36 protein-coding genes are annotated in these 44,339 nt (G+C 37.8%); 28 read left to right on the top strand and 8 right to left on the bottom strand.

Annotated features, from left to right (window positions below):
* Positions 1 to 276: 276 nt before the first annotated feature.
* On the top strand, positions 277 to 1,410 hold the full coding sequence (locus QME45_07685) for a GGDEF domain-containing protein (protein MDI6618543.1): 1,134 nt from the start codon (positions 277 to 279) through the stop codon (positions 1,408 to 1,410).
* A gap of 62 nt (positions 1,411 to 1,472) precedes the next feature.
* On the opposite strand, the gene QME45_07680 is transcribed toward QME45_07685, so the two are convergent.
* Positions 1,473 to 1,892, bottom strand: coding sequence for a hypothetical protein (locus QME45_07680; GenBank protein MDI6618542.1), 420 nt, complete (start codon positions 1,890 to 1,892; stop codon positions 1,473 to 1,475).
* Between the two features lie 194 nt (positions 1,893 to 2,086).
* On the opposite strand from QME45_07680, the gene QME45_07675 reads away from it, so the two are divergent.
* From QME45_07675 to QME45_07660, 4 genes are read left to right on the top strand one after another with little or no spacing between them, the layout of a single operon-like run.
* A complete protein-coding gene (locus QME45_07675; protein ID MDI6618541.1) occupies positions 2,087 to 3,040 on the top strand; it encodes an ATP-binding cassette domain-containing protein in 954 nt (317 codons plus the stop codon).
* On the top strand, positions 3,037 to 3,900 hold the full coding sequence (locus QME45_07670; GenBank protein ID MDI6618540.1) for an ABC transporter permease subunit: 864 nt from the start codon (positions 3,037 to 3,039) through the stop codon (positions 3,898 to 3,900). The genes QME45_07675 and QME45_07670 overlap by 4 nt, the downstream gene beginning before the upstream one ends.
* 14 nt (positions 3,901 to 3,914) lie before the next feature.
* On the top strand, positions 3,915 to 5,342 hold the full coding sequence (locus QME45_07665) for a GldG family protein (GenBank protein MDI6618539.1): 1,428 nt from the start codon (positions 3,915 to 3,917) through the stop codon (positions 5,340 to 5,342).
* A complete protein-coding gene (locus QME45_07660; GenBank protein MDI6618538.1) occupies positions 5,339 to 6,724 on the top strand; it encodes a DUF4340 domain-containing protein in 1,386 nt (461 codons plus the stop codon). Before QME45_07665 ends, QME45_07660 begins: the two co-directional genes overlap by 4 nt.
* Before the next feature lie 75 nt (positions 6,725 to 6,799).
* Here QME45_07660 and QME45_07655 read toward each other — a convergent pair whose 3' ends face one another.
* The 4 genes from QME45_07655 to QME45_07640 form a co-directional block, all read right to left on the bottom strand.
* On the bottom strand, positions 6,800 to 7,255 hold the full coding sequence (locus tag QME45_07655; protein MDI6618537.1) for a hypothetical protein: 456 nt from the start codon (positions 7,253 to 7,255) through the stop codon (positions 6,800 to 6,802).
* Between the two features lie 142 nt (positions 7,256 to 7,397).
* Positions 7,398 to 8,489, bottom strand: coding sequence for a GTP-binding protein (locus QME45_07650; GenBank protein ID MDI6618536.1), 1,092 nt, complete (start codon positions 8,487 to 8,489; stop codon positions 7,398 to 7,400).
* Positions 8,476 to 8,781 carry a thioredoxin family protein gene (locus tag QME45_07645; GenBank protein MDI6618535.1) on the bottom strand — a complete coding sequence of 102 codons (306 nt, stop codon included), beginning with the start codon at positions 8,779 to 8,781 and terminating at the stop codon, positions 8,476 to 8,478. Before QME45_07645 ends, QME45_07650 begins: the two co-directional genes overlap by 14 nt.
* 47 nt (positions 8,782 to 8,828) lie before the next feature.
* A complete protein-coding gene (locus tag QME45_07640; protein ID MDI6618534.1) occupies positions 8,829 to 10,184 on the bottom strand; it encodes a uroporphyrinogen decarboxylase family protein in 1,356 nt (451 codons plus the stop codon).
* Between the two features lie 507 nt (positions 10,185 to 10,691).
* Between QME45_07640 and QME45_07635 the strand changes: the two genes are divergently transcribed.
* From QME45_07635 to QME45_07615, 5 genes are all read left to right on the top strand, one after another.
* Positions 10,692 to 13,148 carry an ASKHA domain-containing protein gene (locus tag QME45_07635; protein MDI6618533.1) on the top strand — a complete coding sequence of 819 codons (2,457 nt, stop codon included), beginning with the start codon at positions 10,692 to 10,694 and terminating at the stop codon, positions 13,146 to 13,148.
* Positions 13,149 to 14,399, top strand: a complete 1,251-nt coding sequence (locus QME45_07630; protein MDI6618532.1) for a PocR ligand-binding domain-containing protein — start codon at positions 13,149 to 13,151, stop codon at positions 14,397 to 14,399.
* A gap of 138 nt (positions 14,400 to 14,537) precedes the next feature.
* Positions 14,538 to 15,524, top strand: coding sequence for a UDP-glucose 4-epimerase GalE (gene galE, locus QME45_07625; GenBank protein ID MDI6618531.1), 987 nt, complete (start codon positions 14,538 to 14,540; stop codon positions 15,522 to 15,524).
* A 157-nt stretch (positions 15,525 to 15,681) separates the two neighbouring features.
* Entirely contained in the window at positions 15,682 to 16,320 is a 639-nt protein-coding gene (locus QME45_07620) for a corrinoid protein (protein ID MDI6618530.1), read from the top strand.
* Positions 16,321 to 16,379: 59 nt separating this feature from the next.
* Positions 16,380 to 16,574 carry a ferredoxin gene (locus tag QME45_07615; protein ID MDI6618529.1) on the top strand — a complete coding sequence of 65 codons (195 nt, stop codon included), beginning with the start codon at positions 16,380 to 16,382 and terminating at the stop codon, positions 16,572 to 16,574.
* A gap of 86 nt (positions 16,575 to 16,660) precedes the next feature.
* Here the strand turns inward: QME45_07615 and QME45_07610 are convergent, their stop codons facing one another.
* Positions 16,661 to 17,422 (bottom strand): CAP domain-containing protein, encoded by a 762-nt coding sequence (locus QME45_07610; protein MDI6618528.1) that lies wholly within the window; start codon positions 17,420 to 17,422, stop codon positions 16,661 to 16,663.
* Positions 17,423 to 17,783: 361 nt separating this feature from the next.
* Between QME45_07610 and QME45_07605 the strand changes: the two genes are divergently transcribed.
* Positions 17,784 to 18,044 (top strand): hypothetical protein, encoded by a 261-nt coding sequence (locus tag QME45_07605; protein ID MDI6618527.1) that lies wholly within the window; start codon positions 17,784 to 17,786, stop codon positions 18,042 to 18,044.
* Positions 18,045 to 18,088: 44 nt separating this feature from the next.
* Here the strand turns inward: QME45_07605 and QME45_07600 are convergent, their stop codons facing one another.
* Positions 18,089 to 18,979, bottom strand: a complete 891-nt coding sequence (locus QME45_07600; protein MDI6618526.1) for an AraC family transcriptional regulator — start codon at positions 18,977 to 18,979, stop codon at positions 18,089 to 18,091.
* A 107-nt stretch (positions 18,980 to 19,086) separates the two neighbouring features.
* On the opposite strand from QME45_07600, the gene QME45_07595 reads away from it, so the two are divergent.
* Positions 19,087 to 20,136, top strand: coding sequence for a uroporphyrinogen decarboxylase family protein (locus QME45_07595; protein MDI6618525.1), 1,050 nt, complete (start codon positions 19,087 to 19,089; stop codon positions 20,134 to 20,136).
* A gap of 138 nt (positions 20,137 to 20,274) precedes the next feature.
* Here QME45_07595 and QME45_07590 read toward each other — a convergent pair whose 3' ends face one another.
* Entirely contained in the window at positions 20,275 to 21,126 is an 852-nt protein-coding gene (locus tag QME45_07590; GenBank protein ID MDI6618524.1) for a transglutaminase family protein, read from the bottom strand.
* A gap of 352 nt (positions 21,127 to 21,478) precedes the next feature.
* On the opposite strand from QME45_07590, the gene asnS reads away from it, so the two are divergent.
* The 16 genes from asnS (at position 21,479) to QME45_07510 (ending at position 44,283) form a co-directional block, all read left to right on the top strand.
* Complete coding sequence (asnS, locus tag QME45_07585; protein ID MDI6618523.1) at positions 21,479 to 22,870, top strand: asparagine--tRNA ligase; 1,392 nt, start codon at positions 21,479 to 21,481, stop codon at positions 22,868 to 22,870.
* Between the two features lie 18 nt (positions 22,871 to 22,888).
* Entirely contained in the window at positions 22,889 to 23,809 is a 921-nt protein-coding gene (locus QME45_07580) for a helix-turn-helix domain-containing protein (GenBank protein ID MDI6618522.1), read from the top strand.
* Between the two features lie 396 nt (positions 23,810 to 24,205).
* On the top strand, positions 24,206 to 25,837 hold the full coding sequence (locus QME45_07575) for an extracellular solute-binding protein (GenBank protein MDI6618521.1): 1,632 nt from the start codon (positions 24,206 to 24,208) through the stop codon (positions 25,835 to 25,837).
* A gap of 92 nt (positions 25,838 to 25,929) precedes the next feature.
* Positions 25,930 to 26,892, top strand: a complete 963-nt coding sequence (locus QME45_07570) for an ABC transporter permease subunit (protein MDI6618520.1) — start codon at positions 25,930 to 25,932, stop codon at positions 26,890 to 26,892.
* A gap of 15 nt (positions 26,893 to 26,907) precedes the next feature.
* A complete protein-coding gene (locus tag QME45_07565; GenBank protein MDI6618519.1) occupies positions 26,908 to 27,804 on the top strand; it encodes a carbohydrate ABC transporter permease in 897 nt (298 codons plus the stop codon).
* A gap of 127 nt (positions 27,805 to 27,931) precedes the next feature.
* Positions 27,932 to 29,443, top strand: coding sequence for an alpha-N-arabinofuranosidase (locus tag QME45_07560; protein ID MDI6618518.1), 1,512 nt, complete (start codon positions 27,932 to 27,934; stop codon positions 29,441 to 29,443).
* A gap of 45 nt (positions 29,444 to 29,488) precedes the next feature.
* Entirely contained in the window at positions 29,489 to 31,231 is a 1,743-nt protein-coding gene (locus QME45_07555) for a glycoside hydrolase family 2 TIM barrel-domain containing protein (protein ID MDI6618517.1), read from the top strand.
* Between the two features lie 160 nt (positions 31,232 to 31,391).
* Complete coding sequence (locus tag QME45_07550) at positions 31,392 to 32,417, top strand: glycoside hydrolase family 43 protein (protein MDI6618516.1); 1,026 nt, start codon at positions 31,392 to 31,394, stop codon at positions 32,415 to 32,417.
* Positions 32,418 to 32,628: 211 nt separating this feature from the next.
* Entirely contained in the window at positions 32,629 to 34,509 is a 1,881-nt protein-coding gene (gene htpG, locus QME45_07545) for a molecular chaperone HtpG (protein ID MDI6618515.1), read from the top strand.
* Positions 34,510 to 34,805: 296 nt separating this feature from the next.
* Positions 34,806 to 36,419, top strand: a complete 1,614-nt coding sequence (locus tag QME45_07540) for a response regulator (GenBank protein MDI6618514.1) — start codon at positions 34,806 to 34,808, stop codon at positions 36,417 to 36,419.
* Positions 36,416 to 38,215: a sensor histidine kinase gene (locus tag QME45_07535; GenBank protein MDI6618513.1), complete on the top strand. Its 1,800-nt coding sequence runs from the start codon at positions 36,416 to 36,418 to the stop codon at positions 38,213 to 38,215. Before QME45_07540 ends, QME45_07535 begins: the two co-directional genes overlap by 4 nt.
* 221 nt (positions 38,216 to 38,436) lie before the next feature.
* Positions 38,437 to 39,393 (top strand): ABC transporter permease subunit, encoded by a 957-nt coding sequence (locus tag QME45_07530; GenBank protein ID MDI6618512.1) that lies wholly within the window; start codon positions 38,437 to 38,439, stop codon positions 39,391 to 39,393.
* 10 nt (positions 39,394 to 39,403) lie between these two features.
* The gene (locus QME45_07525; protein MDI6618511.1) at positions 39,404 to 40,282 is read left to right on the top strand and encodes a carbohydrate ABC transporter permease; all 879 of its coding nucleotides are present in this window, start codon (positions 39,404 to 39,406) and stop codon (positions 40,280 to 40,282) included.
* Between the two features lie 76 nt (positions 40,283 to 40,358).
* Positions 40,359 to 41,906 (top strand): extracellular solute-binding protein, encoded by a 1,548-nt coding sequence (locus tag QME45_07520; protein ID MDI6618510.1) that lies wholly within the window; start codon positions 40,359 to 40,361, stop codon positions 41,904 to 41,906.
* Positions 41,907 to 42,012: 106 nt separating this feature from the next.
* Positions 42,013 to 42,837, top strand: a complete 825-nt coding sequence (locus QME45_07515; GenBank protein MDI6618509.1) for an FAD-dependent oxidoreductase — start codon at positions 42,013 to 42,015, stop codon at positions 42,835 to 42,837.
* A 102-nt stretch (positions 42,838 to 42,939) separates the two neighbouring features.
* Positions 42,940 to 44,283 (top strand): FAD-dependent oxidoreductase, encoded by a 1,344-nt coding sequence (locus QME45_07510; protein MDI6618508.1) that lies wholly within the window; start codon positions 42,940 to 42,942, stop codon positions 44,281 to 44,283.
* Positions 44,284 to 44,339 lie beyond the last annotated feature (56 nt).

Genomic DNA, 44,339 nt, shown 5'->3' with positions numbered 1-44,339 from the left:
CTTGAATCTGGCGAATGAGTGTTCAAAATAACATAAGCTCATATTACGAATCGAAGACATAATAACTTTCCTATTGAAATGAAACCCAATAAATGGTAATATATACATATACATACTGGAGGTGAGCGCTTATTAAGTGGCCGGCTTTATATAATTTTAATTGCTGCCTGTATATGGGGATTAAAAAATTATTGTGAATTCAACGCATATGGGCATTATTAGATTAAGAGCAGCAAATCTCTGTCTGACTGATATCCGGCAGCATAATAAGTATATATGAATAGCACTTTGTTTAATACCTCGGAAGATGAAACAAGCAAAGAATTTTTATCTATTACCGCAGAGTTTAAAGATAAAAATTTAGAAAAAGAATTTATGGATTATGAAATGAGTAATTCCATTAAATATATAAGATCGCTGTTTTTGGGACTCGGTATATTTTACTTTTTGTTCATAATACCTGAATATTTTTTAATAAAAAGTTTAAATATATTTATTCTGCTTGTTATTAACAGGGTTGTTTTAATGGTCATGGTATGTACATTTTACATCAAACTGAAATATGCAAAGGAAAGCCTTTCAATATACCACAGCATTAGTGCTTTAGAATCTACAGGATCCGTTTTTATTTTGGCAAACTGCTTTATATATGAATCCCCCAATTTTTTTATATTGTCTTTTGGAATAGTGGTTTTGCTTTTAACATTTTGTCTGATACCGAATAAGTGGTCAAATGTGGCGGGTATTTCCATAATGACCTCTGTTTTCTTTCTTTTGATTTCATATTTATACTTCAGACAGGTTAGTTTATATGAGTTTTCAGCTATTTTATTATATTTAACACTGGTTACGATATTTGTCATCATAACGTCGTACAAAACGAATCGTTATGCCCGGATTCAATATATAAACAACAGGGCGCTTTTGATGCTGTCCATAACAGATCCCCTTACAGGCATATACAACAGGCTTAAATTTAATGAGGAGCTAAAGCGAAATATAAATCTGTCAAAAAGATATAATTTAAATTTATCTTTGCTTTTGCTTGACATAGATGATTTTAAAATAGTCAATGATAGCTACGGTCACCTCAAAGGAGACAAAATACTGACCGAAATGACAGGTCTCATAAATGATTCCATAAGGGAAACGGATATTTTTGCAAGGTGGGGAGGAGAAGAATTTGTTATACTTCTTCCTGCTACACCTCATAATAAAGCCTTAGAATTTGGTGAAAGATTAAAAAGACTTATTTCGGAACATGAGTTTTCGGATATCGGGCATGTAACATGCAGCTTTGGCGTCGTTTCGCTAAAAAAAGAGGACGACATGAATTCTTTGCTTCAAAGAGTAGACAAGCTTCTTTATACAGCTAAAGAAAGAGGCAAAAACTGTGTTGTGAATCAATGAATCGCCTTTTAAGTGTTTTGCTGCGGTAAAAATGATGCTATATTAATGGAACGTTATCGTTGCTATTTCACAGTGTATAATGCCTCAGAAGGATTCATATTTTCCTTATTCTGGTCGGAATCATTCTCTATTGCCGATTGCCCAGGCATATTATTTATATCTCCGCCATCTTTCGATTCTCTATGGCGATGGTGTTTATGTTTTCTTTTTCTGCTATAATCCTGTCCATTTGGCATGTTTGCCGTATTCTGATAATTTCCAGGCATTGGATTGTTGCCGTTTCCCTGTTCGGGATTTTGCCCCATGTTAGTTCCACCAAAGCCAAAACCATTATATGAGGAATATGCATTTCCTGCCTTCATAATGCTGTTTATGCCGCCTGATCCTATGAATATGAATGCCAATATTCCGATTAATAATATTTGTTTCAGGTTATCATCCATTTTATGGGAGTCCATATTAAGTATTTTGCCAATGTTCATACTCCATCCCTCCATTATAATATCTGATATATTGTATGAATTGAAAAACATGCCTGTTACTTTAATTGCGGCAAAAATGCTTGCCATTAAATGTAAAATCGCAGTGTTAACATTTTTGCCACAAAACTGACACATTTAATGGTTAAAATGATTTATTAGAGCTATATTCAAAATAAGTAACAGAGGTGAAAAAAATGATAGAGGTCCAAAATGTAAGCAAGCGTTATGGACAACATGTTGCATTAGATAATGTCAGCTTCACAATAAAAGACGGTGAAGTATTGGGCTTTTTAGGTCCAAATGGTGCTGGCAAATCTACCATGATGAACATTATTACAGGATACATTTCGGCAACAGATGGAAATGTTAAGGTGGATGGAGTGGATATACTGGAAAGCCCTGAAGAAGCCAAGAAAAAGATAGGTTATCTTCCGGAGCTTCCTCCGCTTTATATGGATATGACTGTTGAGGAGTATCTTTTATTCGTAAGCAAGATAAAAAAAGTACCGTCGGACAATATCGAAAAAAGCCTTAAAAGAATAATGAATGTTACCAAAATTACCGATGTAAGAGGAAGACTTATAAAGAATTTATCAAAAGGTTATAAGCAAAGAGTAGGCTTGGCTCAATCGATTATAGGAAATCCGAAGGTGCTCGTGCTGGATGAGCCGACAGTAGGCCTCGATCCAAAGCAGATTATTGAAATCAGGAATCTTATTAAGGAGCTTGGGAAACAGCATACTATAATATTGAGCTCTCATATATTGCCAGAGGTAAGCGCAGTATGCGATCGGGTACTTATCATAAATAAGGGAAAGATTGTTGCAAGCGGCACACCCGATGAGCTTTCGAAGAAACTAAGTTATAGCAATAACCTTATGTTAAGAATAAAGGGAAGGGCTCATGATATACTAAATGCTCTTAAAAAGTTAGAAAATATAGAGAAGATCAAAGAACAAGGGGTAAGGGAGCCCGGAACCGTAGATGTTCTGGTTGAAGCTAAAAAGGGCGTGGATATTCGTGAATCACTGTTCAGGCTTATGAGTGCCTCGGGTCTTCCTATTCTCATGATGAAATCAATGGACCTTAGCCTTGAAGAGGTATTTCTGCAGGTTACGACCCAGGAAGAAGGAGGAAATGTTAAATGATAGCTATATTTAACAGGGAATTTAAGTCTTATTTTACATCTGTAACAGGATTTATCTTTATGTCCGTCTTTTTGTTCATATCGGGATTGTTTTTTGCTTTGACAGATTTGATCCCGGCAAGCGGAGAATATAATTCCGTACTTCAAAGCATTACGTTTATTTTCTTGTTTTTGGTACCAATACTGACGATGAGATCTATTGCAGAAGAAACTCACCAGAAAACGGACCAGCTTTTGCTTACGTCGCCGCTCACGCTTCCGCAGATCGTGCTTGGAAAGTATTTCGCAGCAGTAGCCTTGTTCTTCGTTACGCTGCTTATTACATGTTTATATCCGCTTATACTTTCTATGTTCGGGTCTATTCAAGGATGGGAGATTGTAGGAAATTATGTAGGTTTTGCTTTGATGGGTTCAGCATTTATTGCAGTGGGGTTGTTTATATCCTCATTGACAGAAAGCCAGGTTGCGTCAGCCGTAGGAACGTTCGGCGCGCTGCTTTTTATCTGGCTTATAGATTGGCTTCAGCAAGGGCTTCCGACCAGTCTTACGGCCGGTATAGTATTTGCTGCGATAATCGTCGCAGCTATAAGTCTCATCATATACTATACAACGCGAAATGTTTACGCCGGAATAATAACGGCTCTTGCAGGTGCAATAGCAATTATAATAGTATACTTTTCAAAAAAGACATTGTTTGAAGGCTTTACAGCCAGATTTTTAGGATGGTTTTCGTTGTTAAAGCGATTTGATACTTTTTCCATGGGTATACTTGATGTGAGTTCGATTGTATATTTTATCACCTTCTCTGCGGCATTCGTATTTTTGACAATACGGGTAATCGACAAGAGAAGATGGAGCTAAGGAGGTGCAGTAGTATGGAGAAATTTGTTAATTCTTTTAAGAATAAGAAATTCAGATATGGCGGTTATGCCACGGCTATAACTGCTGTTGCTCTTGCCATTCTTATAATAATAAATTTACTGGTGGGTAAATTGAATTTAAAAGTAGACCTTACCAAGAATAAACTTTTTTCGCTATCAGAGCAAACTTATAATGTGCTGGATAAACTGAATAAGAATGTTACCATATATGTGTTCGATGAGGCAGGGAAAGAAAACGAAACGATAAAAGAGATTGCGGATAAGTACGCGGCAAGGTCCAAAAAAATAGATGTTCAATTTAAAGACCCTATAAAATATCCTCAATTTGCCAATAAGTATGCGTCAAATGGGAATAGTGTTAATGTTGACAGCATTGTTGTTGAATCAGGTTCAAAGTTCAAGCTGATAAACTCAACGGATCTTGTCAATTACTCGTATGACCAGTCAGGGCAGCCACAGGCTGATTCATTAGCAATAGAACAGAGGATAACAGGGGCCATAACCTATGTTACTTCAAATGAAAACTCTGTAATCCAGGTTCTTCAAGGTCATGAGGAGACCAGCCTTCCGGATGAAGTTACAGGGCAGCTCGAGAACCAGAACTATACGATAAAAAATATCAATCTTTTGACTAAAGATGCCAAGCTTGATCCTAAGGCCACATTGGTCATAGCATCTCCTAAGAGGGATTTATCGACTGACGAGACAACTGCCATAAGAAGCTTTTTGTCAAACGGAGGCAGGGCTATATTCCTTATGGATATAGTTAAGGAGGATATGCCAAACTTTGCGTCCGTTCTGGGCAGTTACGGCGTTGGACTTGATAAAGTGGTGGTAGTTGAAGGTGACAGCAATTATATTGCTTCAAATCCTATTTATCTGCTTCCGAAGATGGAAAGCCATGATATCGTAAATCCGCTGAAATCGGCGAATGTAGCCGTGCTCATCCCGGGAGCCCAGGCAATAAAGACATTGAATGTTAAAAAGAGTTCGATAACAATTGAACCTATTCTGACAACATCAAGCAATTCGTGGGGCAAGAAAAACTTAGAGGCTACAACATCGGATAAAGAGGCAGGAGACTCAACGGGTCCGTTTAATATTGCCGTTGCTATAACGGATAAATCGGATGATACAGCAAAGGGCGACACAAAACTGGTTGTCGTATCAAACGGCATATTTTTAAATTCACAGTTTATAAATGCCACCAGGGGTGGAAATACTGATTTGATGACAAATAGTTTAAACTGGTTGCAGGATAAGGAAGATACTATTTCCGTAAGTCCCAAGAGCCTTGATACTACAGCTTTGAATATGAGTCAGCTTAGCAGGCTAGTATATTCCGGCATAACTGTTATCATAATTCCTGCGGTTATAATAATCTGGGGCGTGACTGTGTGGCTGAGGAGGAAGCGTGCATGAAGAAGAGGAATCTTATAATTCTTTTGGTACTTTTGGCGGTACTTGCAGCTTCTTATATCTATATATCAAAAAGGCCGTCGAAAACCAAAGATCAGGGCAGCGATACCCAAGCTGTTAAACTTTTGGAGTTGGATTCTAAAAAAATAGTCAAAATCAATATTAAGAATAAGGACGGCATCCTCGAATTGGAGAAGAAAAACGACAAATGGGCTTTGACATCTGAGGGAGGCATTAATATAGATCAGAATATTGTAGATACTATAGTTTCAACATTCTCTGCCCTCAATGCAGACAAAATAGTAAGTTCCAATCCGGGCAATTTAGGGGAGTATGGATTGAGTTCTCCATCCTCCGCAACGGCTATTTTAGAAGATGGAAGCGAGAAGGTCGTTTACGTAGGCGATAAGACTCCCGACGGCAATAACTATTATGGCATGGTGAAAGGCGATCCGAAGGTTTATCTGCTTTCATCTGCAGATGGCCAGCATCTTATGTATACAGTTGCAGATATAAGAAATAAGGATATATTGACCAAGATCGATTCTGAAAAGTTGAATTATATTAAAATAGTGCGCAATAATAGAATGATTGAACTCAAGAAAAATGATGAAAAAGCCCAGACAGGCCAGGCGCAGCTTGACAGCGGTTGGAACATAACACAGCCATACAGCAGGGTATATGGCACGGATTCAGAAAAACTATCACCTGTGCTTGATGCTCTTGGAAAGCTTACGGTTTCAGATGTTGTGGAAGATAAAGCGTCTGATTTGGGAAAGTATGGTCTTGATAAGCCATCTATGGAAATCATGCAAAAAGATGATAAGAACACGCTGGACATTTATTTTGGGAAAGACGTTGATGATTCGTATATATATTTTAGCGTTAAAGGTTTAGACGGTGTATATAAAATGTCGAAGTCGAATCTTGATGCGCTTAATATCAAACCGTTTGATATTACTGCAAAGTTTGCATATATCGTTAGTATTGATGATGTAGATAAGATAACGATTGAAAGCGGCGGCAAAACGGATACGGCCGTACTCACGAGGACAACCAAAAAGGCAGAAAAGTCCGGGGATAAGGATGAGGTTGTGACGACCTATACCTTAAACGGCAAGAATGCTGACGAGGATAAATTCAAGGATCTGTACCAAAAAATCATAGGGCTTATCGTGGATTCCGAAAATGACAAGAATGTTCCCCAAAAACCTGAAGTCAAGATAACGTTTTTCTTGAATAAGGGCACGAATAAGCAAGTGGTTACGGAATATTGCCCTTACAATAGTGATTTCTATGCAGTATATAGAGACGGTAAGGCGGACTTCCTGATATCCCGTGATAAGGTGAGTAGCATGATAAACGCAGTCAGAAACTTTAAATAAAGTCCGTATTAAAAAAATTGATATTTTATTCTGGCAGGATATAGATAAAAAGGAGGCAGATATATTGCCTCCTTTTTACTTACAGTATTTTGTCGAGGACTCAATTATCCTTTTGACCACTTGTCTTGCGGAGTCTATCGGTATGCCGTATGCAGTCAGAGTGCTTAATATGTCAGGATCATCTTTCAGCAGAGCGTTCGCGATATTATCCGAATTCATAGCTGTTCCTGCCATATTTTGCGGTATTGTATCTGGAGAGTAGAGCCCTGCATTTCCGTGTCCCGAAAGGCCGTCGGTTTCCAGACTCTCATTTTCTTCGCCTCTCATACGGTTGTAGTCTGGATACTGCACTTTTACATTTTCACTATCCTTACCTGGGACATCTTCGTAAATGTTTTTTAAGTCGTCATCTTCAAATTCATCAGACCCCATTCTCGGGTATAACCTGGGGAAATTATAATAGTAGTAATTATAATTGAACCAATATGGACTATTGAAAAATCCATAGCCCGGTGTCCAAAATGGAAACATAAAAACCTCCGTGTATATTATTTAATACAGTATTATGTTATGCATCATGATAGCATTTGTTAATTGTAATACATCAATTAATGCCATCAGACTAAGTTTTCATTAAGATTATTTGAAGAATGTTATGGAATATTGGCGGTTTTTATTGCATCCTGTATTTAGGCTTCGGCCTTGATGGCTTAAAGCACTGGATTTCTATATCGGAAAGTGCTGTACCAAAGATTGCAGCAGTGCTTTTTAATGATTCCAGTATAATAGGCTTTAGAATCTCAGGTGATGCGCTGACTCTCGCATTGATTATAATATTTGCACTGCTTGCAGCACTTTCCATTTTTTTATTGAAATCGGTATCATCATATAAACCTGTAAGGCTTGCTTTTGCAAAATCGTCGCCTGATATAGCATATATTTTAAGATGAGCTATCTCGCATTTTGCATTCAAAAGTTTTTCTTTTATGCAGCCAATAAGATGATCCATTAATTTATTCATATCCAAGGGCGAATCGGAGCTGATAACAGCGGTGCTGTTGAACCAGCCTAAGAAGCTTTCCGCAGCTGCATACGTTTCGTAATCTATTTTCAGTGATTCTTTTTTGGGAGCGATCCTTCCAGTTATAAGCGACACCCAATCATCAATTCCTGTTCCATATTTGGCAGATGCTGCAATCACCTCAGTGCCTTTAAATTCATGTTTTAGAAATTTTTTTATTTCCGATATTTCATCACGAGTTAACAAATCTATTTTATTCAATACGATAATGTCTGCCTCTTCGAGTTGCTTTTTGAACAGATAATTTATTTCAGATGGAAACAGTGAATCTTTTCCCATCATGAGCTTTTTTATTCTTTTAGGATCGGCAATAACTGAAAGAGGAGACATAACAAAATTTTTGACAAAATCTGCCTGTATAGGTTTGAAGATGGTAGCGATAAGGTCGGTACAGCTTCCGACGGGCTCTGCAAGAACTATATCGGGTTTTAGTGTTTCAGATAATTTATTTACTTTGTCGGTAAACTCGTCAAAGTTGCAGCAAAAGCATCCTCCTGTAACTTCAAGCACCTGAAGGCCTGATTTTATCAAAAAGTTTGTATCTACAAGCTCACTGCCCTGGTCATTCGTAACGATACCTACCTTTTTCCCCGAGTCCGCAAGGCGTTTTGCAATAGATAGTATCGATGTAGTTTTACCGGCTCCCAAAAATCCGCCTATTATGCATAAATCAGTCTTTTTCATCGTATCCTGCCTCTTTTTTGATAATCGATATAATATTACTCTTAATGGGAAGGGATCCTGCAGTTATTTGTTCCCCATTTATTATAATAGCCGGGAAGTTTTCAACTTCCAGCCCCTTTATAGAATGGATATTTTTAAGGTCGCTTAATTTTATATTTTCGATGTCCACGCACCCGAGTTCCCTGCTTATCTTATCCATCATTTCCCTTACCAGATTTCCCGTGATTAGGCAAGCACTGCATGGCTGCTTCGACTCTACTATCTTGACGTTAACCCTTTTCAAACCCATCATAAACATCCTCTGCAATATATATCATATATTATGCCTTAAAGCAATTTCTATAATCCTTTTTTTGCCAAGGCTTTCTTGATCTCCTCAGTCAATGCGTTTTCATCGGGTATTATGCTTACATATTTGATTTCGCCATCGATCAGTGTTGTAGGTATATTTGAAACACCCATTTTGAGCATAAAAACTACCGATTCTTTTTCCTTAATTTTATGTTCCACCCATTTTACCTTGCTGCCGAATTGACTGCATGAATTTTTAACGGCTTCGACCATATACTGGCAGGGGGCACAGCTTGCAGAATCTATTGTCACTATATCCACGATTACCTGCTTTTCATTTTTATAATCAGGTATTTTAATATTTATACCCTCCAGTACATTTGTCGATTGAAGGAATTTTCTTACTTCTCCGTGCACAAGGCTTGAGATCGCCTTTATATTTTCTTCCGGAGTATCAAAGGGAATATCGCAGCCTGGCGAAAGTATATATCCTGTCTTGCCTCCTATCGACATGCAGTTTTCCGCATCATTTATGTTATCTGTAGGGGTTCCGAATAACATCGTAACAGTAAGTTTTATATTTCCTCCAAAGGATATGCCATATTTATTGCATACACTTTTTACATATTCAAGGGGAATATTTTCATCGATAGATATATTGTTCGGGTTGCACTTGCACATCTCTTCAATATTGTTTTTCGCATTTCCGCATACAAAGAATGAACATAACTTTTCTCTGGATTTTATAAATTCGAAGATCTCTTTTGCATATGGTGAAACAAATTTTGCAAAATCCCTGGGGGATATCTGGGATGTCATAGGATCCACGACTGCGATGACATCGGCTCCGGCTTCGATATACATTTTTGCAGTATTTATGCATACACTTTTTGTAAACTTTAAAAGTTCATGGACATATTCCGGTTCGTCTGCCATCTTATAAAATATATCTGTTCCAAGGAGATGGAGGGCAAGTGTAAAAGGTCCTGTAATCAAACCGTATATGGCAATCTTGTCTCCAAGAGTGCTGCATATTTTTCTCATAGCCTTCAAAATAATTGGAAACCTTCCGGCACTTTCATCAGGAACCTTTAAATCCGACAGTTTGGCTCCATCTTCAAGAGGATGAGTAACAACTGACGGCGGATTGGTATCTGCATATTTAAGCTTGCAGCCTATTGCTTCTGCCTCTACCTGAAGATCAAACAGTGCCGGAAGGGCATCCGGTCTGTATACTTCGTAGGCTTTTGTAACACCGTTTATAATATTATCAGCATTTTTAAAATATTCCTCGGCAGTGACGTTTATCAGCTTGGCGGCATGGCATCCTACAAAAGGAACCCATGGAACCCTTTCTACTTCCTTGCATTTTAAGGCATCAAGAACCAGTTGCTTTGAATTCATAATAATTTCCTCCATTAAGTTATTCATAAAATATGTTGATATAATCTTTATATTTTGATGATAGCAAAAACCATAGTTATGAGTATAGTTCATAATTTATAATTCTTGCATTATATTGTCGTAATTGCTTCAATTTTGCAATATGAAATCGGGTGTAATAATACAGGCTCAAATCATGGATTGCAGTAGTAATTATTCAATTCGCAATTTGAAATCAGGCATAAATAGGATTATGTTATTTTGAGCGACGAATGAGTGTTCAAAATAACATAAGTTCATATTACGAATCAAAGTAATATCTTATTGAGATAAACATGTGCATAGAATATAATATAAAATAGATAATTTAAATTCGTAGCATGAAATCGATCATAAATAGAATTGTGTTATTTTGAGCAACAAAATTTGAATCTGGCGAATGAGTGCTAAAAATAACACAGGTTCATATTATGAATCGCGGAATAGATAAAAGAATCTGTTGCAATGATGATGCGGAAGAGGTGCTGTATGACTATCTATAACGATTTTGATATTCAGATTGAAGAAAATGATATATTGAGGCTTCTCGGATATAAGGATGAATATCCTGAAGGAGAATTGCTGGAATCAATAAGAAATGAAATCGAATCTTGTTCGAAATATATAAGACCTGCAGTTACCTGTGAGAAATTCGGTATAAAAGAAAAATATGATGATAAGGTAATTCTCGATAATTCTGTAGTATTTGAAGGAGAGTATATCGCATCAAAGCTGAAAAAATGTGACTATGTGATAATCACAGTGACGACAATTGGAAAAGAGATAGACAGTATAATAAAATCATCCTTTGAAAATGGGGATTATTTAAAAGGGATGATCGCAGACAGTATAGGCACGACTGCTGTGGAATATATAAATAAAGCAATGTGGAATAAATTGATAAGCAATATAAAGGATACTGATATGGGAATTACATCGAGGCTTTCCCCGGGTTCCGGCGGATGGGATATCAAAGGGCAGAAAGGTATTTCTGCATCTGTTGACGCATCAAAAATAGGTGTAAGGTTTACAGATTCGTATCTTATGGTACCGTTAAAGTCTACGTCCGTAATGTACGGTTTTGGAAAGGGAATAGGCATAACGAGGGCTGATCATATATGCAGCGAATGTAATATGAAAAATTGCCGATACAGGATGGATGGAAAGGTTGAAATAAGGGTTAATGACCGTTTGATATATGTCAAAAGAGGGACAAACCTCTTGGACGCATTAAGATGTGAAAAAATTCATATACAGAGCACATGCGGCGGGAAAGGCATATGCGGCAAGTGCAAGGTACTGTTTAAGGAAGGGGCCCCCAGGTCATCTGAAATTGATAAAAGACATCTTGGATTGGATGAAATAAAAAATGGCATAAGGCTTGCCTGCGGCGTTAAGATATTTAACCCTGCACAAATAGAAACATTCAGCGAAGAGTCTATGGATGTTTTAATCGAAGGCGGAAGTATGGATATTAATATAGACCCTTATGTGTCGAAAAAATATATGGTCATAGATAAGCCGACTTTAAAGGATCAAAGAAGCGACTGCAGAAGGCTTTCGGATTCTGTAAAAACAGATGATATCAGAATTAAAGAAAGTCTGATGCCGAAAATATCTGAGACTTTGAGAAAAGCTGATTACAATGTAACAGCTTCGTTATATAAAAATGTTTTAGTCGATATAGATGAAGGCGATACTTCGGGCGTTTTGTACGGTGTATCTGTGGATATAGGGACTACAACGATCGCCTGTTATCTTACGGATTTGAGGACCGGGAAAGTATTAAGCGTTGAATCAGGCGTCAACAGGCAAAGAGTTTATGGCGCCGATGTAATATCAAGGATAAATTATACGATAGAAAATGATGATGGTTTAAGAATACTGCATGATGCCGTAGTCGGGCAGATAAATGAAATGATAAAGAGGCTGTGCGTTAAAAGTGGAATAAAAACAGATTATATATATAATATGACTGTTGTCGGAAATACAACCATGATACATTTATTTTTAGGTCTTCCTCCTAAAAATATTTCTCTTTCGCCCTATATAGCTGTCACATGCGATGCTGTTGAAATGGAAGCTTGCGATGCAGGCATTGATATAAATGGATATGTAACGGTTTTGCCGGGAGTTGCAAGTTATGTCGGAAGCGATATAACTGCAGGAATACTTGCATGTGGGATGATGGATTCAGATAAATACAGCTTGCTTCTGGATTTGGGTACAAATGGGGAAATAGCCCTTGGAAACAGCGATGGCATCGTGGCATGTGCAACAGCTGCAGGACCGGCCTTTGAAGGTGCGAATATAAAATGGGGAACTGCCGGCATAAGAGGAGCTATATCATCGGTTGACCTTTCGAAGAGGACTATTTATAAGACGATCGGCAATGAAAAGCCATGTGGCATATGCGGCTCCGGCGTTTTGGACATGGTATCGGAGCTTCTGAAATTCGGCGTAATAGATGAAACCGGAAGGATGGCTGATGACGATGATGCTGACTTTAAAGAGCCGATAAAAAAGAGAATGAGGATAAATAAGGGCATGAAGGAATTTGTACTTGAAGGAGATATAGTATTTACGCAGAAGGATGTTCGTGAAGTTCAGCTTGCAAGTGCAGCGGTAAGTGCCGGAACAAAAATACTGCTGAAAGAGAAGGGATTATCGCCGTCTGATGTGGAAAACGTATATATAGCAGGCGGGTTTGGCAATTTTATGAGGGTAGGCAGTGCGCTCAATATCGGGCTCCTTTTGAAGGAATTTTCCGGAAAAGTCAAATCCATAGGAAATTCCGCAGGGACAGGGGCGAGGATGTATTTGATGTCCAGGGAGTGCAGCAAAAAAATTGATAAAATAATTCAAAATGCTTCATATATAGAACTTTCAGGAAGGCAGGATTTTCAGGAATATTTTGTTGATTCGATGATGCTTGGGGGACAATAGATGATTTTGCAGGATGATAATATTATAAGGGAATATTTAAAGATGTATTATATATCAACGGGTATTGCATCTTTTGCCACGGATGATAAGGGTGAATCTTTATATTCTGAAGGTCCCGTATCCATGTATTGTCAGAAATTCAAAGAACTTTCGGGTAATAATTGCCCATGCAAAAGCGCTCATTTAAAAGCTGGCAGGCAATCTGAAAAGATAGGCGACGGGTATATATATTCGTGCCCTGGGGGGCTTATTCACTGGACAGCATCCATAATCGTCAAGGGACTGTATATGGGAGCTTTGGTAGGCGGACCCGTTCAAATGTGTGAGCCGGATGGTTTACTGATAGATGATATAATAAGGATAAATGATTTTGATGTACAAAACCGTGGGATACTCCATGCGTATATAAATGCCGTTCCTATAGTAGAGCCTGAGAGAGTAAGGCATCTTTCTGATATGCTTTATGTAGTTGCAAAGGCTCTAATCTCTGAGGAGAGCGGCATACTTAGCGAAAGAAAGAAGTTTTACCAGGAGCAGGCTAAAATCAATGAGAGCATTCAGTATGTAAAGGACCTCGATTATTCCGAGCATATATCCAAATATTATCCCATTGAGCTTGAAGATGAACTTATGTCAAAGGTTAAAAGCGGTGATAAAAAAGGCGCAAAAATCATATTAAATGAGCTTTTGGGATATGCGCTTTTTAGTAGCGGCAATAATTTCGAGATTACCAAGGCAAAGGTTTTGGAACTTATGATAATGCTTTCAAGGGCTGCCGTCGAAGGCGGAGGGAACCTTGAAATGATATTCGGATTAAAACTCAGGTATTTGAACGAAATATCTGAGTTTGACAATGTGGAAGGTTTGTGCGGATGGATTATAAAGGTGCTCGAACGTTTTGCGGATTGCGTATTTACTGTTAATAATGTAAATAATTCTTATATAATACACAAAGCCATAGCATATATAAATGACAATTACATGAATGATATAACCCTGGAGAGTGCTTCGAAATACGTATATTTGAGTACGTCATATTTTAGCAGGCTCTTCAAAAGGGAAGTAGGGATCAATTTTATAGATTATTTGAACAAAGTCAGAGTGGAACAGAGCAAAAAATATTTGGCTGATTTAAAAATACCTTTGAGCGAGGTCGCCCATATGGTTGGATTTACGGACCAGAGTTATTATACAAAGGTATTCAAAAAAATAGAGGGTATAGCTCCTGGCCAGTTCAGAAAAATGGTATAATATATGGGAGTTTAAAATAAAGACTGTGTAAATTTAAAAGAGGGCCAATGCGGGGATGCCTTCAGCAATTTGCATGTTAATCAGTGATTTGTTTTACTGATTAACATAAAATATTAATTATATAAGGAGGTAATTGTTTTGGCGGTACTTGTGACAGGCGGTGCAGGATATATAGGAAGCCATACCGTTCTTGAACTTTTGAGAAGGGGAGAGCAGGTCGTTATAATAGACAATTTGAGCAAGGGGCATAAAGATGCGATACTTGGAGGGAAATTCTATCGAGGTGATCTGCATGATGCTGATTTTATAGAAAAGGTTTTCTCTGAAAACGATATAGAGGCTGTCATTCATTTTGCAGCTTTTTCGCTGGTAGGCGAAAGTATGAAAGCTCCCCTTGATTATTTTGATAACAACTTCATATGCGGTTTGAACCTTTTTAAAAAAATGAGCGAGCACGGTGTGAAGAAGATAATATTTTCATCGACTGCAGCGACATATGGAGAGCCTGAAAATATCCCGATCAAGGAAAGCGATAAAACTATTCCTACCAATCCCTATGGCGAAACGAAGTTGTGCGTTGAGAAAATGTTAAAGTGGTCGGATATTGCATACGGGATAAAATATGTTTCCTTAAGGTATTTTAATGCATGCGGAGCCGATGCAAGCGGAAAGATCGGTGAGGACCACAGGCCGGAAAGCCATCTTATACCGATAGTGCTTCAGACAGCTTTAAAGAAAAGAAAGAATATTACTATATATGGTGATGATTACGATACTGAAGATGGTACATGTATAAGGGATTATGTCCACGTGACTGATCTTGCAAATGCTCATATCCTTGCTCTAAAGAAGTTGAGGGACGGAGGAGGGAGCTCTGTTTATAACCTTGGAAGCGGAAAGGGATTTTCTGTAAAGGAGATTATAAATAAAGCAAGGGAGGTTACAGGAGATCCTATTCCGGCAGTGTTGGGTCCGAGGAGGGCAGGAGATCCTGCCAGACTCATTGCATCATCTGAAAAAATAAAAAGGGAACTCGGATGGAAGCCTCGGTTTGATGATATTGGCAGTATTATCGAAACAGCATGGAAGTGGCACAAAAATCATCCGGATGGATATTTAGAGTAGCCAGAGCATTTATCGTAACTAAACTTTATGAATATAACAATATTTCAATAAAATAAGCGATTAGAGCAAAATATTACAAAACAGAGTCCGAATTATTATATATGATTGGATGAAATAATCATAAAATTTAGTTAAAAATGATTGGAGGGCAAAAATAATGGAAATCTTAAATGAAATATCCGAAAAACTGCAGGCAGGTTCTGCACCCAAGGTCCGTGAACTTGTCACAAAGGCACTGAATGATGGTATCAGCGCCAAAGAAATTCTTGGCGCCTTGATTGATGGCATGAATGTTATAGGAATCAAATTTAAAAATAATGAAGTTTATGTGCCGGAGGTATTAATCGCAGCGAGAGCAATGAATGCCGGACTCACAATCCTAAGGCCTATTTTGTCTGAAACAGGAGTAAAACCTATAGGAAAAGCTATCATCGGGACTGTTGCAGGAGATCTTCACGATATCGGAAAGAACCTTGTGAGGATGATGCTGGTAGGGGCGGGTCTTGAAGTAATAGACTTAGGTGTAGATGTTTCACCTGATAAGTTTGTTCAGGCAGTCAAGGAAAATAATCCTGATATAGTCTGTATGTCGGCACTTTTAACTACAACGATGCCTGGAATGAAGAAGACGATAGATGCCCTTGGAAAAGAAGGATTAAGGGATAGAGTTACAGTGATGATAGGCGGAGCGCCTGTTACATTTAATTATGCAAAGGAGATAGGAGCAGATATTTATGAACCTGATGCGGCTTCAGCGGCGCAAACTGCAAGAAAAGTAGTATTGGCTAAAAATTAATTTTATGGATATAATAATTTTAAGGTTATAAATTTATTTTTTGTAAAGGTGGAATGTGTATGAAAACAAGAATAGATGAAGATACATGTATAGGCTGCGGGCTCTGCACTTCGACAGCGCCTGAAGTATATGAGATGGGTGATAGTGGAAAGGCCCATGCAATACAGGAAGTTGTTCCCGAAGGATCGGAAAGCACGGCGCAGGAGGCTGCCGATGGCTGCCCTGTAAGTGCCATAACTATTGATGAGCCATAAATCTGGCTGTATACTTAGATGCTAATTAAAACGGAAGTCCGAATTTCAGGGACTTCCGTTTTAATTAGCATCGCCGCTGCAGGCTGCTATCTTCCTACAAACATCTGGGTATATATTTTTGAACCATTGCCATCTGACGCAACCCCAATGCCTACGTAGTTAAAATTGGAGTTTAATATATTCTGCCTGTGAGATGGTGAATTCATAAGCGCTGTCTCGGCTGCATTTACATTTGTATTTTTTGCCAGATTTTCTCCGGCATAAAGATAGGAAATTCCATATTTTTTCATCATATCGAAAGGACTTCCGTATGTTGGAGAAACATGGCTGAAATAATTATTCTTAGCAAGATCCTGTGCCTTAAGCCTTGCAACTTTTGTAATCTGCTCATCTATCTTGAGTGCTTTGAGTCCGTTATTTGTCCTTGAGGTATTTAGCAGGCTTAGCATTGCCGACTCTTCGGAGGTATTTCCGCTTGTTGGCGCGTTTGGCGTACTCGGTACAGGTTTGGATGACGAAGAAGGCGCCGGCGCTGCGTCGCTTATCGGTATGACGCCTACCATATTATTGGATGGCATTACGACATACCACTTATTATCGACCTTGCCCAGAACTCTCACTGTTGTCCCGTTTGAAAGGGTGAAAAGTTTTGGAGCATTGCCATCGGTACCGCTCTTTACTGAAGAATTATTTTTAAGCGTTACATTGTATAAATCTGCCATGCTGTATGATGCCGAGATCAAAGAGGTAGGATTTTGCATATTGTTTTTGGAAATCTGCCCTTTTTGCATACAGCCGGACATAACCAATATTATCAAGCATAGTAATATAAAATATTTTCTTTTCAAGTTAACACCCCTTTTAAATAACATAAAATTCTTTTCAATAATATTTTGCTTATTTTATTTATTTTAATACTATGATTTCAACAAAATGCTTTTTAATATATTTTGCTTTTATTTACAAACTGGAAGTTTGGCGAATTAAAGAAGTTAATATAGTAATAATTTGTGTTTAGTATTATTATATATATAGTAAAAAGCATCCTGTTTTGAATACCGGTTTTGTGCTCAATTTATCATTCTGTGAGCTAACACCTGTGACTTTAAGTCTGGTAAGTTCACACATAATCTCTATGGCGACATGTTGCTCATATAAAATATCGGTAGTTTACGTTATGGTTAATTTAATATTATTGGGGGAATATATATGGAATTGCGTGCAATTCAGGAGTTGTTATCTGAAATATTCGGGGAGAAAAATGTGAAAGCTTTTACAAAGGGTTTCAGGGTAATTGTTAATTATAACAATATGCCCTATTGTGTTGTTTTGAGACAGGAGGGGGATAAAATACATATAGAAAAAGATGCTATCGATGAAGATCAGGAAAATTATGATGAGGCATATAAGATGGCATACAGATTAATCATTCAGAATAAGCAAAAGTTTGGAGACAGTCTGGATATATAACAGGCCATATATATGGCCTGTTTTTTTGTGCGAAAATCGCAGATTCAATAAATATATTTATAGGATTTTCTGAATTTCAAAGGCGGCATATCGTTATATTTCTTGAAAACATAGCTGAAATAAGGTATATTTGAAAAGCCGCATTCCAAAGCGATGTCGCATACAGGCATATTTGTCCTTACCAAAAGTTCTTTTGCTGCGTTCATTCTAAGCGTTGTCAGATAATCGTTGGGAGTCGTCTTTAACGTTTCTGTAAAAATTTTATTAAAGTATGTCGGGCTTAAGTTTGCCGACCTGGCTATATCACATAAAAATATATTATTTTTAATATTTTTTTTCATATAATCGATAGAACTTTTAATCCTGCTGTAATAAGGGGAATTTTTCAAAAGTTTATATTCGTCATTTGCGGTATCGGTATATATCTGGTACAAAAGCTGCAATATTAAGGATTTTGTAATAAGTGTGGAACCTTTCCCGGAGCTTATCGATTCGGATAGAATTTTATCAAAGATGTTCATATAAACATCTTCAACAGGCGTATGAAAAAGCGGTGGTATTGAATCCAGAAAGTCGTTTGAATAATACGGCTGCAGGGGCATTGGCTTGCCAAAATCATAAGTTTCGATATTCCTGACGGTATTTCCAAGCAAATCAAAGCAAAGCAAATAACATGAATACGGCAGTATACCCTGAACGAGCTGCCCGGGCCTGCGAAATACTATATCCCCTTTTTCTACCGGAAAAACTTTATCCTCTATCATCATGGCCCCTTTGCTGAATGTATAAAACTCAAGCTCATAATCGTAAACATATCGTTTGTCAAACCTGCTGCCTGCAGGTATATTTCTGCCGGCTGTAAACAAAGATACCCTTATGAGTTTAGGGGAGAATTGTTCTTCTGAAATTTTTACATATTTCACATTGGGATGCATAAGCTCACCTTTGCTGTAAATCATAATAATATTTTGAAACAATTAATAATATTTTGAAAGCATAATATTGATTTTACAAATATAATTATAAAGGATGTTATAATATTTTGAAAGGGAATGATAGGATGATCAGAGAGCCCTTAAGCCGGATTGAAGTTATAAAAGCAATAGAGAGAAAAGGCGGAAGCAAGATACCCCTTGTCATGCACAAATGGTGGGGAGAAGGCTTGTATGAAAAGTATGGCCATAGATTGGATGAAATTGCCGAGAAATATCCTGATGATATTTTTACAGCATGGTACATAGACCCCGGTGAAACAAAAAGTCCGATATCAAATCCAAATTACAGGTGGGGTTATAGTATAGATTACAGCAAAGTTGCAAAGCACAGCATAGGTAACATGTATGAATTACTTCCGGACTGGTCGGATTTTGACAGGTATTTGGATGAATTCCCGGATCCCACAGAGCCTGAAACATTTGACTATGTAATAAAAAGTTTACCTGATGCAAAGGGCAGATATAAGCTTGGCTGCTGGTGGAGGCTTTTTCATGAGCGGTTCTGGGGTATAAGAGGTATGGAAAATCTTATGATGGATTATTATGATCATATGGATAAATTAAAAATACTTGGCAAAAGGCTTTTGGATTATTATAAAGTTATTGTGGACAGATATGCTAAATTGGGATTTGACGGTATATTCACATCTGATGATCTGGGGCATCAGAAAGGACCCATGATGTCTCCTGCAATATTTAAGGAATTATATTTGCCTTTGTATAAAGAGTTCATAGGCTATGTTCATGAGAGGGGCATGCATGTATTTTTGCATTCCTGCGGTGACAATACCAAGCTTATGGAATACCTTATAGATGCTGGTCTGGATGTATTTCACCCAGTACAAAAGGGATGCATGGATGAAGAATACACCGCAAAGAAATTTGGAAACAGGATAAGCTTTCTGGCAGGAATAGACGTACAGCATCTGTTGCCTGATGGCAGCGTACAGGATGTAAGAGATGGAGTAAGAAAGCTTATCGATACATTTTATAAAAAAGAAGGCGGACTTCTTTTATCGGCAGGAAACGGCATATTGTCTGATACGCCGATAGAGAATATTGATGCTATGCTTTATGAAATTTCAACATATAAATAAAAGCTTTTCTATTAACAAGGATAAAAAAAGGGAAATCAGATTCCATATCGATTGAAATATTTTTAATGGAGCCATATGATATTGGCTCCATTTAGTTTATAAAAGGGCTGTGAATCATCCAGCTTATTTTATGAGCAATTAGATAGGGCTTTTTAGGAGTTCTTCTATGGGGCAACATATAAATTCCTTATGTTCAGTTGATTCTCTGCGCTTTTTCAACCAGTCGCTGTCGCCAAAATTTTTCATTCTGTAATCGATATTGATTAGGTAAGATTTCTTCACATCATATCCGACAGGGACGAAAAACAATTGCCTATTGGATTTGAGTTGCCCAGAATTAAATGTATGTGTTTCCATACAAGAAAAAAAGAATAAGTCTTTAGCATAATATTCTGTTATTTCATTTTTATCTTGATTATAATTTCCGTTATAATTCAATCCCTTTGAAAAAGTGACTTTTTCTCTATTTGCCAGAGCAGTCCTGAGCTCATAGGTATTTAGTATATAGCTGCTTTTATCCATAACATAAGTGTTGTATGTGGGGTCGAGCATTATCCATTTTTTTAATTCAGGAATCCAAACCTCACAGATTACATGGTTATCATGGTCATATGGAGAAAAGGGCATGATATAGACGGCCCTTGCTTTTAATCCCAATGCCAAACAGCATTCTGCCAATGTTATAGAAAGACTGCGGCAGTTAATTCCAAAGTCTTTTCCCTTTCCAAACGAATACTCTAATAGGGCAAGAGCATTATCTTCAACTTGAACAGTGGAAGAACCATCGTGATAAACATTGTCAGATAACCATTTCAACAGATTTGTAGCTTTAATTATAGTGCTGCCGTTACCTGCAATCCCGGAAAGATTATATTTTGTTTTCAATTCAATAAACGAATTATGATATTCGTAACGAAAGTTTATAATCTTATTTGATGATTGAAATGAATCCATCATACGTAATATACCCGCATAAACATTGTAACTCAAATTTTCCTCACCTCCCTACTAAATACTGCTAATATTTATTTTGCTTATCTTTATAGCTGAATCGCAATAATACTGTTGCGCTTTTAACCAATTATATCACTTATTATACATATATTATTTAAAATCATCTTAATGGCATCTAAAAATGCAGAACCGATTTATCTTCTAAATGGTGCCATTAATACGTGGTACCTATTTTATGAACTTTTCGAGAAAGCATTATAAGTAAAAGATAAAAATAAAATGGGATTTAAGTATACCTCATTTTTTATAAAATAGTATATAATAAATATATTGAATTTAAATAATTTGATTATTTTATATGCAAAAGGATATAAACTGGAGGTATGTCATGGAAAGTACATTAGTAAAAAACATATACAGAGAAACACAAAAGTATTCTGGAAAAACTGTAAGGGTGTCAGGATGGGTAAGGACCGTACGCGATTCGAAAACGTTCGGTTTTATAGAGCTGAACGACGGAAGCTTTTTTAAAAATATCCAGATTGTATTCAGCGATATACTCCCGAATTTTAAGGAGATAGCAAAACTTCCTGTAAGCTCATCTATAATTGTAGAGGGCAGATTGGATGAAACCCCGAATGCAAAACAGCCCTTTGAAATAAAAGCGGAAAGCATCAAAATCGAAGGAATGTCCGATCCTTCATATCCTCTGCAGAAAAAGAGGCATTCTCTGGAGTTCTTAAGGACCATAGCACACTTAAGGCCGAGGAGCAATACTTTTTCAGCCGTATTTCGGGTGAGATCCATTGCGGCATATGCCATCCATAAATTCTTTAACGACAGAGGGTTTGTATATGTGCATACGCCTATAATTACAGGCAGCGATTGCGAAGGCGCCGGCGAGATGTTCACATTAACGACTCTTGATCTTAAAAATGTTCCCAAGGATGATAAAGGCGACGTTGACTATACCAAGGATTTTTTCGGTAAGGAGACGAATCTCACGGTGAGCGGCCAGCTATCTGCCGAAGCATATGCTCTTGCCTTTAGAAATGTATATACTTTTGGGCCTACATTCAGGGCCGAAAAGTCAAATACTACAAGGCATGCGGCGGAATTCTGGATGGTAGAGCCTGAGATAGCATTTGCAGATTTGGAAGATGATATGGATCTGGCTGAAGATATGATGAAGTATATCATAAACTATGTTATGGAAAATGCTCCGGAGGAAATGGAATTTTTCAATAGATTTATCGATAAGGGGGTTACTGACAGATTAAACAATGTCGTAAATTCTGAATTTGCCAGGATAAGCTATACGGAGGCCATCGATATACTCAAAAAATCGGGAAAGCATTTTGAATATGGCGTTGAGTGGGGAATGGATCTGCAAACCGAGCATGAAAGATATATAACGGAAGATGTATTTAACAAGCCGGTATTCGTAATCAATTATCCAAAGGATATAAAGGCTTTTTATATGAGGATGAATGATGATGGCAAAACTGTAGCGGCAACTGATCTTCTCGTACCGGGCATAGGCGAGATCATAGGTGGAAGCCAGAGAGAAGAAAGGTTTGATATGCTTGAAAAAAGAATCGATGAGCTTAAGATGAATAAGGAAAACTACTGGTGGTATTTAGAACTCAGAAAATTCGGAGGTACAAAGCATGCAGGTTTTGGCCTTGGTTTCGAGAGACTTATAATGTACCTTACAGGAATGTCGAACATAAGGGATGTAATTCCCTTCCCAAGGACAACAGGTTCTGCAGAATTTTAGTAAAATGGAAGTGTGGATATGGCAAAGGAGATAGAACTTAGCATAGAAAAACCGGAGAAATTGTATAGTGTTGCAAAGGCTTTGGCTTCAGAGGTCAGGATTGATATCATAAAGCTTTTAAACTATTATAGCTTGAACGTGAATGAAATTGCAGAACACCTAAATATTCCGGCATCGACGGCAGCCGTAAACATAAGGGTACTGGAAGATGCCGGTCTTATCCATACTGAACTTCAACCGGGCACGAGGGGCTCTATGAAGTTATGCAGCAGGAAGCGCGATACTATAAAGATCACGTTGATGTCTAAGAGCAGCCTTCATGAAAATTCGTTTTACATCAATATGCCGATAGGCAGCTTTACCGATTGCAAGGCCGCGCCTACCTGCGGGCTTGTTAATGATAAAAAATACATAGGTGTCGAAGACGATCCAAGGGGATTTTACAATCCGGATAGGGTTAATGCACAGCTTATATGGTTCCACAGCGGCTATTTGGAATATAGATTCCCCAATACAATACTGCAAGAGGTGGAGCCAAAACGGATAAATATATCGCTGGAGATATGCTCTGAGGCCCCAAACTATAGGAACGACTGGCCATCGGATATAACCATGTGGATAAACGGAATGGATTGCGGTACATGGACCAGCCCGGGGGATTTTGGAGGAAGGCGTGGAAAATTGAATCCGGCTTGGTGGTCCGACGGTTCAACCCAGTTTGGCATGCTAAAGAATTGGGCTGTAAGAAAAGATGGTGCGTATATAGATGAGAAGAAAGTTTCAAGTGTAAACATAAATATGCTGAAGCTTAATGATAATGATTATATAGCCGTAAGGATTGGAATTAAAAAAGATGCCAAAAATATCGGAGGCATCAATATTTTCGGGGATAAGTTCGGCGACTATGCACAGCACATAGTTATGAGAATAGATTATTAGTTTGAAAAAGTTTATCGATTCCAAATTCCAAAATATTTCAAAAATGATATTGACTGTTCATAAAAATAGCTATATAATAAAATTGTTAAAAAAACAAGATATTTGTTTTTGAACAAGATTATTAAATATATTGCATAAAACATTTTTTTTGATAATAAAAACAAATAATTTGTTATAAAACAATATTAATGGAATAAATATGATAAAGATACAACTTTAAGGCAAAAATTCTTTATGACGGATACTGTATGGCAAAACAGTGTGAGAAAATTGGCATTAATTATATAAATACAAAATAAAATCGAGAAAAGTGGTGATGATTTAAAACTGCCAATTTGTTGTTTTCAAAGTTAAATTATCATTAAGTATTAAAAATTTTATTATGGGGGGTATAAAATGAAGCGTGTTTTAAGTCTGTTAGTAATATTATCCATTATCGTTACATCGATGATGGGATGTGGCAAACAAAAGGAAGCGAGTAATTCGGCACCGAAAGAAACTATTAAAATCGACGATTCCAAATTGAAAGATCCTTACGGGCTTCCGAACGATTATTCGGCATATCCAATTAAAGGAAATCCAACTCTTACCATATGGTGGCCTATCGATACATTCCAGGCTGTTGCAATAAAGGATATGAATACCCATGAGGTATGGAAAGAAGTAGCAAAAATGACGGGTGTCAATCTCAAATTCATATCTCCTCCCGCAGGGCAGGAAAACGATCAATTCAATATAATGATTTCTTCAGGGGAGCTGCCTGACATAATCGAGCAGTCCGACAAGTATAAAGGCGGAATTACTGCAGGTATCGATGACAAAGTTTATCTGGACCTTACAAGTATCGTAGATAAATATTGCCCGAATTACAAAAAGTTCAGGGAATCGGATGAGATGAGGCGTAAGACCTCAATGGACGATAAAGGGCGTGTAACAGGCTTTTATAATCTTTCTCCATACTCCGAATGGATATGGTTTGGCTTGCTTATAAAGCAAGAAGCACTTGATAAAACCGGACTTCCGGTACCGGAAACCGTAGATGAGTGGACAACATTCCTGAAAAAATGCAAGGAAGCCGGATACAGCCAGCCTTTAAATTACGGTTCCAACTATGGACAGATTTTTACAGGATTAATAAATGGTGCATATGGAGCATATGATTGGACTTATGTCGACGATAGCGGCAAGATACAGTGGGGTCCAATACAGCCGGGTGCAAAGCCATATTTGGAGTTAATGAGAGAATGGTACAAAGATGGTTTGATAAATAAGGATTTCACAACAGCTGATTTTAACAGGAGGATGGCTGAGGCAACATCGAAAGATACTGCTGTTATAATGGATTCTCCGGATACTATGTGGGGAGTGTGGAAAACAGGTCAGAATAATATAGACTTTGTTGGAGCTCCATATCCTGTACTTAAGAAAGGCGATAAACCTACATCAACTTATTTCCACTGGAAAAATGGCGGCTGGCCTGCCTCAATTACAACATCATGCAAGAATGTGGAAGCAGCGGCAAAGTTCCTGGATTTTGGTTATACCAAAAAAGGTTGGGAAATATATAACTGGGGATTGGAAAACCGTACCCATAAGATAGATGATAAAGGGATGCCTTATTATCAAGATGACAGCATCATGTATCATGATCCCGATAATATTCCTCTTTCAAACTTAGTCTGGAAATATAAACTCCATCAAGGACCGTTTATAAGAGATGAGCACCATGCAAATCCTCTGCTGGTTGCAAAGGGAAGTTATTCGGGAAAGATACGTGAGCAATGGCAGAATACTACTGATTTTAGTCATGCAGTGCCGCCTCTTTCCCTTACAACTGAGGAGTCTGCAAGGGAGGCCCAAATCGGCACCCAGCTTTCAACATTGCGTGGTGAAACGTTCACAAAAATTATAACGGGTTCGCAACCATTAAGCGGATGGGACGATTTCGTAAGCAAGGCAAAGAAAATGGGTTCGGATGAGTTTATAAGCATATGGCAGAAGGCATTAGACAGGTATAATAAGAGATAGGGATCACTGTTTAATTGAAGGAAGCAACGGGTATTATACTGCTGCGTCCTTCAATTAATATTGTATAAATGTCGAGTAAGGGGGGACTTAATTTGGAACTTCAGAATGTGGAAGATATCATGCAAATAAAGGCTCCGAAAAGGAAATGGAGCCAGATTGTAAAACTGGATTTTAAAAAGAACTGGATGATATATATGATTGCTCTTCCGGTTATAGCTTTTTATATCATATTTTGTTATGCCCCCATGTGGGGAGCCCTCATAGCATTTGTCGATTATAAACCTACGTTGGGACTGTTTGGAAGTAAATTCGTAGGGCTGAAATTCTTTAAAGAATTCCTTACAGGGCCATATTTATACAGGACAGTTAAAAATACGTTTATGTTAAATTTATGGGGTCTGGTTTTTGGGTTTCCTGCGCCGATAATACTTGCGCTCATGCTTAATGAAGTAAGGATAAATAAATTTAAAAGGACAGTGCAGACGATCACATATATGCCCCACTTTATATCGCTTGTGGTTGTATGCGGGTTGATCCATGTATTCTGTGCACCAAACGGCTTATTGACAACATTATATACGTTTTTAGGCGGAAGGGACAATGTGCCGCTTCTCGGTCAGCCAAATCTGTTCAGACCAATATATACCTTTTCAGGTATATGGCAGGATATAGGCTGGAACAGCATAATATATCTGGCCGCAATGTCGGGTATAAGCCCGGAGCTTTACGAATCTGCCGAGCTTGACGGCGCAGGAAGAATAAAGCAAATGTGGTATATTACTCTTCCTTCCATAACTCCGACAATAATAATACTTTTTATATTTGCGATAGGTGGAATGATGGCGTCAGGATATGAAAAAGTAATACTTTTATATAATCCTTTAACATATGAAAAAGCGGATGTAATAGCGTCTTATGTATATCGCCTCGGCCTTCAGCAATTCAGCTTCAGCTATTCGACTGCAGTGGGCCTTTTAAATTCAGCTGTAAATTTCTTCTTTTTGTGGGTCGCAAATACTGTCGCACGTAAATTTTCCGATATAAGTATCTGGTAAGGGAGGCATGATTATATGAAGAGGAAGACTAAAGGAGATATAACGTTTAGTATTGTAAATTACACTCTGCTCACAATTATAACCATAATCTGTGTTTATCCGGTAATATATGTAATTTTTGCGTCGGTAAGCGATCCTCAGAGACTTATGGCAAATACAGGATTTTTATACAAGCCATTAGGGTTTACACTGGGAGGTTATAAGATAGTATTAAAAGATGCCGGTGTCCTCACGGGTTATTTGAATACTATCTTTTATGTGGTTGCAGGCGTTGCAGTGAATATGGTTGCTACAATCATGGGGGCATATGTACTTTCGAGAAGGGATTTATACTGGAAAAAAGCTATTATGATTATGATTACGATAACTATGTTCTTTGGAGGCGGGTTAATTCCATGGTTTTTGCTTGTCAAAAATTTGGGAATGTATAATAAATGGACTTCAATGGTTTTCCCATTTGCGATCAATACCTGGAATATGATAATAATGCGAACGGGTTTTCAGGCGGTACCTGTAGAGCTTGAAGAAGCGGCCAAAATAGATGGAGCAAACGATATATTTGTATTAACAAACGTAATATTGCCGCTTTCTAAAGCAGTGCTTGCGGTAATACTGCTTTATTATACGGTAGGCGCATGGAACTCATGGTTCCCCGCAATGGTTTTCTTAAGAGACAGGAGCAAGTTCCCGCTTCAGACTATTCTTCGTGAGATATTGATAGTAAGCGATACAAGCAATGTAGGAACGAGCACAAATATAGTGAACAGCAGCGCATTTAACGTAACAAGCGCATACCGCGAACTTGTAAAATATACGACCATAGTTATATCCACCATACCTATAATGTGCTTTTATCCATTCCTGCAGAAATATTTCGTTAAAGGTGTTTATGTAGGCTCATTAAAGGGCTGATGAAATATTTGATTTCAATATTATTAAAAAAAAGGGGGATAAGCGTTAATATTATCAAAAAGACCTTGAGGATTGGCAATTTGTATAATATTATTCAATTAAATGCATAGAATGGGAGGCTTTAAAATTGCAAAAATCAAGTATTGTAATTGACAAGGAATACAAGATAGGGGATATTGATAAAAGACTTTTCGGTTCATTCGTAGAACATATGGGCCGTTGTGTCTACACGGGGATTTATGAGCCGGGTCATCCTGAAGCCGACGAGAATGGTTTCAGAGAAGACACGTCAAAGCTCGTGAAAGAGCTTGGGACTAGTATTATAAGGTATCCGGGAGGCAACTTTGTCTCGGGATATAATTGGACAGATGGCATAGGTCCAAAAGCCAAGAGACCAGTCAGGTTGGACCTTGCATGGTCTGCAAGGGAACCTAACCAGGTGGGGATTGATGAATTTGCAGATTGGGCAGAAAGAATCGGACTGCCCGTTATGGGTGCCGTAAATTTAGGGAGCGGAACACCTAAAGATGCCGGAAACATATTGGAATATTGTAATTTCCCCAAAGGGACGTACTGGAGTGACCTTCGCATAAAAAATGGTTACACAAAGCCCCATGATATAAAGCTATGGTGCCTTGGGAACGAGATGGATGGCCCATGGCAGATATGCCATATGGAGGCTTATGAGTATGGGCGCAAGGCATGCGAGACGGCAAAGATAATGAAATGGATAGATCCGTCAGTTGAACTTGTTTCATGCGGAAGTTCAAGCCCGGATTTGAATACATTCCCGGATTGGGACAGAACGGTACTTGAAAATACTTATGAGAACGTGGACTTTATATCCCTTCACAGATATTATTCTGAGAATGGGAAACGCGGCGATTACCTTACATCTTTTGTGGATATGGACGAGTTTATAAAGACTGTGGTGGCTGTAGCGGATTATGTTAAGGGAAAGTTGCGCAGTAAAAAGAAAATGATGCTGTCATTCGATGAATATAATGTTAGTCAGAGCCATAAGCCTGCTGCCAAATCTGAAAAATGGACATATGCACGCCCGATTTCAGAAGGGTATTATTCCGTCCTCGATGCACTATCTTTCAGCGGGTTGCTGTGTACTTTGATAAATCATGCCGACAGGGTAAAAGTTGCCTGCCTGGCACAGCTTGTGAACGTTATTGCACCTATATCTACACAGCCCGGAGGAGGTGCAATCAGGCAGGCCATATTCTATCCTTTTATGTATGCTTCCCGTTATGCAAGAGGGCAGGCTATCAAGGCAATTGTAAACTGCCATGAAATTAAAACGGAAACACGAGGGGATATCCCTGCTCTGCAGGTAGCTGCTGCGTTTGATGAGGAAGATGGCATGCTCAATGTTTTTATGCTTAACTGCGACCAAAAAGAGGATGTAAATGTAAAAATTGATCTGCGTTCATTCGGCGAGTGTGAGCCTGAAGAACAAATAATATTGGAACCTGAAAATGCTGATATATATGCTTTTAACTCTTTTGAGCATCCTGAAAATATAAAACCGCATTCGGTACTGTTAAATTGCGGAAAAAATAATATGCCTGAGTTTGAAATTCACCATTTATCGTGGAATGTAATAAGAATAAAAGTTAAAAACAACTAAATATTTAAGACGTTATGTATACAGGAAGGGAGAAATGCTGGGATTATGGAGATAAAAATACCGAGGATGGAATATCCAAGGCCGGATTTTGAAAGGCAGCAATGGATTAATTTAAATGGTGAATGGGAATTTGAATTTGACGATTTAAATGTAGGCGAGATAGAAAAATGGTATGAAAATGGGGCTTTTTCGAAAAAGATACTGGTTCCTTTTTGCTATCAGTGCAAACTAAGTGGAATAAATGACAAAGGGTTGCACGAAAACATGTGGTACAGACGGGAGTTCAGGGTACCTGAAAATTTTAGGGATAAAAGGATTTTGCTGAATTTCGGTGCGGTGGATTATCATGCAAAAGTATGGATAAACGGGAAATTTGCAGGAGAACATAAAGGCGGATATTCACCTTTCAAAATAGATATAACATATTTTGCAAATCGAGAAGTAAATACGATAGTTGTCAAAGCGGAAGACAAATATGAATGTACTCAGCCCAGGGGAAAGCAATACTGGCTGGAAAAATCCGATAGGTGCTGGTATACTCCCGTATCGGGAATCTGGCAGACAGTATGGATCGAGCCTGTTTCAAATATTGCGTTTGAAAGGATAAAGCTGACTTCTGATATAGATAAGCGTTTTGTCCGGGCCGAGATTTATCTCGATGGTTTCAAGGATGGATTGGATACGGAGATAAAGGTGTATTATAAGGGCATGCAGGTTAACAGGATAAGGACGGCCCTTGCCGGAAGGATTTCGAAAATTGCAATAGATATAAAAGATGTGGATAATGTCGATGAAAGATACTATTGGTCTCCTGAAAATCCTAATCTGTTTGACGTCGAATTTGCTTTGTTCGATGGAGAAAAGCAGATAGACTTTGTTAAAAGTTATTTTGGAATGAGGAAAATTTCCATCAAGGGTGATATGATTTTACTCAATAACAAGCCATACTATCAGAAGCTTATCCTGGATCAGGGCTACTGGCCAGATGGCCTTTTAACGGCTCCGAGCGATGAGGCTATAAAATATGATATCGTGATGACAAAAAAGTTTGGATTCAATGGAGCCAGAAAACATCAAAAAATTGAGGACCCGAGGTATTATTACTGGGCAGACAAACTCGGGCTTTTAGTCTGGGGAGAAATGCCGAGCGGTTACAGTTTTAATGCCGAGGAAGTTGAAAATATAACGGAAGAATGGAAGGAATTCATAAAAAGAGATTATAATCATCCGTGTATAATAACATGGGTGCCTTTGAATGAATCTTGGGGAGTCAGAAACATACTTGTGGATAAAAATCAGCAGTATTTTGCGATGTCTCTATACTACCTGATAAAAGCACTGGACGGTACGCGTTTAATAAGTACTAATGACGGATGGGAAATGGTATATACCGATATTTGCGGCATACATGATTATGTGGCTAGCGGTGACGATTTTACCAGGAAGTTTACCGATAAAATCAGATTGCTTGAAGGGGCTCCCGAAGGGAGGATGCTGTTGTCGGATGGTTTCTCATATAAAGGACAACCTGTCATTGTATCGGAATATGGCGGTATCGCATTTGATGATGATTCTAAAGAGCATTGGGGATATTTTGGCCCGGTTAAGGATCAGAAAAGCTTTCTTAAAAGGTATTCGGATATAACAAATGCGATAAAAAATATACCATATATACAGGGCTATTGTTATACACAGCTTACAGATGTATTTCAGGAAATTAACGGTCTGATGACGCTTGATAGAAAAGCTAAAGTCGATGTGGACGAGATAAGGAAAATCAATTCGTAATTTAAATATGGGTGCATATCCATATTTTTTGAATGATTTGGATGCACCTCTGAAATATATATCTTATGATGTAAAGTAAAATTTTGGAGGTATTACGATGTTAAGTATATCCAAAAAAATTGTCTCTTTAATTTTAATTTTTTTAACGGGGGTTTATCTTATGGGTTGCAGATCGATAAATACGAAAAAAAGTGAAGGCAAAGTTAAAAGAACTTTTGCAAATCCGATTATACCGGCACCAAGCGCCGACCCATGGGTGGTAAGAGCAGGCGGATATTACTGGTATATCCATAGCTCTGGGGATATGATTTCGATAAGGAAGGCCGATAGGCTTGAGCGCATCGGGGAGGTCGGTGATGCGAATGTATGGCTTTCACCGTCTGATGGCAGTTATTCAAAGGAGGTATGGGCGCCTGAGCTTCATTACTTGAATGGAAGGTGGTACATTTATTTTGCGGCGGATGACGGAAAAAATGAAAACCACCGTATGTATGTGCTTGAAGGGGGAAAAGACCCCGATAATCCTTTAAGTGGACCTGCGGATACTGAAAATGCCGCAAACAGCCCTTATAAATTCAAAGGCAAAATATCCGACAAAACCGACAAATGGGCAATAGATGGCACGGTACTTCAGAAAAAGGATGGTTCCCTGTATTTTATATGGTCCGGTTGGGAGGGCGATGTAGACGGACAGCAAAACCTTTATATTGCTCCAATGAGCAATCCATGGACAATAAGCGGTGATAGGGTTTTGATATCGAAACCTGAATATGATTGGGAAAAGAAAGCTTTAGCTTTAAATGAAGGTCCGGAAATACTAAAAAATGGTGAAAAAATATTTATTGCTTACTCCGCAAGCGGAAGCTGGACTTATGACTATTGCCTTGGAATGCTAGTAAATAGTGATGGGGATGTGTTGAACCCATCATCCTGGGTAAAAATCGATAAGCCTGTATTTGAAGGGTCGGTTAAAAATAAATCGAGAGGTGTTGGTCACTGCTCTTTTGTAAAATCGCCGGATGGAAAGGAAGACTGGATAGTATATCACGGCATGACAGGCTCTCAAGGCTGGGGGGCAAGAAGCGTAAGGACGCAGAAATTTGCCTGGGGCAAAGACGGCATGCCTGTATTTGGCGAACCTGTTCCGGTAGATACGCCGTTCGAAGCGCCATCAGGCGAGAAATAAATTTGATTGAAATGGGACGGTTATTCGTCAAATTAAATGTGACGAATAACCGTCCCGCTTTATATTGCGTGCAGAAAGTTTAGCAAATCCAGGATGTGGCAAAGATGATATTGACATTGCATTTAAGGTGTGATATAAAAAATAGTGATTAGCACTCATAATATAAGAGTGCTAACAGTATGTATATTTTATTTTGAAAGGAGAGGTTTATATGGAAAAAAAGCAGTTTAAGGCGGAATCCAAGCGGCTGCTGGATCTCATGATCAATTCAATTTACACTCATAAGGAAATTTTTTTAAGAGAGCTTATTTCCAATGCCAGTGATGCGATAGATAAAATTTATTATAAAGCATTGACCGACGATTCTTTAAGCTTCAATAAAGATGATTACTATATAAAAATAGCTATCGATAAGGGCAACAGGATATTAAAAATTTCCGATACAGGTATTGGAATGACAAAAGATGAGCTCGATGATAATCTCGGCGTTATAGCAAAAAGCGGGTCTTTGAAATTCAAGGAAGATAACGAATTGAAGGATGGATATGACATAATAGGACAGTTTGGCGTAGGGTTTTATTCCGCATTCATGGTATCCGATACTGTAACTGTCATAAGCAAAGCGCTGGGCAGCAGCGAAGCTTACAAATGGGAATCTGAAGGGCTGGATGGCTATACTATTGAACCTTGTGAAAGGGATTCTGTCGGAACAGATGTAATCCTGAAAATAAAAAAGAACACGGAAGGCGAGAATTACGATGAATATTTGGAAGATTACAGGATAAAAGACATCGTAAAGAAATATTCCGATTTCATAAGATACCCGATTAAAATGAATATGACTAAAAGCAGGCTTAAAAAGGGCAGCGACAAAGAGTATGAGAGTTATACGGAAGAAGAAACCCTAAATAGCATGGTTCCTATATGGAGGAAGAATAAAAACGAGCTTAAAGATGAAGATTATGACAACTTTTATGCTGATAAGCACTATGGGTTTGACAAACCGTTAAAACATATTCACATCAGCGTTGACGGTGTTGTAAGTTATAATGCCATTTTGTTCATTCCTGAAAAGCCGCCGTATGACTTCTATACAAAGGAATATGAAAAGGGTTTGGAATTATATTCAAATGGTGTTTTAATAATGAATAAATGCGCGGATCTTTTGCCCGACTATTTTGGGTTTGTAAAGGGCATAGTGGATTCGGAAGATCTGTCTTTAAATATATCGAGAGAGGTTTTGCAGCATGACAGGCAGCTTAAGCTTATTGCCAGAAATATCAAGAATAAGATAAAAAGTGAACTGGAAGATATGCTGAAAAATGAAAGGGATAAATATGAAAAGTTTTATGAATCCTTCGGAAGGCAATTAAAGTATGGAATATACAGTGAATTTGGAAACAATAAGGATATACTCCAGGATTTACTGATGTTTTATTCGTCAAAAGAAAAGAAAATGGTAACGCTTGACGAATATGTTTCGAGGATGCCATCTGAGCAGAAATATATATATTATGCCGCGGGAGAATCCATAGAAAAAATCGAAAACCTGCCTCAGACAGAGCTCGTACGCGATAAGGGATATGAAATTCTATATTTTACAGAAGACATAGATGAATTTGCCATAAGAGTATTGATGAAATATAAGGACAAGGAGTTTAAGTCTGTATCCGACAAAGACTTGGGAATAGAGCCGGAAGAGAATAAAGACACTTCAAATGAGGATGATAAGGAAAATAAAGAGCTATTTGAGAGCATGAAAAATATTCTATCAGGCAAGGTTAAAGATGTCAGGGCATCAAAGAGATTAAAGGTACATCCTGTTTGTTTATCAAATGAGGGTGAGATTTCAATCGAGATGGAAAAGGTTTTAAACTCCATGCCTAATAATCAGAATATAAAGGCAGATAAGATTTTAGAAATAAACACAAACCATGAAGTGTTTAAATCGCTGAAAGATGCTTTCAAAAACGATAAAGATAAGCTTAAATTATATACGGATTTGTTATATAATCAGGCGCTGCTTATTGAGGGACTACCGCTGGATAATCCTGTAGAATTCACAAATAACATATGTAAAATAATGAAATAGGAAAAGGCTGTTTTAAAATTTACTTATATAGTCCGTAAAGGTTGCACCTCATGCCATTTAAATCTGATATTTGCTGCATGGGGTGCATTTTTATATTCGAAGAATATTCTTCAAATAATATGTATGCACATTTCAAAGCGTTGCGGTTCATATAACAAATCGGGGATTTTTCACATTCTTCATTGCATTTATGGTATTATTTTTATAATATTAATATAAGATTAAATTTTAAGTATATTTTGGATTAATGTGACTTGTGTTTTGAATCATTTTAGCTGACAGAAGGGGACAAACAGATGTTTAAACTTTTTATCGTGGATGATGAGCCTGAAACGCGTGAAGGATTGAAATCATGCATTGACTGGGCAAATTATGGAATAAGGGTTGTAGGAGAGGCGGATGATGGAAAGATCGCTCTTGAGAGGATACTTAAAGAAAAACCGGATATTGTTTTAACCGATGTGAGGATGCCGGATATGGGGGGCATCGAGCTTGCAAACAAGCTCAGAGATTTGAAAAGCGATGTTAAAATCGTCTTTATCAGCGGATATGACGATGTAGCATATTTAAAATCAGCATTGAAAGTGGAAGCCGTCGATTATATATTAAAACCTGTGGATTTAAATGAGCTGGATGGTGTAATAAGAAAAGTTTTAAATATAATAAGCGAGGAGGATAACAGGAAAAGGCTGATAAATGAAATGAGCGCCAGACTTACGGAAAGCATGCCGGCACTAAGGCAAAAATTTTTAATGACTCTTGTAAGGGACGGAATAGAATGCAGCGAAGATTACGGTAAAAGGATGGACTTTTTGGGACTTAAGCTTCCTGCCGATAAGTTCTATTGCATATTCGTTTTGAGTGTTGACGATCGGGCAACGGCTCTTGATAGTTTATCTGAAAGGGATAATCAGCTAATCTCTCTCTCGGTTATAAAAATCTGTGATGAATTGATTTGCAGCACATTGCAGGGATACACATTTGAAAACAGACGTGGGGAGTATGTGTGCATTCTAAGGTTGGATACCTTGGAGGATGAAGACAAGTTATACCCGCTGGTTTGCAAAATAAAGGACAAGCTATTTGAATATCTGGAATTGAGTATTACAATCGGCGTAGGTGAGACAGTACATAAGCTCGAAAACATAGTGAAATCATATATGATAGCATATGAGAATGTGAAAAGAAGGCTTTTCTTAGGCAAAAACAGGATAATTACCATGGACAGCCTTGAAACACTTGAGGATTCAGAATATAAGTTTGACTTTACGAAAATACAGCTTTTGGTGAATATTTTGAAGTCTGCAGATAAAGAGAAGGTTATTAAAAGTATCGACGATATTTTTAATGAAATGTCAAAATATAAAAACGGAGATATAAATTACTGCACCAATATATGCCTGCAGCTTGTATTAACAGCATCGAGGCAGGTTACAGAGCTTAACCTTAACATAAATGACGAAAGATTCGATGAAGATGAGATCTGGAAAAAATTATTGACATTCGAAACTTTACTGGAAAGGAAAATGTTTATAAAAGATTATTTCGTTGCAGTCTGCGGATGCATAGCAGAAAAGAGAAATAAGAAGTCCAAGAATATCATAAGGCGGATAAAACAGGTAATTGATAACAGATATAGAGAGAATATCACCATAAAGGATATTGCAAAAGAGGTATATTTAAGTACGACTTATCTTTGCATGATTTTTAAACAGGAAACGGGAGAAACTGTCAATGACTACCTTACAAGTGTAAGAATAAAAAAAGCCAAGGAACTTCTGATGGATCCGAAGTACAGGCAATGCGATATATGTTATGAAATCGGATACACCGAACCTGGATATTTCAGCAGGATATTTAAAAAGTACACAGGTCTCAGCCCAACGGAATACAGGGAGACTATGCTATGAATAATAAACTTTTTGGAAAGACAAAGGCAAAGATTAGCATAAGCAAACGGATGGTATTATTATATGTTTTGCTTGTACTGCTTCCCGCATGTACTTTAATATATATTTACTATACAAAGTCCTCGGCAGTTATTGAAAAGGAAGTAACAGAGTCTATACTGCAGACACTGAAGCAATCGGAGATCAACATATCAGACAAGTTGGATAATATAGAATACATTTCTGATGAAATTTTTATGGATAAAAGGGTGCAGGATTTTGTAGGCGATGAGAACGACAATGATATTAACATGCAGCTTGATCAGGTCAACGATATCCGAGATATGCTAAATAACATAACAAATAAGAGCGCTGATTATAAAATAAGGCTATTTATCAGCAATAATAAAATTGCTGCAGGAGAAAGAGTCAACTTTTTTCCTCTTGACGATTTGATAAAAAGGGATTTTTATAAAAATATAGTCGAGAAAAAAGGTGGAATTATCTGGACAGGAGTATACAGGGAAAACTATATGGATTCAGGAGAAGAGTATGTAGTATCCTGTGCCAGGGTGCTGAAGCATACTTTAAATTACGACGCTAACGATGGGGTGCTGCTTGTCGATATACCCGAAAGAAACATTGAAGCGATATTATCAACTTTAAATATAGGAGATAGCAGAGAAGTATTCATTGCCGACAATGAAGGCAGGGTCATTTCATATTGGGATAGGGATAAGCTCGGGAAGGTAATTTTAGATCCTGATGAAATAAGATATGTCGGAAATAGTTCTTATGGAATAAAAAATATTAAAAAGGATGGGAGAAATTTTTTCTTGATACATCAGACTATTGATACCAACGGATGGAAGCTTATCGCTGAAGTTGACAGCAGGGATATAATAAAGACCAATACATTTTTCAATAATATTTCCGCTTTCGTTTATATTATTATTTCAATTATAATGCTCGCTTCCGGTATTTTCCTTATGTTTGCCTATGCCATGGACAACATGAACAGGCAGGTTAAAAAAATTATAAATTCCATAAAAAAAGAAGGAGTGGAGATTGTAGAAGGTGATATTACAGGTTACCAGGGAGATTTAACCATGCTTGAAAAGAATGTATACAATATTATACAGAAGGTCAAAAACCTCATGCAGGAGATTTACCAGGCCAAGATAAATGAAAAGGAAGCCCGTCTTAAAGCGCTGCAGGCACAGATAAACCCCCATTTTCTCTATAATACATTGGATGCCATAAACTGGATGGCTTTAAAGATAAATGCAGCAGATATAAGTTCTATGGTCAATTCCCTTGCCAGATATTTCAGGCTAAGCCTCAGCAAAGGCAGATCTATTGTAACCATAAAAGAGGAGCTTGAACTTATTAAAGTATATTTAAACATACAGCAGTACAGATTTAAAGGAGCGATAAAGTATAAATTCGATATTGAAGATGGGGTGGAGGATTATTATATTTATAAATTGTTGCTCCAGCCAATTATTGAAAACGCGATAATACATGGAATACAAAAGAAAAAGGATAGGAGCGGGATGATCAATGTAGAAGCCAGAAAAGTTGGGGATGACATTGTCATAGAGATATCCGACGACGGGGTCGGAATGGCCAAAGAAACAATTGCCAGAGTTCTGGATAGCGATTCAGCTGATAAGCAAAACAGTTATGGATTATACAATGTCAATGAAAGGATAAAGCTTCATTTTGGGAACGACTATGGGATCAAAATTTATTCAAAAATAGGTACAGGTACAAAAGTAGAGCTGAGAATAAAAGCAATGAAAAATATTAAGTAAAATATATGATTATATCATAGGCACCATAAGAAAGTTAATTGAAATTTCTTATGGTGCCTGTTTCTATATATTAATGGAATACTGATATAGCAGATTGATTATATTATTTGTATTATTAAAAAAATTAAAATAATATTGTACCAGAAATCATAATCCTGTACATTGTTCCACCTTAGCACAGAATATATACTTATATCTATCAAGGGAAAGGAGACGGACTTATGGATCTGATAAAAACGGAGAAAAAGTCGAGGCAGATTAATACTGTTCGCAAAGAGGATCAAAGTAAAATTTTTAAAAAGAATTTCGATTTATATCTTTTGCTTATACCGGGAATTATTTTTATATTTATATTTAAATATTTGCCTATGTATGGCATTGTAATAGCTTTTCAAAATTTTAATATTTTCGATGGAATCAGGGGAAGCGAATGGGTAGGGCTTGCACAGTTCCAAAAGCTTTTCCATTCGCCCCAATTTTATCAGGTATTCAGAAATACTCTGCTTATCAGCATATATAAGATAATATTTTTATTTCCACTGCCTATTTTCATTGCTTTAGTGCTGAATGAAATAAGGGTGATGTTTTATAAAAGGACAGTCCAAACAATAATTTATCTTCCACATTTCCTATCGTGGGTTATAGTTTCAGGCCTTGTTATAAATGTTTTATCGCCTTCTACAGGAATTGTTAACAATCTGATAATTGCATGCGGAGGAAAGCCTATATCGTTTTTGATGGATAACCATTGGTTCAGGACTGTGCTGGTGGCATCGGAAGGATGGAAAGAAGTAGGCTATAGCGCCATTATATATATAGCAGCCATTGCAGGCATAGATCAGGAGCAGTATGAAGCCGCAAAGGTTGATGGTGCAGGCAGAATACAGCAGATCATACACGTTACTCTGCCAGGCATAGGGTCCATCATACTTCTCATGTTTATATTGAGGTTAGGCGGAGTATTGCAGGCTGGTACCGAACAAATATTGCTTTTATATAATTCGGTTGTATATGAAACCGGTGATGTTATTGGAACCTATGTTTACAGGATGGGCATCGGGCAAATGGATTACAGCTTTTCTACGGCGGTAGGCCTTTTCGAATCGGTGATCGGGTTCATACTGGTCATATCAGGGAATTACTTAAGCAGAAAAGCCTCTGGAAGAAGCATATGGTAGGGGGATTAAGATGAGTAGAACAAAGATAAAAATGACAAAAGAAGATATTGGAGTTGATATTTTTGCTTATGCCTTTATGACGATTTTAGCTCTTTTGACGCTGCTTCCATTCATGAATGTGGTATCCAAGGCGCTTAGTGCCGAGTGGGCGGTTGTATCAGGCAATGTGGGGATCATACCCGTAGGATTCCAGTTGGATTCGATGAAAATTGTCATAGCATCAAAGGAGTTTTTAACTGCATTTGGCAACTCCGCCTTAGTAACATTTGTGGGTACTCTGCTCACACTGCTTGTTACAGGTATGACAGCTTATCCCCTGTCAAAAAGAAATATGCCGGGAATGAAATTCATATTATTTATGTTTGTCTTTACCATGTTTTTTAACGGCGGCATGATTCCGACATACCTTCTTATGAAAAATCTTCATTTATTGAACAAAAGGAGCGTTCTTATTTTACCGGCATTGATAAATATATACCACATGCTTATTATTAAAAATTATTACGAGAGCCTGCCGGAAAGCCTGGAAGAATCGGCAAAACTTGACGGAGCGAGCAATTTTACGATTTTATTCAAAATAATAATACCGCTGTCTATACCGGTATATGCCAGCATTACCGTATTTACATCGGTTATGAAATGGAACGATTACTTTGGACCTATGCTTTATATTAACAGCCCGGCGCTTAAAACGCTTCCGCTTTATCTAAGGGATTTGATAGCCGAGGCGGAGGATGTTATAAGTAGGAGCAACAATCTCGGTGATGTGAGTCCTGAAGGGGTGACATCGGCGGCGATAATAGCGTCTACAGTGCCGATACTTTTAGTATACCCTTTCTTGCAGAAATATTTTATCAAAGGAATGCTTATAGGATCGGTTAAAGGATAAAAACAGCTTGAATGGATTTTAGTTTATAATCCTTGATAAAGGAATTATAATAAATTAAAATTATGGAGGGTTGAAAATGCAAAAGGCGAAAAAAAGTATAGTCATCTTTGTATTAGCAGCTTTTGCTGTATCGATGTTTGCTGGATGCGCTAAAAAGGAGACTGAGTCAGCCGATGGTACATCAAGTGGAGATAACGATGCAAAACCAAAGCTGAAGGCATTGGTAGGTTACAAAAGCGGGATGGATTTTAATAATTATCCTGTGCAAAAATTCTTGGAGGAAAAAACAGGATATAAAGTGCAGTATGATGTTTTACCGCAGGATAAGCCTATGGATAAGCTAAATGTAATAATTTCATCACAGCAGGAATATGATTTTATAATTATGTATGACAAGCAATACTATTCTCAATATGCCCAGCAGGGAGCATTAACAGACCTGGAACCTCTTATCCAAAAATATGGCCCTAATATTTCCAAAAACTTGGATAGTGAAACATTTGATAGTATAAGAGTCAATGGTAAAATATATTGTGTGCCTTCGAATTCTCCAAGTGGAAGCGATAAATACACAAATGTAAACACCAGTGTTTATGTAAGAAAAGATTGGATGGATAAGCTGGGGATACAAATACCTAAAACAGTGGATGAATTTAAAGATATGCTTCAGCAGTTCAAAGATAAGGATCCTAACGGAAATGGTGCTAAAAATATCCCGTTTACGGTCGGTCAGGATGTAGGGCTCGGGCTTTGCGATTCAGGATTCGGAGGGGCATTTGGGATTCCAACCGGATGGGTAGATGTAGACGGTAAGCTCGTACCTCGTGTTCTGATGTCTGGTTTTAAGGATTATATATTATATATGAAGGATTTATACAATAAGGGACTTCTGGATAAAGAAACACCTGCAAACCAGGGTTCTACCGCCAGGGAGAAATATACAAGCGGCAGGGCGGGTGCGGCCATATTCGGTTATTATGATATACCACAGTTAGCAGACACGATGAATAAAACACAGCCAAATGCAAAAATGGAGTTCTTGCCTCCTCTTTCAGGCAATGGCGGAAAAGCTGCTTTTCCTGCAGGGGATAAAAAGTATGCGACAGATACGATTACATTAGTACCTAAAGTATCAAAGCATGCTGTAGACGTAATAAAATATATTAACTTAAAGCTGGATGAAGATACTTTCAAAGAGATGGTCATAGGAAAAGAAAATGTGGATTATACAGTAAAGAGCGACGGGTATTACCCGATATTGCCTACATTCTTTGACGATAGAGGGAATGCAAACTGTTATTTGACAGGTACAACTAAAAAATATGGTGAATATTGGCTTGCAAGATCAAGAAAAGATGAAAGGCAATATAAGGGATGGCTGCAGCTCAATAAAGATTTTGCACAATATATTGCTGTTGACCCTTTGTCAAGGGCTCCTATACTGGAGAAAAATTCAAAATATAGTGCTTCTCTTGGCAAACTCACGAACGATTTTGTAATAAAGAGTATCGCAAGTGATTTTTCAGATGCTACATTAAATAATTTTTTAGCGCAGTGGAAGAGCCAGGGCGGAGACGAAGTTATAAAAGAAGTCAACGATTGGTATAGTAAATCTGCAAAATAATATTTAATTTATATAAGGCTTAAATATTAATAAATGCTGCAATATTTGCAGCATTTATTAATATATATGTATAAATCTTGCGGAGGTTATAATATGAAAACTTAGCATGGAAGCGGGTAGAGATACTTCCAAACCGATACCAGCCACATTAGCATCTCTGCTTGCAGGCATTGATTGGAATAAAACAGGCAAACAAGACCAAGGGAAAATAGTATTAAAAGCTATAGAAGATGGCTTTTTTACTCAACCTGACAGACATTTGCCCGGACTTTCACAGGTTGGTAATAATTTGGGATATTTAAATGGGGGACATGTATTTAACCTCAATGCCTTAAGATGTAAAGACCTTACAGATGGTATGATGCTTGGGAGACGCATTGCAAAAGAATATGAAGAATTTTATAGAAAATACGTACCTGGCTGTGAAAACATAGAACTTGTCGTGACAGCATCATTGATGGGAATAAGGGAGTCGAGAAGGATTGTTGGAGAATATGAATTGACATTTGAGGATTATCTGTCAAGAAGACAATTTCCAGATCAGATAGGGGTTTTCAATAAATTTGTAGATATTCATCCTTATGATTGTTCGGAAGAAGAATACAAAAGGTTTATCACGGAAGCTTTCAAAACGGATAGACTTGGTATAGGTGAATGTTTTGGAATTCCATATGGGATTATAGTGCCGAAGGGCTTAATGAATTTATGGGTGGCAGGGCGTTGTAATTCGAGCGATGTTAAAGTTCATGGTTCGATACGTGTTATGCCTGCTGCTGCCATGATGGGGCAGGCGGCCGGGACAGCCGCCGTACAATCCATCAGAAAAGGACAGCCTGCATGCAAACTTGATACGGAAGAACTTGTGAAGACTCTTAGAGCAAATGAGGCTTACTTGCCTCAGACAAGTCTCAGCAAAACTATGACTAAATAAGTTTTGCTATAGATATGATGCGGATGATATAAACATAGAAAAATTCAATTATATATCATATAATTGAAATGCTAAGTTTCATGAATAGAAGGGGGCAGGAAAATGGAAAGTTATGTAATGAAGGAAAGGAAAATAAATCTAAACGGTTCTTATGATGTTTTGGTTGTAGGGGGAGGACCTGCAGGATGTACTGCGGCGGCAGCCTCAGCCAGGGAAGGTGCAAAGACGCTGCTTATTGAGGCGACAGGATGCCTTGGAGGCATGGGGACTTCAGGTTTAGTTCCTGCATGGTGTCCATTTTCAGATAAGGAGAAAATTATTTACAAGGGACTGGCGGAAAAAGTATTTACCGAGGTTAAAAAGGGAATGGCTCATGTAAAGTCTGATGCCATGGATTGGGTGCCTCTTGATCCTGAACTTTTAAAAAGAGTATATGACGATCTGGTTACGCAAGCCGGTGCAGATGTCTTATTTAATACCATGTTAAGCGCTGTAGAAATGGATGAAAACGATAAAGTGGCGACTGTAATTGTAAGCAATAAACAGGGGCTTACAGCTTATAAAGCAAAGGTATATGTCGACTGCACAGGTGATGCCGACTTGGCGGCCTGGGCAGGGGCAAAGTTTCAAAAGGGTGACGACAAAAATGGAGAATTACAGGCTGCAACCCACTGCTTCATACTTTCAAATGTTGACGAATATGGTTATAATTATGGGCCAAGATTGCATCCTGATAATCCTGAAAGCCCGATTTATGATATTGCCAAGTCAGAAAAATATAATTTAATCGAAGATACCCATTTATGCAACAACACGATTGGTCCCGGTACCGTAGGCTTCAATGCAGGACATTTATGGAATGTGGATAATACGAATCCTGTTAGTGTATCCAAGGCGCTGATGAAGGGACGTAAGATGGCTGCGCAGTTCAGGGATGCGCTGGCAGAATACTGTCCCAAGGCTTTTGCAAACGCTTTTTTGGTAAGCACGGCTTCCCTGATGGGAATAAGAGAAACGCGAAGGATAATTGGAGATTATGTAATAACTAAAGATGATTATTTGGCAAGGCGCACATTTAAAGATGAAATATGCAGAAACAGTTATTATTTAGATATTCATTCACATAAAAATGTCGAGAATTCAAATCAAAATAAAGCTGAAGACAAAAAACAGTGTGCAAGGTACGGAAAGGGAGAATCCCACGGAATACCATATAGATGCCTTACTCCAAAGGGGCTAAAGAATGTTCTGGTAGCGGGACGCTCAATTTCATGCGACAGGATTACCCAGGGAAGCATAAGGGTAATGCCTGTATGCCTGGCTATGGGTGAAGCGGCCGGCATAGCAGCATCGCAGGCATCAAAATCAGAGCAAATAAACGTGCATGCAATCGATGTCCAGCATTTGAGACAGAGAATTAGAGAGGAAGGTGGCTATATATTATAATTTAATCTGTTGTGCTAACTGATTATTTAGGGTATTAAGGAATATTATGGTAATCA

Source organism: Clostridiales bacterium (genome assembly GCA_030016385.1).
GTDB lineage: Bacteria > Bacillota > Clostridia > Clostridiales > Oxobacteraceae > JASEJN01.
The sequence above is the reverse complement of the archived record's forward strand: the minus strand, read 5'-3'. Positions and strand labels throughout refer to the sequence as shown.

Bases quoted from the DNA above. Each gene is read 5' to 3' on its own strand.
- QME45_07685 (MDI6618543.1), top strand. From the start codon at position 277: ATGAATAGCACTTTGTTTAATACCTCGGAAGATGAAACAAGCAAAGAA.
- QME45_07680 (MDI6618542.1), bottom strand. From the start codon at position 1,892: ATGAACATTGGCAAAATACTTAATATGGACTCCCATAAAATGGATGAT.
- QME45_07675 (MDI6618541.1), top strand. From the start codon at position 2,087: ATGATAGAGGTCCAAAATGTAAGCAAGCGTTATGGACAACATGTTGCA.
- QME45_07670 (MDI6618540.1), top strand. From the start codon at position 3,037: ATGATAGCTATATTTAACAGGGAATTTAAGTCTTATTTTACATCTGTA.
- QME45_07665 (MDI6618539.1), top strand. From the start codon at position 3,915: ATGGAGAAATTTGTTAATTCTTTTAAGAATAAGAAATTCAGATATGGC.
- QME45_07660 (MDI6618538.1), top strand. From the start codon at position 5,339: ATGAAGAAGAGGAATCTTATAATTCTTTTGGTACTTTTGGCGGTACTT.
- QME45_07655 (MDI6618537.1), bottom strand. From the start codon at position 7,255: ATGTTTCCATTTTGGACACCGGGCTATGGATTTTTCAATAGTCCATAT.
- QME45_07650 (MDI6618536.1), bottom strand. From the start codon at position 8,489: ATGAAAAAGACTGATTTATGCATAATAGGCGGATTTTTGGGAGCCGGT.
- QME45_07645 (MDI6618535.1), bottom strand. From the start codon at position 8,781: ATGATGGGTTTGAAAAGGGTTAACGTCAAGATAGTAGAGTCGAAGCAG.
- QME45_07640 (MDI6618534.1), bottom strand. From the start codon at position 10,184: ATGAATTCAAAGCAACTGGTTCTTGATGCCTTAAAATGCAAGGAAGTA.
- QME45_07635 (MDI6618533.1), top strand. From the start codon at position 10,692: ATGACTATCTATAACGATTTTGATATTCAGATTGAAGAAAATGATATA.
- QME45_07630 (MDI6618532.1), top strand. From the start codon at position 13,149: ATGATTTTGCAGGATGATAATATTATAAGGGAATATTTAAAGATGTAT.
- QME45_07620 (MDI6618530.1), top strand. From the start codon at position 15,682: ATGGAAATCTTAAATGAAATATCCGAAAAACTGCAGGCAGGTTCTGCA.
- QME45_07615 (MDI6618529.1), top strand. From the start codon at position 16,380: ATGAAAACAAGAATAGATGAAGATACATGTATAGGCTGCGGGCTCTGC.
- QME45_07605 (MDI6618527.1), top strand. From the start codon at position 17,784: ATGGAATTGCGTGCAATTCAGGAGTTGTTATCTGAAATATTCGGGGAG.
- QME45_07600 (MDI6618526.1), bottom strand. From the start codon at position 18,979: ATGCATCCCAATGTGAAATATGTAAAAATTTCAGAAGAACAATTCTCC.
- asnS (MDI6618523.1), top strand. From the start codon at position 21,479: ATGGAAAGTACATTAGTAAAAAACATATACAGAGAAACACAAAAGTAT.
- QME45_07580 (MDI6618522.1), top strand. From the start codon at position 22,889: ATGGCAAAGGAGATAGAACTTAGCATAGAAAAACCGGAGAAATTGTAT.
- QME45_07575 (MDI6618521.1), top strand. From the start codon at position 24,206: ATGAAGCGTGTTTTAAGTCTGTTAGTAATATTATCCATTATCGTTACA.
- QME45_07565 (MDI6618519.1), top strand. From the start codon at position 26,908: ATGAAGAGGAAGACTAAAGGAGATATAACGTTTAGTATTGTAAATTAC.
- QME45_07555 (MDI6618517.1), top strand. From the start codon at position 29,489: ATGGAGATAAAAATACCGAGGATGGAATATCCAAGGCCGGATTTTGAA.
- QME45_07550 (MDI6618516.1), top strand. From the start codon at position 31,392: ATGGGTTGCAGATCGATAAATACGAAAAAAAGTGAAGGCAAAGTTAAA.
- htpG (MDI6618515.1), top strand. From the start codon at position 32,629: ATGGAAAAAAAGCAGTTTAAGGCGGAATCCAAGCGGCTGCTGGATCTC.
- QME45_07540 (MDI6618514.1), top strand. From the start codon at position 34,806: ATGTTTAAACTTTTTATCGTGGATGATGAGCCTGAAACGCGTGAAGGA.
- QME45_07535 (MDI6618513.1), top strand. From the start codon at position 36,416: ATGAATAATAAACTTTTTGGAAAGACAAAGGCAAAGATTAGCATAAGC.
- QME45_07530 (MDI6618512.1), top strand. From the start codon at position 38,437: ATGGATCTGATAAAAACGGAGAAAAAGTCGAGGCAGATTAATACTGTT.
- QME45_07525 (MDI6618511.1), top strand. From the start codon at position 39,404: ATGAGTAGAACAAAGATAAAAATGACAAAAGAAGATATTGGAGTTGAT.
- QME45_07520 (MDI6618510.1), top strand. From the start codon at position 40,359: ATGCAAAAGGCGAAAAAAAGTATAGTCATCTTTGTATTAGCAGCTTTT.
- QME45_07515 (MDI6618509.1), top strand. From the start codon at position 42,013: ATGGAAGCGGGTAGAGATACTTCCAAACCGATACCAGCCACATTAGCA.
- QME45_07510 (MDI6618508.1), top strand. From the start codon at position 42,940: ATGGAAAGTTATGTAATGAAGGAAAGGAAAATAAATCTAAACGGTTCT.